This window comes from Saccharopolyspora gloriosae, from assembly GCF_014203325.1.
GTDB lineage: Bacteria > Actinomycetota > Actinomycetes > Mycobacteriales > Pseudonocardiaceae > Saccharopolyspora_C > Saccharopolyspora_C gloriosae.
Window position 1 is genome coordinate 4,531,672 of record NZ_JACHIV010000001.1, and the last position, 57,671, is coordinate 4,589,342.

Annotated in this window: 24 protein-coding genes and 1 pseudogene (2 of these 25 only partly in view); 15 read left to right on the forward strand and 10 right to left on the reverse strand. The window is 73.3% G+C overall.

Translation table 11 applies throughout. The features are described 5' to 3' along the window. Positions 1-162 carry the 3' portion of a hypothetical protein gene (locus BJ969_RS19950; protein ID WP_184480887.1) on the forward strand. The gene continues 51 nt to the left of window position 1, outside the view, so 162 of the gene's 213 nt are visible here — the last part of the coding sequence; its start codon lies beyond the left edge, outside the window; its stop codon occupies positions 160-162. After that, positions 159-584, forward strand: a complete 426-nt coding sequence (locus BJ969_RS19955; RefSeq protein ID WP_184480889.1) for a hypothetical protein — start codon at positions 159-161, stop codon at positions 582-584. Before BJ969_RS19950 ends, BJ969_RS19955 begins: the two co-directional genes overlap by 4 nt. A gap of 460 nt (positions 585-1,044) precedes the next feature. Here BJ969_RS19955 and BJ969_RS19960 read toward each other — a convergent pair whose 3' ends face one another. Both BJ969_RS19960 and BJ969_RS19965 read right to left on the reverse strand, forming a co-directional pair. Next, a complete protein-coding gene (locus BJ969_RS19960; RefSeq protein WP_184480890.1) occupies positions 1,045-2,262 on the reverse strand; it encodes a cytochrome P450 in 1,218 nt (405 codons plus the stop codon). Positions 2,263-2,340: 78 nt separating this feature from the next. Next, positions 2,341-2,970, reverse strand: a complete 630-nt coding sequence (locus tag BJ969_RS19965; protein ID WP_184480892.1) for a TetR/AcrR family transcriptional regulator — start codon at positions 2,968-2,970, stop codon at positions 2,341-2,343. 283 nt (positions 2,971-3,253) lie between these two features. Here BJ969_RS19965 and htpG point away from each other — a divergent pair, with 283 nt between their 5' ends. Then, positions 3,254-5,149 (forward strand): molecular chaperone HtpG, encoded by a 1,896-nt coding sequence (gene htpG, locus BJ969_RS19970; protein WP_184480895.1) that lies wholly within the window; start codon positions 3,254-3,256, stop codon positions 5,147-5,149. Positions 5,150-5,387: 238 nt separating this feature from the next. Here htpG and BJ969_RS19975 read toward each other — a convergent pair whose 3' ends face one another. After that, a complete protein-coding gene (locus BJ969_RS19975; RefSeq protein ID WP_184480897.1) occupies positions 5,388-6,188 on the reverse strand; it encodes an ion transporter in 801 nt (266 codons plus the stop codon). Positions 6,189-6,328: 140 nt separating this feature from the next. Then, entirely contained in the window at positions 6,329-7,369 is a 1,041-nt protein-coding gene (locus BJ969_RS19980) for an NAD(P)-dependent alcohol dehydrogenase (RefSeq protein WP_184480899.1), read from the reverse strand. A 107-nt stretch (positions 7,370-7,476) separates the two neighbouring features. Here BJ969_RS19980 and BJ969_RS19985 point away from each other — a divergent pair, with 107 nt between their 5' ends. The 3 genes from BJ969_RS19985 (at position 7,477) to BJ969_RS19995 (ending at position 11,335) form a co-directional block, all read left to right on the forward strand. Then, on the forward strand, positions 7,477-8,067 hold the full coding sequence (locus tag BJ969_RS19985) for a TetR/AcrR family transcriptional regulator (RefSeq protein ID WP_184480901.1): 591 nt from the start codon (positions 7,477-7,479) through the stop codon (positions 8,065-8,067). Positions 8,068-8,207: 140 nt separating this feature from the next. Then, entirely contained in the window at positions 8,208-10,022 is a 1,815-nt protein-coding gene (locus tag BJ969_RS19990; RefSeq protein ID WP_184480903.1) for a flavin-containing monooxygenase, read from the forward strand. A gap of 197 nt (positions 10,023-10,219) precedes the next feature. Next, positions 10,220-11,335: a fatty acid desaturase gene (locus tag BJ969_RS19995; RefSeq protein ID WP_184480905.1), complete on the forward strand. Its 1,116-nt coding sequence runs from the start codon at positions 10,220-10,222 to the stop codon at positions 11,333-11,335. A gap of 101 nt (positions 11,336-11,436) precedes the next feature. Here BJ969_RS19995 and BJ969_RS20000 read toward each other — a convergent pair whose 3' ends face one another. After that, positions 11,437-12,300, reverse strand: a complete 864-nt coding sequence (locus tag BJ969_RS20000; protein WP_246457016.1) for an EamA family transporter — start codon at positions 12,298-12,300, stop codon at positions 11,437-11,439. Positions 12,301-12,632: 332 nt separating this feature from the next. After that, positions 12,633-13,883, reverse strand: coding sequence for a GAF domain-containing protein (locus BJ969_RS20005; protein ID WP_343071504.1), 1,251 nt, complete (start codon positions 13,881-13,883; stop codon positions 12,633-12,635). Between the two features lie 305 nt (positions 13,884-14,188). Between BJ969_RS20005 and BJ969_RS20010 the strand changes: the two genes are divergently transcribed. The 5 genes from BJ969_RS20010 to BJ969_RS20030 all read left to right on the forward strand — a co-directional run bounded on the left by BJ969_RS20010 (position 14,189) and on the right by BJ969_RS20030 (position 18,775). Continuing rightward, complete coding sequence (locus tag BJ969_RS20010; protein WP_184480909.1) at positions 14,189-14,887, forward strand: type 1 glutamine amidotransferase domain-containing protein; 699 nt, start codon at positions 14,189-14,191, stop codon at positions 14,885-14,887. A gap of 267 nt (positions 14,888-15,154) precedes the next feature. Next, the gene (locus BJ969_RS20015; RefSeq protein WP_184480911.1) at positions 15,155-15,484 is read left to right on the forward strand and encodes an antibiotic biosynthesis monooxygenase; all 330 of its coding nucleotides are present in this window, start codon (positions 15,155-15,157) and stop codon (positions 15,482-15,484) included. A gap of 122 nt (positions 15,485-15,606) precedes the next feature. Then, positions 15,607-17,040 carry an NDP-hexose 2,3-dehydratase family protein gene (locus BJ969_RS20020; protein WP_184480913.1) on the forward strand — a complete coding sequence of 478 codons (1,434 nt, stop codon included), beginning with the start codon at positions 15,607-15,609 and terminating at the stop codon, positions 17,038-17,040. After that, positions 17,037-18,017: a Gfo/Idh/MocA family oxidoreductase gene (locus tag BJ969_RS20025; protein ID WP_184480915.1), complete on the forward strand. Its 981-nt coding sequence runs from the start codon at positions 17,037-17,039 to the stop codon at positions 18,015-18,017. The genes BJ969_RS20020 and BJ969_RS20025 overlap by 4 nt, the downstream gene beginning before the upstream one ends. Continuing rightward, the gene (locus BJ969_RS20030) at positions 18,017-18,775 is read left to right on the forward strand and encodes an NAD-dependent epimerase/dehydratase family protein (protein WP_184480917.1); all 759 of its coding nucleotides are present in this window, start codon (positions 18,017-18,019) and stop codon (positions 18,773-18,775) included. Before BJ969_RS20025 ends, BJ969_RS20030 begins: the two co-directional genes overlap by 1 nt. 239 nt (positions 18,776-19,014) lie before the next feature. Here the strand turns inward: BJ969_RS20030 and BJ969_RS20035 are convergent, their stop codons facing one another. Further along, positions 19,015-20,253: a nucleotide disphospho-sugar-binding domain-containing protein gene (locus BJ969_RS20035; protein WP_184480919.1), complete on the reverse strand. Its 1,239-nt coding sequence runs from the start codon at positions 20,251-20,253 to the stop codon at positions 19,015-19,017. A 313-nt stretch (positions 20,254-20,566) separates the two neighbouring features. Between BJ969_RS20035 and BJ969_RS20040 the strand changes: the two genes are divergently transcribed. From BJ969_RS20040 to BJ969_RS20050, 3 genes are all read left to right on the forward strand, one after another. Beyond that, the gene (locus BJ969_RS20040; protein ID WP_343071505.1) at positions 20,567-21,562 is read left to right on the forward strand and encodes an ABC transporter ATP-binding protein; all 996 of its coding nucleotides are present in this window, start codon (positions 20,567-20,569) and stop codon (positions 21,560-21,562) included. 48 nt (positions 21,563-21,610) lie between these two features. Continuing rightward, positions 21,611-22,441, forward strand: a complete 831-nt coding sequence (locus BJ969_RS20045) for an ABC transporter permease (protein WP_184480921.1) — start codon at positions 21,611-21,613, stop codon at positions 22,439-22,441. Positions 22,442-22,821: 380 nt separating this feature from the next. Beyond that, positions 22,822-23,256, forward strand: coding sequence for a hypothetical protein (locus BJ969_RS20050; RefSeq protein WP_184480923.1), 435 nt, complete (start codon positions 22,822-22,824; stop codon positions 23,254-23,256). A 152-nt stretch (positions 23,257-23,408) separates the two neighbouring features. Here the strand turns inward: BJ969_RS20050 and BJ969_RS20055 are convergent, their stop codons facing one another. The 3 genes and pseudogenes from BJ969_RS20055 to BJ969_RS20065 all read right to left on the reverse strand — a co-directional run. Next, positions 23,409-44,057 carry a type I polyketide synthase gene (locus BJ969_RS20055; RefSeq protein ID WP_184480925.1) on the reverse strand — a complete coding sequence of 6,883 codons (20,649 nt, stop codon included), beginning with the start codon at positions 44,055-44,057 and terminating at the stop codon, positions 23,409-23,411. Between the two features lie 234 nt (positions 44,058-44,291). Next, the gene (locus BJ969_RS20060) at positions 44,292-53,585 is read right to left on the reverse strand and encodes a type I polyketide synthase (protein WP_184480927.1); all 9,294 of its coding nucleotides are present in this window, start codon (positions 53,583-53,585) and stop codon (positions 44,292-44,294) included. 240 nt (positions 53,586-53,825) lie between these two features. Next, a pseudogene (locus BJ969_RS20065) lies at positions 53,826-56,939 on the reverse strand (type I polyketide synthase); the annotation flags it as partial. Positions 56,940-57,605: 666 nt separating this feature from the next. Between BJ969_RS20065 and BJ969_RS20070 the strand changes: the two are divergent. Then, positions 57,606-57,671: the start of a glycosyltransferase gene (locus BJ969_RS20070; RefSeq protein ID WP_184480931.1), read on the forward strand. Its footprint extends 1,332 nt past the window's final position; only the first 66 of its 1,398 coding nucleotides appear in the window; it begins with the start codon at positions 57,606-57,608; the stop codon falls past the right edge of the window.

Sequence of the window (57,671 nt, forward strand, 5' to 3'; positions counted from 1 at the left end):
GATCGCGCCGTGCACCTCGGCCGCATCCGCCGCGGGATCAGCCTGCGCGTCCCGGAAGAGGCGCACGCGATCCTCGACCTCGCGCAGGCCGAGGAACTGCACCGGGAGCTCGGCGCGGCGATCAACGGAGTCCGCGTCGAAGTGGAAGCGGCCGGCTCATGAGCGCGCCGACGGACCACTCCGCCGCACCGCCGGCCTGGATCACCTCGGAGTGGTGTTCGACCTGGCACCTCAGCGGCAGGACGACGCGGGGCGCGGTGATCGTCGCGAGCTGCGGGCATCCGCTGAGCGGGCGGATGTCGCGGGTCTTCGACCGGCCGCCGCCGCTCGACACCCGCCAGGTCTGCCAGGCGTGCGTGGCCGCCACCAGCACCCGGCCGGGCTCAGTCCGGTTCCCGGTGCTGGAGGACGCGCTCGTGGTGATGGCCGAGCGCCGGTCGTCGCGCGCCACGACGCCGCCGGAGCCCGATCCGCCGATCACCTGGCCGGACACGGACCCGGACGCGCCCGGAGTCCGCGCGCAGTTTCGTCCACTGCGGATCGTGCCGCGCGTCGAACGGATCTCGACCGCGCGGGCCGCTTGATCCACCCCTGATCGCGGCCCGTCGTCCCGCCCTCCCCCGAGCGGCGGCGGGCCGCACGTCCGGCCGGTGCTCGCTCACCACCCCGACTCGGAGCGAGTACCGGTCGGACCCCCCGGTTACCAGGCGACTTCGAGCTTCTTGAGGCTGTGGACGAAGTGGAAGGCGCGGAATTCGAGCTCGTCGCCGGGGGGTGACGGCGTGCAGGTTCGGGAATCGGCGCAGCAGCGCGGGAAACGCCGTGCACATCTCCATCCGCGCCAGCGGCGCACCCACGCAGTGGTGCACGCCGTGGCCGCATTCGACGTGGTTGCCCGGCTCGCGGGTGACGTCGAGGGCGTCCGGGTCGTCCACGAGCTCGTCGTCCCGGTTCGCGCCAGGTGGTCCTACCCTGAAGCGGGATGCGGATGACCCGTTCGCCCGCCCGGAGCGGGGACGAACGGGCCGTCCTTCCTCGATTCGGCTACCAGGCCACGTCGAGCCGCTTGAGGCCGTAGACGAAGTGGTACGAGCGGAACTCGCCCTCGTCGTCCGGCGTCGCGGTGCGCAGGTTCGGGAATCGGCGCAGCAGCGCGGGGAACGCCGTGCACATCTCCATCCGCGCCAGCGGCGCACCCACGCAGTGGTGCACGCCGTGGCCGAACCCGATGTGGTTGGTCTGCTTGCGGGTGACGTCGAGCTTCTCCGGGTCGTCCACCAGTTCGGGGTCCCGGTTGGCGGCGGGCAGCGCGAACACCACGATGGAGCCCGCAGGCACGACCTGCCCCGCGATCTCCACGTCGGTGGTGGTCACCCTCGGGGCGCCGGAGTGCACGATGCTCAGCCAGCGCATCAGCTCCTCCACCGCCGGAGCGACGCGTTCCGGCTCATCGCGCACCAGCGCCAGCTGATCCGGGTGCCGCAGCAGCGCGAGCGTGCCGAGACCGAGCATGTTGGAAGTCGTCTCGTGCCCGGCGACCAGCAGCAGGCTCGCGATGCCCGTGAGATCGGGGGTTTCCAGGTCGTCGCCGTGCTCGCGCACCAGCATGCCCAGCATGTCCTCGCCCGGATCCGCCTGCGCCCGCTCCACGAGCTCGCGCATGTACGCGCGCTGCTCGACGTTGAGGCGCAGCCGCTCCTCCTCGGGCAGCGAGGTGTCCAGGGCCTTGCCGGTGCGCTCCTGGAACTCCGCCCTGTCCTCGTAGGGCACGCCCAGCAGCTCGCAGATCACCAGCGACGGCACCGGGAGCGCGAAGTCCGCGACCAGGTCGCGCGGGGCGCCCGCGCGCTCCATCGCGTCCAGGTGCTCCTCGACGATCTCCTCGATCCGGGGCTGCAACCGCCGCATCCGCCGCACCGTGAACTCCGGCGTCAGCATCCGCCGCAACCGCGTGTGCTCCGGCGGGTCGTAGGCGAGCAGGTTGCCGCGGCGCATCTCCGCCGCCTCCTGCTCGGAGAGCCCGTGGTCGGGGCGCTTCCAGACGTTGCTGAAGCTCTGCGCGTCGCCGAGCAGGGCTCGGACGTCGGCGTGCCGGGTCACCAGCCAGGCGTCCGCGCCGAACGGGGTCCGGACCTGCGCGAGCCCGCTGCCCTCCCGCACCGCGGCGAGGTCGGGCACGGGGTCGAAACCGTTGCGCAGCATGTGCAACGGGAGTTGCGGCGTGGCGGGTGCGTCGGTCGAGCTGTCCGTCGCTGAAGACATCGGGCGCTCCTGAAGTCGGCGGGGGGGGAACCCACTCGACACTACATAAGCGAGAGTCGACTCTCACTTAGAGTTCTCTCAGCAACCGCCGTCCACCGGGGCGCACGGCAGGTCCTCACCCGCGCCCGCGCGGGTCCCGTCGAACAGCAGCGCGAGGTAGCGCCGCCACCCCTCCGCCGCTCCGGTGGCCCGCTCCGCCGCACCGCTGCCCGCCGCCGCCAGCACCATCACCACGAACGCCGTGAGATCGCGCTCGACCAGATCCGGCCGCACGGTCCCGTCGGCCTGCGCACGGCGCAACACCTCACCCAGCGGGCCGAGGAAGCGGGGCACCACGTTCGCCATGTCCACGCCCGATTCCCGCACTGCCAGCAGCAGCGACTCGTTGCGCACCACGGTCGCCAGGCTCCCGGTCAGCCCGCGGGTCAGCCCCCGCCACGCGTCGGAGTCGGCGGCGGCCTCGTGCAGCAGCGGCTCGACCTCCTCGGTGAAGTACTGGTCGAACACCGCGCGCACCAGCTCCTGCCTGCCCGCGAACCTGCGGTACAGCGTGGCCAACCCCACCTCCGCGCGGCGCGCGACGTCCTCCAGCCGGATCGCCGGACCGTGCTCGGCGAGCTCCGTCCGCGCGGCGGCCAGGATGCGCAGGTGGTTGCGCTGGGCGTCGGACCGCAGCGCACGCTTCGACCCGTTCTCCGAATCGGACATCGCACCAGCATGCCGGACCCGTGCGGAGTTCAGGCCGACCGGGGCGAAGCACCACCCGCAGCTCCGACAACGCACGAACAGCGCGTGTGGGTGATCGTGAGCGTTTTCCTGTCAGCGAGGAAGCCGCTGAGGTTCCGCCACCCGACCCACTGCGCAGGTCCGTTCTGGAAGAAGCCCGAAGCGACCGAGTAACCTCACGGCCGGTAATCCCGGCCGGTCCGGCCGGATGAACGACACCCCGGTTTCGACGGCCGGATGTGATGCGCGGCCAGGAAGGAACTCAATGAGCACGCAGGTGGAAACAGCCGAATTCCAGGCTGAGGCGCAGAAACTGCTCCAGCTGATGGTGCACGCCATCTACTCGAACAAGGACACGTTCCTGCGGGAGCTCATCTCCAACGCCTCCGACGCCATCGACAAGTTGCGGCTGGCTTCCTACCAGGACAAGGACCTGCAGGTCGACACCGACGACCTGCACATCCTGATCGAACCCGATCAGGAGCAGCGGACGCTGACGATCCGGGACAACGGCATCGGCATGTCCAAGGACGAAGTCCGCGACCTGATCGGCACCATCGCCAAGTCGGGCACCGCGGAACTGCTCCAGGAGCTCAAGGACACCTCCGACGGCGCCGCCGCGCAGGAACTGATCGGCCAGTTCGGGCTCGGCTTCTACTCCAGCTTCATGGTCGCCGACAAGGTCACCCTGCTGACCCGCAAGGCCGGCGAGGACACCGCGACCCGCTGGGAATCCAGCGGCGAGGGCACCTACACGATCGAGACGGTCGACGAGGCCCCGCAGGGCACCGCGGTCACGCTGCACCTCAAGGCGGAGGACCAGGAGGACCGGCTGCTCGACTACGCCGACACCCGGACCCTCACCCAGATCGTCAAGAAGCACTCCGACTTCATCGCGTGGCCGATCCGCATGGAGGTGGACAAGCCCGGCGAGGACGGCGAGTCCACCCGCGAGCTCGACACGATCAACTCGATGAAGGCGCTGTGGGCCCGCCCGAAGGGCGAGGTCGAGCAGTCCGAGTACAACGAGTTCTACAAGCACGTCGCCCACGACTGGAACGACCCGCTGGAGACCATCCACCTGCGGGCCGAAGGCACCTTCGAGTACCAGGCGCTGCTGTTCATCCCCGCCACCGCGCCGTTCGACCTGTTCTCGCGGGACCAGAAGCGCGGCGCCCAGCTCTACGTCAAGCGCGTGTTCATCATGGACGACTGCGAAGAGCTGATGCCGGAGTACCTGCGGTTCGTCAAGGGCGTCGTGGACGCCCAGGACCTGTCGCTCAACGTCTCCCGCGAGATCCTGCAGCAGGACCGCCGCATCCAGATGGTGCGCCGCCGCCTCGTGAAGAAGATCCTCACCACGGTGCAGGAACTGCAGTCCGGCGACGCCGAGCGCTACAAGACGTTCTGGGAGAACTTCGGGCAGGCCGTCAAGGAAGGCATCGTCGGCGACCCCGACAACAGCGAGCTCATCCTGGACATCTCCTCGTTCGAGTCGACCCGCGACGAGAGCGAGAAGACCACGCTGCGCCAGTACATCGAGCGCATGCCTGAGGACCAGGACGCGATCTACTACATCACCGGCAACTCCCGCAGCAAGATCGAGAACTCCCCGCACATCGAGGCGTTCCGGGACAAGGGCCTGGAGGTCCTGCTGCTGAGCGACCCGATCGACGAGATGTGGGTCGAATCGGTGCCGGAGTTCGAGGGCAAGAAGTTCCAGTCCATCACCAAGGGCGAAGTCGACCTCGACGAGGACTCCGAGCAGGACGCCCAGCAGAAGGAGGACTTCGCCGGGGTCCTGACCTGGATGAGCACCGCGCTGTCCGACGACGTCAAGGAAGTGCGGCTGTCGTCGCGGCTGAGCAGCTCCCCCGCCTGCATCGTCGGCGACAACCACGACATGACGCCGACGCTGGAGAAGATGTACCGGGCGATGGGCCAGCAGGTGCCGCGCGTCAAGCGGATTCTGGAGATCAACCCGACGCACCCGCTGGTGAGCGGCCTGCGCAGCTCCTTCGACGAGAACGGCGAAGGCGAAGACCTCACCGAGACCGCGCAGCTCGTCTACGGCATGGCGCTGCTGGCCGAAGGCGGCGAACTCCGCGACCCCGCGCAGTTCACCTCCCTGCTGGCGAACCGCCTGGCGAAGACTTTGTGATGTCGTTGGCCTGCGCAGGGGTCAGGTAGCGGAACCTCAGTGGCTTCCTCGCTGCGGGATCTTTTCTCCAAGTGGTTCCGCCACGAAAGAAAAACCGTCCTCGCGAGGAAGCCACTGAGAACCCGCCGGTGGTCGGTTTGCTCAAGCCGGTCACTGCTCAGCGGCTCCGCCGCTGACAAGACAAGGCAAAGACGAAACCCTGAACCGGGCCGGGGCGCGATGTGCGCTCCGGTTCTGTTCAGTTCGCGGCCGTCGTCCGTTCGGTGCGGAGTTCGTGCAGTTCTGCGCGGAGTTCGCGGACCTCCACCAGCAGCTCGCCGACGGTGTCGGGGTCCTGGTCGCGCAGGCGGCGTTCGTGGCCGACCTGGCTCTCCATCGCGCTCACCGCCACCGCGATGAACAGGTTGAGCACGGTGAAGGTCGTCACCGCGATGTAGACGACGAAGAAGATCCACGCGAGCGGCTGCTCGGACATCACCTCGCGGGCCACTTCCGACCAGGCCTCGCCGGTCATCACCTGGAACAGCGTGAACAGCGAATCGCCCAGATCCCCGAAGTACTCCGGGGAAGTGGCGCGGAACAGGGTGGTCGCCAGCACGGCGGCGACGTAGAGGATGAGGGCCAGCAGCGCGGCGATGGAGGCCATGCCCGGCAGCGCCGACAGCAGCGCCGACACGACCCGGCGCATGCTCGGCACCACCGAGATCAACCGCAGCGCCCGCAGGATGCGCAACGCCCGCAGCACCCCGAACTCGCCGGAGGCGGGCGCCAGCGCGACACCGATGATCACGGCGTCGAAGACGTTCCACGGGTCGCGGAAGAACCGCTCCCGGTGCACGTAGAGCCGCGCGGCAAGCTCGGTCACGAAGACCAGCAGCGCCAACCGGTCCACCGCGTGCAGCAGCGTTCCGTGCCGGGCCATCAGCGCGGGCACCGTCTCGCAGCCGAGGGTGATCGCGTTGAGCACGATCACGCCGACGATGAACGAGTGGAACGCGGGCGCTTCGACGACGTTCCGGACGCGCTCCCGCACGCTCATGGCAGTACTCCCGCTCGCGATCCTCCCCCGGCACGGAGATCAACTTAGCGGCAGCCGGTCGATTCGCGACGAGCGGGGATGACGCGATGTGACGCGCCTGTGGCCGCGCGTGCACCCGCGGCCACAGGCGGCATCGCAGCTCAGAGCGTCGCGGTGTCGATCACGAAGCGGTAGCGGACGTCACTCGCCCTGACCCGGTCGTAGGCCTCGTTGACCTGGGAGGCGGAGATCACCTCGACCTCGGCGCCGATGCCGTGCTCGGCGCAGAAGTCCAGCATCCGCTGGGTCTCCGGGATGCCGCCGATCATCGAACCCGCCAGCGACTTGTTGCCCGCGATCAGCGAGAACGCGTTGTAGGACAACGGTTCCGACGGGGCTCCCACGTTGACCATCGCGCCGCCCGCGGCGAGGGTGCCGAGGTAGGCGTCCACCGGCAGCTGCGCCGACACGGTGTTGATGATCAGGTCGAAGCGGCCCTTGAGCGCGTCGAACGTCGACGCGTCGGAGGTCGCGTAGTAGTCGGTGGCGCCCAGGCGCAGCCCGTCCTCCTGCTTCTTGAGGCTCTGGCTGAGCACGGTCACCTCCGCGCCCATCGCGACCGCGATCTTGACCGCCATGTGCCCGAGCCCGCCGAGCCCGACCACGGCGACCTTCTTGCCGGGGCCCGCGTGCCACTGGTTCAGCGGCGAGAACGTCGTGATGCCCGCGCACAGCAGCGGAGCGGCGACGTCGAGGCCGATGCCGTCCGGGATGCGGCAGACGAAGGCGTCCTTGACGACGACCTGCTTGCTGTAGCCGCCGTAGGTGTTCTCGCCGTCGAAGCCGACGCCGTTGTAGGTCTGCACGTTGCCGCGCTCGCAGAACTGCTCGGTGCCCGCCCGGCACGGCCCGCACTCGCCGCAGGAGTCGACCATGCAGCCGACGCCCACGCGGTCGCCGACCTGGTAGCGGGTGACCTCGGAGCCGACGGCGGCGACGGTGCCCGCGATCTCGTGGCCCGGCACCATCGGGAAGATCGCCGTGCCCCACTCCTCCGCGGCCTGGTGCAGGTCGCTGTGGCAGATGCCCGCGTAGGCGATGTCGATCAGCACGTCGTCCGGGCGCAACGACCGGCGCTCGATCGTGGTGCGTTCCAGCGGAGCTCCGGCCTTCGGCGCGGCCAATGCTGCTGTCGTGGTCATGGCGTCCTCCCTGCTCTGACGTGACCGGTATTGCCAGTTGCGCATACCTTTTCTAAAGTAAGAACCCTCTTACATCGTTCGCAAATCGAAGGGCTGTGACGTCACCCATGTCACGCGGCTACCACCACGGCGAACTGCGCGCCGCGCTGGTGCGAGCGGCCCGCGAACTCATCGCCGAGCGCGGGGTCGCCGAGTTCTCCGTCGCGGAGGTCGCCCGCCGCTGCGCGGTGAGCTCGGCGGCGCCGTACCGGCACTTCGCCGACCGCAACGCGCTGCTGGCGGCCGTGGCGCTGTCGGTGGCGCACGAACTGCACGACGAGGTCACCGCCGCCACCGCGCGCCACACCGACCCGGCCCGGCGGCTGGCCGACGCGGCGGCGGCCTACACCGGGTACCTGATCCGCCACGGCACGGGGCTGCCCACCGTGTTCGCCGGACCGCTGCGCGGCGACCGCTTCCCCGAGCTGCGCACCGCGGGCCGCGAGCTCACCGACGAGTACCTGTCGCTGTGCTTCGCCGTGTCCCCGTCGGCCGAGCGGGCGCTGCTGCTGCTCGAACAACTGCTGACCCAGGCCCACGGCTACGCCACGTTCTACCTGGACGGAGTGCTGTCCATGCAGGGCTACGACCTCGACGTCGTCACCGCCAAGTCCGCCGAAGCCGCACTGACCACCATCAACGGCTCCCGGCTGAGCTGAGGCCGCGCGAACCACGCGCCCGAACGAGGGACATCGGCTCGCAACGGTCCGGCAACCCTTCCGCGCGGCGGTCGGCCTGCTGTTGTCTGCTGGAAAGACGTCATCATCGGGGATGACCTCGGTTCGGCGGGAGGACCTCCATGTCCCAGACCCTCCAGACGACGACCGCCACCTCCGCCCGGGACCGCGCGCAGGCGTGGCTGGCGGACTTCGAGGCGGCGCTGACCGCACGCGACGCGAACCGGGCGGCCGGCCTGTTCGCGACCACCTCGTTCTGGCGCGACCTGGTCGCGTTCACCTGGAACCTCAAGACGGTCGAGAACCGCGACGGCGTGGCCGACCTGCTGCGCGCCACGATGGACGCAGCGGACGCCCGCGAGTTCCGGGTGACCGAGGAACCGGCGGAGTCCGACGGGATCGTCGAAGCGTGGTTCGGATTCGAGACCGCCGCCGGGCGCGGCGAAGGGCACCTGCGGCTCACCGACGAGGGTGCGTGGACGCTGCTGACCGCACTGCAGGAGCTGACCGGGTTCGAGGAACCGAGCGGGCACCGCCGCCCCATGGGCGCCGAGCACGGCGTCGACCCGGACCGGCGGACGTGGCGGGAGGCGCGGGACGCCGAACTCGCCGAGCTGGGCGACTCCCGGCAGCCGTACGTGCTGGTGGTCGGCGGCGGCCAAGGCGGCATCGCGCTGGGCGCGCGGCTGCGCCAGCTCGGCGTCGGGCACCTCGTCGTGGACCAGCACGAGCGGCCGGGTGATCAGTGGCGCGGCCGGTACAAGTCGCTGTGCCTGCACGATCCCGTCTGGTACGACCACCTGCCGTACCTGGACTTCCCCCGGAACTGGCCGGTGTTCGCGCCGAAGGACAAGATCGCGGACTGGCTGGAGATGTACACGAAGGTCATGGAGATCAACTACTGGGGCTCGACCCGGTGCACCTCCGCGACCTTCGACGACCGGACGCAGGAGTGGACGGTCGAACTCGACCGGGGAGGCACGCCGATCACGGTGCGGCCGAAGCACCTCGTGCTCGCCACCGGCGTGTCCGGAAAGCCGAACGTGCCGGAATTCCCCGGCCAGGACCGGTTCCGCGGCGAACAGCACCACAGCTCGCGGCACCCCGGCCCCGACGCGTACCGGGGCCGGCGGGCCGTGGTGATCGGCTCGAACAACTCCGCGTTCGACATCTGCGCGGCCCTGTGGGAGGTCGGCGCGGAGGTGACCATGGTGCAGCGGTCCTCCACGCACATCTCGAAGTCGGACTCGCTGCGGGAGCTGTCGCTGGGGCCGCTGTACTCGGAGGAAGCGGTCGCGGCGGGCATGACCACGCAGAAGGCCGACATGACGTTCGCGTCGATGCCGTACCGGATCATGCCGCGGTTCCAGAAGCCCGCCGTGGAAGCCATGAAGGAGCGCGACGCGGACTTCTACGCGCGGCTCGCCGAAGCCGGTTTCCTGCACGACTTCGGCGACGACGACTCCGGCCTGTTCATGAAGTACCTGCGGCGGGGCTCGGGCTACTACATCGACGTCGGGGCGGCCGAGCTCATCACCGACGGGCGGGTGGGCCTCGCGCACGGGCAGGTCGCCGAGCTCACCGAGGACTCCGTGGTGCTGGCCGACGGCACCGAACTGCCCGCGGACCTCGTGGTCTACGCGACGGGCTACGGCTCGATGAACGGGTGGGCCGCGGACCTGATCGACCAGGACGTCGCCGACAAGGTCGGCAAGGTGTGGGGCCTCGGCTCCGACACCACGAAGGATCCGGGGCCCTGGGAGGGCGAGCAGCGCAACATGTGGAAACCGACCAGGCAGGAAAACCTGTGGTTCCACGGCGGCAACCTGCACCAGTCCCGGCACTACTCGCTCTACCTGGCCCTGCAGCTCAAGGCCCGAGCGGAAGGCGTCCCCACCCCCGTCTACGGCATCCCCGAGGTGCACCACACGAGCTGACCCCGTCCCGTCCCACCGGTCCGGCCGATCCCCTCCGGGCCGGCGGGACGGGCACCGCTCGCAGAAGACCGCTCTCCTGGAGCAGCGGATAACCCGCAACGGATCACAGCGCCGCCGATTCCCGTCACTTTCCCGGGCGAAGTGCACCTGGAAGTGGGATGGCCGAATCCGCGCGAAATGGTTTATATCTTTTCCACGTGAACAAAACTGGGTGGATTCACGATGGAATTCCGACAATCCTGGGAAATGTCGAACAAGCACCTCCCGGGCGGATTCCGCGACATCGGTTCTCCGGGGAAATCGACTCGGAACTGGCCGCGCTGCGCAAACTCGACAACTGGCACGGTCCGCTCGCGCTGATCACCGACTGGGCGGTCGTGGTGCTCGCGGCACTGGCCTGCGAGGCGCTGCGGACGTGGAGCGGCTGGGCGTTCTGGCCGGTGTACCTGCTGGTGGCGCTGCCCGTCATCGGCACCCGGCAACGCGCCCTCGCGACCCTGCTGCACGAATCCGCGCACGGAATCCTCGCGAAGCACAAGCGCCTGAACACCTTCCTGGGCACCTACCCGTCCGGTTATCTGATCTTCCAGTCCTACCGGGCGTACCGCCGCAGCCACGTGCGCGACCACCACGGTTCCTTCGGCGATCCGCGGCGGGACCCGGACCTGCGCGCGCACATTTCCGCCGGCCTCTACCGGCCGCAGCGGGGCGCCGCGTTCACCTGGAAGTTCCTGATCGCCCCGTTGTTCGGCAAGCAGACCCCGGCGGTGCTCCGGGAACTGGTCGTGGCCCGGTTGTCCGGCACGAAGGAGGAAGTGCTGCGCGGCGCCGCCGTCATCGCGTACGTGGCGGGGATCTGCGGGCTGTTCGCGGTGTTCGGCATGGCCGAGGTGTTCGCGCTCTACTGGCTGGTGCCGCTGCTCGTGGTGTTCCCCGTCGTCAACTGGTACATCGAAATGCTGGAGCACTTCCCGCTCGTGGGCAGTGCCGACCTCGACGTGCGCACCACGCGGCACCGGGCGCTGGGCCGGATCTCCCGGCACTTCCTGGGAATCCACAACGAGGGCTACCACCTCGACCACCACCTGTCGCCGAAGATCCCGTACTGGAACCTGCCCGCGGCGCACCGAGCCCGCCTGCGGGACCCGGTGTTCGCGCGGGCGATCGCCGAGATCGCGCCGGTGGGCAAGGGGATCTCCTGGCAGTTCCGGGACATGGTCCACCGGGTCGACGCGGGTCAGGCGACCACCAGGCTCGGCAGGTTCACCGACCTCGACTCGATCGACGCGGCGGAGCCGAGCTCGCGGACCTGACCCTTCGTGCCACCGGACGCGCGACGTCGATCGGGCTCGGTCGGCGCCGCGCGGTCCGGTCGCGGAGCGGATCTCGCGGCGCGGCAGCCCACCGGCGCGGCTCAGCGCTCGCCGCGGCGCACCGCCCCGATGCCGGCGATGACCACCAGCGCGATCCCGGCGATCTGCAGCAGCGCCAAGTGCTGCCCCAGCAGCAGGAAACCGATGATGCAGGCGAACCCCGGCTCGAAGCTCATCAGCGTCGCGAACGACGAGGCCCGCATCCCGCGCAGCGCCTGCATCTCCAGCGCGTAGGGCAGCAGCGGCAGCAACAACGCGGCGAGCACCGAGGTCAGCAGCACCGGAACGCTGAACCCGGCGACGACGTCCCCGACTCCGAAGAACCCGGACACCACGGCGGCGACCGCCAGCGACACCGCGAGCCCCTGCAACCCGGAGAACCCGTCGCCCACGCGCTGGCTCAGCAGCACGTACCCCGCCAGGCTCGCTCCCGCGGCCAGGCCGAACCCGATCCCGGCCAGGTCCAGCGAACCCGACCACGGGCTGGTGAGCAGCACGACGCCGAGCAGCGCCAGCACCGGCCAGATCACGTCGTAGGAACGCCGCAGCCCGAACACGGCGACCGCGAACGGCCCGAGGTACTCCAAAGTGCTCGCCGTGCCCAGCGGGATGCGGTCGATCGCCTGGAAGTAGCACAACGTCATGGCCGCGCTCACGACTCCCAGCCCGGCCGCGGACAGCAGCGCCTCCCACGAGATGGAGCGGAAATCGGGCCGCACGAACAGCAGCAGGATCAGCGCAGCCAGCGCCAGCCGGGAGAACGCGGCGCCGACGGGACCGAGGCTGCCGAACATCCACGTCGAGACCGCGGCGCCGGTCTGCACCGACAGCATCGCCGCGACCGCCATCGCGGCGCAGAGCTTGACGTTCGGTCGTCGCTTCGTGAGCGGCGGAGACGCGTCCATGAGTGAGGATGAAATCACAGCGAGTAACAAACCCGCGCGACGCCCCGCCTGGAACATCCCCCACCGCTCAGCGACGACTCCCCACTCCCGCCCGGCGCCTCGAAAATCCACCGATCCCGCGAGCATCCGCGTCCGCGTTCACGCTCCGCACACCCGCGATTTCGCGAGAAATTGCGGGAGGCGGCGCGCCTCGACGAGGGCGTTTTCGCGGCTCGGGCCGGGTTATTTCGGGGTGTTGCGGGGTGGGGTTCGGAGATTTCTCGCGAAATTGCGGGAGTCGTGCACAGCGGGCGGATGCGTCCCCATGCTTCCGGGGAGGCTCGGGCGGGTGATCAGGGCTCGTGGGCGAGGCGGTGGATGCCGGGGGCCGTGGAGCGGGTCACCAGCGGGCAGCCGGTGAGGTCGGGCAGCGGGAACTCCACTCCGGGCGCGATCCGGTACGGCCGGGCCAGCACCAGGCCGCCGAGCGTTCTGCGTAGCCGGGACACCTCGGCGCGCACCGTCACCAGGTGCGTGCCGTCGCCGAAGACCGCCTCGGAGAGCTGCGCCGCCGACATGCCCGCCGGACCGGCACCGGCGAGCAGGAGCAGCAACTCCGCGTGCCGCACCGACAACGGCTGCACCCAGCGGCTCGACCCTTCGACCACCGCCCGCGGCGGCGTGGCACCCAGGTCGAGCACGAGCCGCATCCGCGGGCCGGGCGCCGGGCGCAGCAACCAGCCGCCCGGCACCGGTTCCGGGACGCAGTCGCCCACGCCGTGCACCGCGAGCGGTCTCCCCTCCCGGGGCGCGGCCACCCGGTCCGGACCGGCGAAACCGGTGGCCGCCGCGACCCAGCCGTGCTCGTCGACGACGAGCCCCGGCCCGGTCGAGCCCGCCAGCAGCGGCCCCGCGACCTGCCGCAGCGAGTCGAGCCGCCGCTCGTGCCCGCGCCACAGGCCCGCCTCGGCGAGCTTCACCGCCGTGCCGACCAGTGCCACCGTCATCGGGTGGATCGTCTCCGCCGGTCCGCTGACGTCCACGATCCCCAGCAGCTCCCCCGTTCGCGGATCGTGCAGCGGCGCGGCCGTGCAGGTCCACACGTGGTGCGCGCGCAGGAAGTGCTCGGCGGCGAACATCTGCACCGGCGCGCCCTCGGCGAGCGCGGTGCCGATCGCGTTGCCGCCGACGACCCCTTCGGACCACCGGGCGCCCTCGGCGAACCCGATGTCGTCGGCGAGGCGGCGCACCCGGCTGGCCCCTTCGCGCCACAGCACGACCCCGTCGGAGTCGGTCACGACCATCACGTGCCGGGAATCCTCGGCGATCGAGGTCAGCGCGGCGCGCAGCTCCGCCAGCACCGGACGGATCCCGGAGCGCTCCCGGCGCCGCTCCACTTCCGCGACCCCCGCCGGGTCCGGCGGAATCCGCAGGTCGGGGTCGACTCCTTGCGCTCGCGCGCGCCGCCACGACCGGGCGACCAGGCCGCGCGGCTGGACGGGTGCACGACCGCCGGAGAACAGCGCTTCGTGGACCTGCGCCAAGACCCGCGCCCGTCCGCGCACATCGGTCCCGGGCCGGATCTCGCGGACGTCCTCGTCCACAACCACCTCCCGCGTCACGCGGCGGCATGCCGGTGTGGCCCACACCATAACCACGGACGGCCCGTGGAACGGAAGACCGACGAGCCGCCGATCGGCCGCAGCGCCGACCATGCGCAGGGACGGGGCGGCCGGGAAGCGGATCAGCGGACCGAGAAACGGGAGTTCCGCTCTCCTTGCGCACCAACGAGAACCGATCACTCCACTTTAGACGGAATAATGCTCGGACGAGCCCGGTTGTGCCGGGTGTGCCGGGCGCACCCGCACGGGTGCGCACATGACGACCGACGCCTCAGGAGGGCCTCCGCATGGCGAAGATCCTGTTCGTGATGACCGCCGCCGACCACTGGACGCTGGCCGACGGCAGCGCGCATCCCACCGGCTTCTGGGCAGAGGAGGCCGTCGCGCCCTACCGCGCGTTCACCGGCGCGGGGTACGAGGTCGAGGTGGCCACGCCCGGCGGGGTCCGGCCCACCGTCGACCAGGGCAGCCTGGGAGCGGACGCCAACGGCGGGCAGGAACAGGCCGACGCCGTGGCCAACGGGCTGGCCACGTTCACCGAACTCGACCACCCGATCGAGCTGGAGAACGTCGACCTCGCCGACTACGCCGCCGTGTTCTACCCCGGCGGGCACGGCCCGATGGAGGACCTGGCGGTCGACGCCACCTCCGGCCGGTTGCTGGCCGAAGCCCTCGACTCCGGCAAGCCGCTGGGCGTCGTCTGCCACGCACCGGCCGCGCTGCTGGCCACCGAGCAGGGCGGGAGCTCGCCGTTCGCGGGTTACCGGCTCACCGCGTTCACCAACGCCGAGGAGCAGCAGGCCGGCTTGGCGGCGAAGGCGAAGTGGCTGTTGCAGGACCGCCTCGTCGCGCTCGGCGCGGACTTCCAGGAGGGCGCGCCGTGGGAGCCGCACGTGATCGTCGACCGCAACCTGTTCACCGGCCAGAACCCGGCCTCCTCCGCGCCGCTGGCGGATCAGATCGTGAAGTCTTTGGCCGCCGCGTAGCGGCAGCGGTACCTCGGCGTTCCTCCCCCGGCGGGGATCGATTCCGCTCCACCACAGGTGGAATCGCGTCCCGCCTGGGAGGAACGCCGGGAATCCGCCGCGGGTCGGCCTCTCGACGTCGGCCAGGCGCTCCAAGACATCCGCCGTGAACCGCGGCCGAAGAATTATCAGCATGTGACAACGCCGGTTCTCCGGTGACCGCGAGGCCGTCATCATGCAGTCGTTGCCAGCAGGCCCGCGAGGGCCGACGATCGCCAGGAGTGCACCGTGATCTTCATCGTCGTCAAGTTCACCGTCCGCCCGGACCGCGCCGAGCAGTGGCTCTCGCTGGTCGACGACTTCACCCAGGCGACCCGGCGGGAACCGGGCAACCTGTTCTTCGACTGGGCCCGCAGCGTCGAGGACCCGAACGTCTTCGTGCTCACCGAAGGCTTCGCCTCCCAGGAAGCCGGCGTCGAGCACGTCCAGTCCGAGCACTTCAAGGCCGGGACGGAACTGATGTCCGAACTGGTCACCACGACACCGGACATCATCAACGTCGAAGCGCCCGGCGACGGCTGGTCCAAGATGGGCGAGGTCACGCCGAAGGGGGTGTGAGGCGCGGCGGTCGTGTTCGGCGGGATTGGGGTTTCGCCTACTTTTTCCCCGATAGGAATGGGGTTGCGACCCGGCGGGCTGCGCCAGCGGACCGCCGGCATCACCGTCGTGAGGAGACCCCAATGGCGCGCCCCGCTGGAACGGGCTTGCTGCGCAAGCCGGACACGACGCTGCCGCACCGCCTGGAGCGCTCGGCGCGCACCGAGCAGGGCGCGCTGCACCCCACCGAGGACCTGCTGGCCTGGATCGAGGAGCGCAACGCCGCGCAACTGCACGACGTGCGGCGCATCCCGTTCGCGGAGCTGGACAAGTGGCGGTTCGACGACGCCACCGGCGACCTCGGCCACGCCAGCGGCAAGTTCTTCAGCATCCAAGGGCTGCGGGTGCACAGCGACTACGGCCCGGTGCGCACCTGGACGCAGCCGATCATCAACCAGCCCGAGATCGGCATCCTCGGCATCCTGGTGCGCGAGATCGACGGCGTGCTGCACTGCCTGATGCAGGCCAAGACCGAACCGGGCAACGTCAACGGCGTGCAGCTGTCCCCGACGGTGCAGGCCACCCGCAGCAACTACACGCGGGTGCACGAGGGCAACCCGGTGCCGTACCTGGAGCACTTCCGCGACGCCGACGCCCAGCACGTGCTCAGCGACGTCCTGCAGTCCGAACAGGGCTCCTGGTTCTTCCGCAAGCGCAACCGCAACATGATCGTCGAAGTGCACGGCCCCGTCGCCGAGCACGAGGACTTCCGCTGGGTCACGCTCGGGCAGCTGCACCGGCTGCTGGCCGTGGACAACCTGGTGAACATGGACTCCCGCACCGTGCTGTCCTGCATGCCCGGCGGTTTCGAAGGCGCCGCCGAGGAACCCACCGGCGTGTCCGAATCGCTGGAGCGGTCCCGCGATCCGCTCTCCGGCACCCTGCACACCACCGCCGAAGTCCGCAGCTGGATCACCGCGCAGCAGTCCGAGCACGTGGTGCGCACCGACCTCATCCCGCTCAACGCGGTGCGGCGGTGGCGGCGCGGCACGCACGACATCCACCACGAGCTCGGCACCTTCTTCAACGTCGTCGCCGTCGACGTGCGCAGCAACAGCCGCGAAGTGGGCGGCTGGACGCAACCGCTGCTGCGGCCCTACGGCACCGGGATGGTCGCGGTGCTGGTCAAGCGCGTCGACGGCGTGCTGCACGCGCTGATGAACGCGCGCGTCGAACCGGGCTACCTCGACGTGGTGGAACTGGCACCGACCGTGCAGTGCACGCCCGAGAACTACGCCGGACTGGGCGTCGAGTACCGGCCGCCGTTCCTGGACCTGGTGCTCGACCGCCATCCTGAGCAGGTGCTGTTCGACACCGAGCTCTCCGAAGAGGGCGGGCGCTTCCACGAGGCCCGCAACCGGTACCAGATCATCGAAGTCGACGCGGACTTCCCCGACGCCGACCTGCCCGACTACCGCTGGCTGACGCTGCACCAGCTCACCGAGCTGCTCAAGCACAGCCACTACGTCAACGTGCAGGCCCGCAGTCTCATCGCCTGCCTGCGGGGCCTGCGGTGAGCGGGCCGGTGCGGCTGGGCGTGCTGGGCTGCTCGGCCATCGCGCGGCGCCGCACGCTGCCCGCCGTCGCCGACATCCCGGAGCTGACGACGGCCGCCGTGGCCAGCAGGGACGCGGCGAAGGCCGCGGAGTTCGCCGTCGCGTTCGGCGGCACGCCCACCGGTTACGACGAACTCATCGCCGACCCGGAGATCGACGCGATCTACCTGTCGCTGCCGACGGCGCTGCACCACGAGTGGACGGCGCGGGCGCTGCGCGCCGGCAAGCACGTGCTGTGCGAGAAGCCGCTCACCGACGACGCCGCCCGCACCCGCGAGCTGACCGGGCTCGCGCGGGAGAAGGGCTTGGTGCTGCGGGAGAACTTCGCGTTCCTGCACCACCCGCAGCACGTCCGGGTCGCCGAACTCGTCGCCGGCGGCCGGATCGGTGCGCTGCGGACGTTCACCGCGACGTTCGGCATCCCGCCGCTGCCCGCAGCGGACATCCGCTACGACCGGGCGCTCGGCGGCGGCTCGCTGCTCGACGTCGGCGTGTACCCGCTGCGGGCGGCGCAGCTGCTGCTCGGGCCGGGCCTGGCGGTGGCGGGCGCGACGCTGCGCAGCGACGAGGAGCTCGGCGTGGACCTGGCCGGGCACGTGCTGCTGGTGTCGCCGGAGGGCGTGTTCGCCGACCTGGAGTTCGGCTTCCAGCACACCTACCGGTCGCGCTACGGCCTGTGGGGTTCGGCGGCGGAGCTGAGCCTGGACCGCGCGTTCACCCCGCCCGCCGAGCACCGCCCGGTGCTGCGCATCGACGAGCAGGACCACGCCGAGGAGCTCACGCTCGGCGCCTCCCACCAGTTCCGCACGTCGCTCGCCGCGTTCGCCGGTGCCGTGCTGGACCGCGGCCCGGACGAACCGGCCTGGCTCGACGCCGCCGACGAGACCGCCCGGCTGATCACCGAGGTCCGCGAGCGGGCCGTGCGGGTGCGCGGCTGATGGAGATCGTCGGCAACGGGTTCCTGGCCCGCCACTTCGCCGCGCACTTCGGCGACGCGCACCCCGACGTCACGGTGATCGCGGCCGGGGTGTCGACGACGGCCGCCGCGGACATCGCCGCGTTCGACCGGGAAGCCGACCTCGTCGGCGACGTGCTGCGCCGCTGCCGTCGGGACGGGCGGCGCGCGGTGCTGCTGTCGACCTCGTCGGCCGCGCTCTACGGCTCGGACGGGGTGCCGGGCGTGGAGGACGGGCCGGTGTTCCCGATCAACGCCTACGGCAGGCACAAGCTCGCGCTGGAGCGCGTCTGCGAGCTCTCCGGTGCCCGGTACCTGGTGCTGCGGCTGACGCACCTGGTCGGGGACGGGCAGCAGCCGGAGCAGCTGCTGCCCACGCTGGCGCGCGGCGTGCTCGCCGGTGCCGTGACGGTGCACCCGGACGCCCACCGGGACCTGCTCGATGTGCGCCACGTCCCGCCGGTGCTCGACGCGCTGTGCGCGCGGGAGGTGCACGGCGAGGTGGTGAACGTGGCCTCCGGTGCGCCGATCGCCGTGCCGGACATCGTGGACGGTCTGCAGCGGCGGCTCGGCGTGGACGCCGAACGGCGGCTCGTGCAGCGCCCGCCGCAGCTCACGCGGGTGAGCCTCGCGAAGCTGCACCGCCTGGTCCCGGAGTTCGCCGGGCACGACTTCGGTCCCGCCTACCTGGACGACCTGCTGGACCGCTACTTCGACTCCTACGCCGCCGCCCGCGCCTGAGCGCACCGGGATCTCCCGCGTTCGGCGTCGAGACCGCCTTCGGCTCGCCGATACCCCCGCACGACCCGGCCCCGCGATTTCGCGAGAGTTCGAACGGGACCGGCGTGTCGGACACCCCTTGTGGACAACCGTTCCGGCTGCGCGCAAGGGGTGGTTCGGATATCGGGCGTGGGTTTCGCCTCGTTCGGGTGGTTCGATTCCTCGCGAGATCGCGGAAATCATCCACACCGCGACACGGGTCAGGGCAGCAGGTTCTGGAGGGTCGTGACGACGTCGGCGGGGGTGGGGAGTTCGGCCGAGGCCGTGGCGAGTTCGGTGGCGGCCTTGGCGAACGCGGGCTCCGAGATGAGGCGGTCCAGCGCGGCGGTGATGCCGTCGGTGCCGGCCTCCCAGTTCACGACGTCCAGGCCCGCGCCGGCCTCGGTGACCCGGCGGGCCATCACCGTCTGGTCGAAGCCGCAGGGCAGCGACAGCTGCGGCACCCCGGCCACCAGCGAGGTCATGGTCACTCCCCCGCCGCCGTAGTGCACCACCGCGTCGCAACCGGGCAGCACCAGGCTCAGCGGCACGTCGTTGCGCACGTGCACCGAATCGGGCAGCGGCCCGCAGTCCTGCGCGTCGGCGGGCGAGGACAGCAGCAGCACCTCGCACCCCAGCGCCGTGGCGGCCTGCACGACCTGCGGCATCTTGTTCACCGTCGGGCCGAAGGTGCGCGTCGCCGAGCGGCCCCACACCACGCACACCCGAGGGCGGTCGGTGCGCGGCGGCAGGTCCAGCGGCGCCCCTCCCGGACCGTTGTACGGGATGTAGCGCGCCGGGATGCGCTGCTCGCCGTTGTTCGGCCGGACCTGGTCCGGACACGGGTCCAGCACGTGGTCGATGTGGTGGAAACCCATCTCGCCGACGCCGTAGCGGGCGAACGCGCCGCTGGTGTCGACCGGTACCGCGGGCTGCGCCTCGGCGCCGCCGCCGACGGGGCTGTAGGCGTCGCCGGTGCCCACCGGCCCCCACAGCTGGAGCACGTCGGGCACCCCGGTCACCTTCGCGACCAGCGGGCCTTCCAGGCTCATCATGTCGTGCACCACGAGGTCGGGCTTCCAATCGCGGGCGTAGGCCACGGCGGCGTCGGTGCTGCGGGTGGCGCGCTGCAGCAGCGTGGGCCGCAGTCGTTCGTGCCACGCGCCGAAGTCGAAGTTCGCGAGGTCCAGCGGCTCCCCCGTCTCGGGGTGCAGCGGCGGCTCCGGGTACGGCCAGTTCCCCTGGTAGGCGCCGATCAAGTTGATCATGCGCGCGCCCAGCAGCAGGTCGATGCCCTCCAACACAGGCACCGGCGTCAGCCCGGCCCGCGTCACCGCGTCCACATCGGACTCCGCGCACAGCACGCGGACGTCGTGCCCGGCGGCGCGCAGCGCCCAGCCGAGCGGCACCATCGGGAAGTAGTGCCCGGGCCACGAGGACACCGCGAACAACACTCGCATGGGCCGCTTCCTTCGCTCGGCGGACGACGTCGAAAGACCACGCTACGACCGCGGCGAGTGGGGTGATCCCTAGTGTTGCGCGTCGTTTCGCAACTCCGGCGCACGGCGCTACAGTCGGGGAAATCCGCCTCGTCCGGCGCGATCCGCCGAGTTCGCCCCGGAAGCTAGTCTTCGCACGAGTGTTTTGTTGTTACGAGGCGTTGGTGCCCCCGCTGATCCGTGCCGCATGCTCGGCCCGCGGCTCCGGGGGAATCGTGGCCACAGCTGGACGGTCCCCAGGACACACGACGACCCAGTTGTGGGGGATTCATCCATGACCGCGCTGACAACGGTCCCCGATGGCCGGCCCGCCCGCGGCGGCCACGACTCCGACGCACCGATGATCGAGGCGATCGGAGTCGGCAAGTCCTTCGGTTCGGTACCCGCGCTGGAGTCGGTGACTCTGGCCGTGCCGAAGGGTTCCGTGCTCGGCTTGCTCGGGCACAACGGTGCGGGCAAGACGACGCTGGTGAACATCCTGACCGCCATGGTGCCGGCCACGTCCGGCGTGGCGCGGGTGGCGGGGTTCGACGTCTCGGCCCAGCCCAAGGAGGTGCGCAAGCGCATCGGCCTCACCGGGCAGTTCGCCTCCGTCGACGAGGAGATGACCGGCCGGGACAACCTGATCATGCTGGCCAGGTTGCTCGGCGCCGACGGGAGCCGGGCCCGCAAGCGAGCGGGTGAGCTGCTGGAGGCGTTCGACCTCACCGGGTCCGCGCACCGGCGGGCGCGCACCTACTCGGGCGGTATGCGGCGGCGGCTGGACCTGGCGGCCTGCCTCGTCGGAAACCCCGAAGTGATCTTCTTGGACGAGCCGACGACCGGGCTGGACCCGTCGAGCCGGATCGCCATGTGGAGCATCGTGGAACGCCTCGTCGACGAGGGCACCACGGTGCTGCTGACCACCCAGTACCTCGACGAGGCCGACCGGCTGGCCGACACGATCACCGTGCTCTCGGCCGGGAACGTCGTGGCGTCCGGTTCGGCCGCGGAGCTCAAGGCCCAGGTCGGGCAGCGCACGGTGACGGTGGTGGTGGAGCCCGGCACCGACCCGGAAGCCGGGTGCGCGGCGCTGCGCCGGGCCGGGATGCAACCGTCGGTCGGCAAGGACGGCACCGCGATCGTCACGCCGATCGAGGCGTCGCGGGACACGGCCACGGTGATCCGCGTGCTCGACGACGCGGGGATCGAAGCCGCCGAACTCGCCTTCGGCGAACCGACGCTCGACGACGTGTACCTCGCGCTCGCCCGCCACTCGAAGCGTTCCTGAGCCCGTCCCGCGCGCCTCCTCGAACTCACCGACCACAGTGGAGCGAGCATGACCACCACGTTGCCGTTGAACACGGGCAGCACGAACCTGGCGCCGCGCTGGAACGGGAGTTCCGCGGTGACGCAGATCGTCGTGCTCACCGCCCGATCGCTGCGCTCGTTCATCACCGACCCCGGCCTCGTGCTGGTCGGGTTGATCCAGCCGGTGATGACGCTGTTCGTGTTCACCCAGATCTTCACCAACTTCGCGCTCGCCGCGGACCTGCCCGCGGGCACCGAGTACCTGGACTTCCTGATGCCGGCCGTGCTGGTGAACCACGTCGTGCAGACCTCATCGCAGACCGGCATCGGCCTGGTGGAGGACCTGCGCAACGGCATCGTCGCGCGGCTGCGCTCGCTGCCGATCATGCCGAGCTCGCTGCTGCTGGCGCGCAGCACCTCGGACCTGGTGCGCAGCGCGTTGCAGGTGCTGCTGATCCTGGTGCTGGCCGTGACCGTGCTGGGCTACTCGCCGCAGGGCGGCATCGCCGGGATGGTGCTGTCCTCGCTGCTCACGCTGGGCGTGGGCAGCGCGCTGAGCTGGGCGTTCCTCGCGATGGGCGCGTGCCTGCGGCGCACCGAGCCGATGCAGAACATCAGCATCCTGGTGATGGTGCCGCTGATGTTCATCTCCAGCGCGTTCGTGCCGATCGCGGAACTGCCCGACTGGCTGGAGTTCATCGCGCGCATCAACCCGCTCACCTACGCCGTGGACGCCTCCCGCGCGGTCGCGCTCGGCTTGGACGGCACCCACCTCGTCGGCCCGTCGTTGCTGGTGAGCGCCCTGGTGGCGTTGGTGAGCGCGGTGGTCGCCGTCCGCGGCTTCCGCCGCCCGCTGTAACCTCGTCCCCCGTTCGAAGGCCTGCCGCGTTCTCGCGCGGCAGGCCTTTCGTCGTCGTTGGAGGCGTTTTCGCCGCTGCGACGGGACGTCGCGGATCGAGCCGGGACACTCCGCCGTGTTCCACCGGCAGTTCTTCCGCCGTCTCCGCCTGCAGTGCGGATCGTCCGGATGCTCGCGGCGGTGCAGGACGTCGCCCGCGCACCTCGGCCGGGCGAGTTCGCGCGCGGCCCACCATCGGACATCATCTTTCGTCGGAGGGAGCCACGCTCGTCCGGGCACTTCACCCTGATGTACGACGACCAAAGACGGCAGGGGTTTCGCCGGGTTCGCGGTAGTTTCGGCGCACAGGGACTTTTCAGGGCCACGCCAAGGGGAAGCAGATGCCCGAGACCGCCTCACCCGCGGCGATCCCGACGCCGGTGAAGATCGCCAGGGTCGTCCTCCTGATCCAGGGCGCGTTGATCGCGCTCGGGTCCGTAGTCCTCGTCGTCGACGCGGTTTCGGCCTGGGAGCACGGGCAGGACGTCGGCTTCCTCGACTACCTCGTGCTGATCCTCAGTCCGGCGCAGGCCCTCGCGCTGCTGTGGTGCGGGGTGCGGATCAGGAGCAGCACGGCGCGCACGCTCGCCGTGGTGGTGCAGTCGATCGCACTGGTCGCCGTGCTGCTGGCGCTGGTCACCACGGGCGCTCTCGCGCTGATCGGCATCGTGGTGCCCGCGTGCGTGATCATGCTGCTGACCCGGCCCGACGTCCGGGAGTGGTACGAGGCGGAAACCCCTGGCCGGTTCCCCGAACAGCGGGGCCACCTGTCCTGAACCTCGCTTTTCCGCTGGTGGAGCGGGAATCCGCCGCCGAGTCGCGCTCATCGTCCACGATGGACTGATCATGTCGAGTGATATCACTGATCATCGGCAGGGGCGGGCGGTACCCGGAACGGCGGGGCACTCGCCGCTCCGGGTACCGGTCTTCACGACAGGCCGAGCTCGTTGTCGAGCATGTCGAACATGTCGTCGTCGGTGGCCTCCTCGAAGCTGAACTCCGCCTCGGCGTCCTGCCCGGTGCGCAGCGCGGTCCACTTGGTGCGCAGCACTTCGAGGCGACCCGTGACCTGGTCGTGCAGCTCCGCGTCGACCTCCATGCCCTCGAACGACCGCTGCAACCGGTCCAGCTCGGCCAGCAGCGCGGCCGGGCCGTCCTGCTCCGGCACCAGTTCGCCGAGCAGGTGCTCGACGAGCTCCGCCGGAGTCGGGTAGTCGAACAGCAGCGTCGCCGGGAGCCGCAGGCCGGTGGCCGTGCCCATCCGGTTGCGGTACTCGACGGCGGTCAGCGAGTCGAAGCCGAGGCCCTTGAACTCGCTGTCCGCGTTGATGCCGCCGGTGTCGGCGTGGCCGAGCACCTGGGCCGCCTGGCCGCGCACCACCTCCAGCAGGGTGTCGCGGCGTTGCGGCCCGGACTGCTCGGCGAGCCGGGTCGCGAGGTCTCCCCCGCCGGCCGCCGCGGACACCCGGCGAGCGGGAGTCCGCACGAGTCCGCGCAGCAGCGGCGCGAGCTCGTCCCGCGCGCGCAACGCGGGCAGGTCGAGCCGCACCGGTGCCAGCACCGGCTCGTCGGAGGCCAGCGCCGCATCGAACAGGGCGAGGCCGAGTTCTTCGCTCAGCGGCGGCATTCCGGAGCGGGTGATGCGCTCCGCCTCCTGCTCGGTGAGCTCACCGGCCATGCCGCCGGAGTTCCACGCCCCCCACGCCAGCGACAGCGCGGGCAGGCCGTGCGCCCGGCGGTGCCGGGCCAGCGCGTCGACGTAGGAGTTCGCCGCCGCGTAGTTGCCCTGGCCCGCGGCGCCGAACAGCCCGGCCACCGAGGAGAACAGCACGAACGCGTCGAGCTCCAGACCCGCGGTGGCTTCGTGCAGGTTCCACGCGGCGTCGACCTTGGGCCGCAGCACCGCCGAGACCCGGTCCGCGTCGAGCGAGCCGAGCACGCCGTCGTCGAGCACTCCCGCCGCGTGCAGCACGGCGCTCAGCGGACGCTCGGCGGGAATCCGGCCGAGCAGGCCGGACAGCGACTCCCGGTCCGCGACGTCGCAGGCGACGACGTGGGCTTCGGCGCCGAGTTCGCCCAGTTCCGCCACGAGTTCGGCTGCTCCGGTGGCGTCCGGCCCGCGTCGGCCGGCCAGCAGCAGGTGCCGCGCTCCGCGTCCGGCGAGGTGGCGGGCGAGCAGGCCGCCCAGCCCTCCGGTGCCACCGGTGATGAGCACCGTGCCCTCGGCGTCCCAGCTGACGGGCTCCGCCGCGTCCGCCCGCGCCAGGCGCGGCACCCTCGGCTCACCGTCCACGATGGACACGTGCGGTTCGTCGACGGCGAGCGCCCGCAGCAGGGCGTCGGCCGTGAGCTCACCGGCTCCGAGTTCGAGCAGCCCGAACCGGCCGGGGTGCTCGGTCGCGGCGGTGCGCACCAGCCCGGCCGCGGCGGACGCGGCCAGGTCGCCGTGCTCGCGGGTGACGAACACCAAGTCGGCGTCGCGGTCGGCCGTCGCCCAGGACTGGGCCAGCCCCAGCACGTGGTGGGTGAGCGCGTGGGCGTCCTGCGGGTTCTCCCCTCCGTCGAGCGAGCACAACACCGTCGTGGCCGAGTCCGGCACGGACGTGAGGTCCGCGTGCACTTCGGGGACCGCGCCGGTCTGCTTGAACAGGTCGGCGAGCCCGAACGGGTCGGTGCCGACCAGGACCGGCACCTCGCCGGCCTCACCGGCGGGCGCGGGCGTCCGGTCGAGGCGGAACAGCGCGTCCCGCCCGATCGCCCGGGTGCCCGCGGGGCTCGCGGAGCGGGTGCGCAGGCCCTCCACGGTGGCGACCGGTGCCCCGGTGGCGTCGGCCACGGCCAGCGCCAAGGTTTCGGCACCGGTGCGGGTCAACCGCACCCGCAGCGCACTCGCCCCGGCCGCGTGCAGCGACACCCCTTCCCAGGCGAACGGGACCGCCCCGTCCGAATCCGAGCCGGTGAGCAGCGCCGCGTGCAGCGCCGAGTCGAGCAGTGCGGGGTGCAGGCCGTAGGCCGCCGCGTCCACGTCGGCGGGCAGCGCCACCTCCGCGTACGTGGTGTCCCCGGAGCGCCAGGCGGCGCGCAGGCCCTGGAACACCGGGCCGTAGTCGAAGCCGAGGTCGGCGAAGTGCTCGTAGCAGCCCTCGACGTTGACGGGTTCGGCATCGGCGGGCGGCCAGGCACCGACCTCGGCGGGAGCACCGCCGGTGCCGAGCACGCCGGTGGCGTGCAGCTGCCAGCCGTCCTCGCCGTCCGGGCGGGAGTGCACGGTCAGCGTGCGCCGCCCGGTGTCGTCCGGGGCCGCCGCCGAGACCTGCACCTGCACGCCGCCGTGCTCGGGCAGCAGCAGCGGAGCGGCCAAGGTGAGTTCGTCGACCCGGTCGCAGCCCGTCTCGTCCCCGGCCCGCAGCGCCAGTTCCAGCAACGCCGTTCCCGGCACCAGCACCGCGCCGGACACGGCGTGCTCGGCCAGCCACGGGTGGGTGCGGCGGGAGAGCCTGCTGGTGAACAGGGTCGCGTCGGTGTCGGCGAGTTCGACGGCGGCGCCGAGCAGCGGGTGCCCGGCCTCGCGCATCCCCGCCGCGCTGACGTCGCCCGCCCGCACCGGCGGGGTGGCGGGCCAGAACTCCTGGCGCTGGAACGGGTACGTGGGCACGTCGACGCGACGGGCACCGGGGAACACCGCGGGCCAATCGAGCCGGACGCCCCGCACGTGCAGCCGGGCCAGCGCGGTCAGCGCCGCCGACTCCTCCGGGCGTCCCTTGCGCAGGGACGGGATCAGCTCGGCGTCCTCGGGGACGCTGTCGCGCGCGAGCGCGCTGAGCACCCCGTCCGGCCCGAGTTCGAGGAACGTGCGCACGCCCCGCCCGGTCAGCTCCCGCATCCCGTCGGCGAACCGCACGGCGTGGCGCACGTGCGCCACCCAGTGCTCGGCGTCGGGTTCGGCGAGTTCCGCCCCTGTCGTCGTGGAGATGATCGGGATCTCCGGCGCGGAGTACGTCACTTCCCGTGCCACGGCGCGGAATTCGTCGAGCATCGGGTCCATCAGCGGCGAGTGGAACGCGTGCGAGACGCGCAGCGCGGTGACCTTCCGGCCGAGTTCGCGGAAGTGCGCCGCCACCTGCTCCACGGCGTCGGCGGCGCCGGAGACGACGACCGCTTCGGGACCGTTCACCGCGGCGATGCCGAGCTCCGCCTCCTTGCCGGTCAGCAGCGGCGCCACCTCGTCCTCGGCGGCCTGCACCGACGTCATGGCGCCACCGGCGGGCAGCGCCTGCATCAGCCTGCCGCGCGCGGCCACCAGCTTCGCCGCGTCGCCGAGGGTGAGCACCCCGGCCACGTGCGCGGCGGTGAGCTCGCCGATGGAGTGCCCGGCGAGGTGGTCCGGGCGCACGCCCCAGGACTCGACGAGGCGGTACAGCGCGACCTCGACGGCGAACAGCGCGGGCTGCGCATAGCCGGTCTGGTCGAGCAGCGCCGCCTCGGCGGTGTCCGGTTCGGCGAACACGAGCTCGCGCAGCGGCCGGTCCAGGTGCTCGTCCAGCGCGGCGAACGCGGCGTCGAGGGCGGCGGCGAACACCGGGAACCGGGCGTGCAGCTCCCGGCCCATGCCGGCGCGCTGGGCGCCTTGGCCGGTGAACAGCACGCCGAGACCGCCCCGGGCGACCTGGCCTTCGACCAGCGCGCCGTCCGGCAGCTGCGAGGCGAGCGCGGTCAGCGAGCGCGCGGCGCTCGCCGGGTCCTCGGCGAGGACCACGGCCCTGCGGTCGAATCCGGTGCGTCCGGCGGCCAGCGAGAACCCGACGTCGGCGAGCGGCGCGGTGCCGCCCTCGATGCGGGCCGCCAGCCGCGCGGCCTGATCGCGCAGCGCCTCCGGCGTCTTCGCCGACAGCGCCAGCGGCACCACCGCGGCGGGCGTTTCCCGTTGCGGCGCGAGTGCTTCCGGTTCCTGTTCGAGGATGGTGTGCACGTTGGTGCCGCTGATCCCGAACGAGGACACCGCGGCGCGGCGCACCCGTCCCGTCTCGGGCCAGGCCGCGGGCTCGGACAGCAGCGCGACCGCACCGGCGGACCAGTCCACTTCGGACGACGGGGTGGCGGAGTGCAGGGTGCGGGGGACGGTGCCGTGGCGCATGGCCTGCACCATCTTGATGACGCCCGCGACACCGGCGGCGGCCTGCGTGTGACCGAGGTTCGACTTCACCGAACCCAGCAGCAACGGCTCCTCCCGGTCCTGGCCGTAGGTCGCCAGCAGCGCCTGGGCTTCGATCGGGTCGCCGAGCCTGGTGCCGGTGCCGTGCGCCTCGACCACGTCCACGTCCTGAGTGGACAGACCACCGCTGGCGAGCGCCTGGCGGATGACCCGCTGCTGCGAGGGGCCGTTCGGCGCCGTCAGGCCGTTCGACGCGCCGTCCTGGTTCACCGCGCTCCCGCGCAGCACGGCGAGGATCTCGCGACCCTCGCGCAGCGCGTCGGAGCGCCGCTGCAGCACCAGCATCCCGACGCCCTCGGACCAGCCGACGCCGTCGGCCGAGTCGGAGAACGCCTTGCAGCGGCCGTCGGCGGCGATGCCGCGCTGGCGGGAGAACTCGACGAACGCCGCCGGGGTCGCCATCACCGTGACGCCACCGGCCACCGCCAGCGAGCACTCGCCGGAGCGCAGCGCCTGCGCCGCCCAGTGCATCGCCACCAGCGACGACGAGCACGCCGTGTCCACCGTGACCGCCGGCCCCTCGAAACCGAACGTGTAGGACACCCGGCCGGAGGCGATGCTGCCCGCGCTGCCGTGGCCCTGGTAGCCCTCGTGCTCGGAACCGATCAGCGTGTCGCTGTAGTCGTTGTACATGACCCCGGCGAACACGCCGGTCTGGCTGCCGCGCAGCGCGGCCGGGTCGATCCCGGCGCGTTCGATGGCCTCCCAGGTGGATTCCAGCAGCAGCCGCTGCTGCGGGTCGGTGGTCAGGGCCTCGCGGGGGCTCATGCCGAAGAACGCCGGGTCGAACTCCGCCGCGTCGTGCAGGAAACCGCCGCGACGGGTGGTCGAGGTGCCCGGCGCGTCCGGGTCCGGATCGTAGAGCGCATCCAGGTCCCAACCGCGGTTGTCCGGGAAGCCGGTGATCGCGTCACCGCCCTCGGACACCAGCCGCCACAGGTCCTCCGGCGAGGACACCCCACCGGGATACCGGCAGGCCATGCCGACGATCACGATCGGGTCGTCGTCGGCGGCGCGCACGACCTGCTGCGGCACGACCGCCGCCGGCAGCTCCCCCACCAGTTCGGCGAGCAGGTGCGCGGACAGCGCCTCGGCCGTCGGGTGGTCGAACACGAGCGTGGCGGGCAGCCGCAGTCCCGTCTCGGAGTTGAGCCGGTTGCGCAGTTCCACCGCCGTCAGCGAGTCGAAACCGAGGTCCTGGAAAGCGACCTGCGGATCGACCTCGGCGGTGCCGGTGTGGCCGAGCACCCCGGCCACCTGGCCGCGCACCAGTTCCAGCACGAGCTCGTGGCGCTTCGCGGCGTCCAGCCCCGCCAGCCGCTGCCCGAGGCCGCCGGTGGCGGCGCGGGAGGCGACGGCGCGGGACGCCGGAGTCCGGACCAGGCCGCGCAGCAGCTCCGGCACCTGGCCCTGGCCGCGCAGCACCGCGAAGTCGAACCGCACCGGGAACAGCACCGCCGGCCCGGACGTCGTCGCCGAGTCGAACAGGGCGAGGCCCTGCTCGTGGGTCAGCGGCGGCATCCCGGAACGGGCCAGCCTGCGCCGGTCCGCGTCGGTGAGGGTGCCGGTCATGCCACCGGACTCCACCCACGGGCCCCACGCCAGCGACGAGCCGGGCAGGCCCGCCGCCCTGCGGTGCCGGGCGAGCGCGTCGAGGAAGGCGTTCGCCGTCGCGTAGTTGCTCTGCCCGGCCGCGCCGAAGGTGCCCGCCAGCGAGGAGAACAGCACGAACGCGCTCACGTCCCCGCACAGCTCGTGCAGGTTCCAGGCCGCGTCGACCTTCGGCCGCAGCACCGCGTCGAAGCGCTCCGGGGTGAGCGAGTCGAGCACGCCGTCGTCGAGCACGCCGTCGTCGAGCACCCCGGCCGTGTGCACCAGGGATCCGATCTCGTAGCGCGACAGCAGCTCCGCCACCGCGGCCCGGTCGGCGACGTCGCAGGCCACGACCTGGACGTCGGCACCGAGCGCGGTCAGGTCCTCGACGAGACCGGGGGCTCCGGGCGCGCCGGGTCCGGAGCGGCTGACCAGCAGCAGCTCGCGCACGTCGTGCACCTCGACCAGGTGCCGCGCGACGGCGCCGCCGAGCCCACCGGTGCCGCCGGTGATCAGGACCCGGCCGGTCCAGCGCACGTCCTGCTCGGCCGCCGCGGACGCGCGGGCGAGGCGGCCCGCGTAGCGGACCCCGGCGCGCACGACGCGGGGTTCGGCGGACCACTCGGTCGCGGCCGGCAGGGACGCCGGCTCGTCGTCGACGTCGATCAGGCCGAACGTCGCGGGGCTCTCGACCTGCGCGGCCCGGATGAGACCCCAGGCCGACGCGGCGGCGAGGTCGCGCACGTCCTCGTCGTCGCGGGCGACGGCGTGGCGGGTGACGAACACCAGGCGCGAGGAGTGCAGGCGGGAATCCCGCTGCCACTGCCCCACCAGGTCCAGCACCCGCGTCGCCAGCTCGTGCACCGAGCCCGCGACGTCGTCGAAGCGGCCGCCGATCGGGGCCAGCACGACGTCGGGAACGTCGTCCAGCGAAGCCAGATCCGGCACCTCGGTCGCCGGGGTACCGGCGGCCCGCAGCTGCGCGGCGAACTCCTCGGACCGCAGCACCACCACCGAATCCGCGGGGGAACCGGCGGGTTCCGCCTCGGACCAGTCGAGCCGGTAGAGCGAGTCCCGTTCCGCGCGGGCCGCCTGCTCCGGCGACACCGCCCGCAGCAGCAGCGACTCCACCGACACCACCGGCGCACCGGCCGGGTCGGTGGCCGCGATCGACACCTCGTCCGGCCCGGTGCGGGTGATCCGCACGCGCAGCGCGGTCGCACCGGTGGCGTGCAGCGACAGGCCCTGCCAGGTGAACGGCAACGCGCCCTCGGACAGCCCGCCGAGCAGCGCCGCGGCCTGCACCCCGGCGTCGAGCAGCGCCGGGTGCAGCCCGAAGCCCGCGACGTCGGTCTCCGCGGGCAGCTCCACCTCGGCGAACACCTCGTCGCCGGAGCGCCACGCCGCGCGCAGGCCCTGGAACAGCGGGCCGTAGGCGAAGCCCGCGTCCGCGAGCCGCTCGTAGGTCCCGTCCAGGTCGAGCGCCGGGGCCGCCGGTGGCCACGCCGCGCCGTCGAACTCGGCGGTGCGCGCACCGCTGCCCAGCACCCCGGCGGCGTGCCGGGTCCAGTCGCGGCCCTCGGCGTCCGGCCGGGAGTAGACCTCCACGCGGCGCCGCCCGGACTCCGCCGGGCCGACCCAGACCTGGACGCGTACGGCCTCCTGCTCCGGCAGCACCAGCGGCGCGGCGAGCGTGAGCTCCTCGATGCGGTCGCAGCCCGCCTCGTCCCCGGCGCGCAGCGCCAGTTCGGCGAAGGCGGTGCCCGGCACGATCACCGCGCCCCGCACCGCGTGCTCGGCCAGCCACGGGTGGGTGCGGGTGGAGATCCTGCTGGTGAACAGGAATCCGTCCTCGTCGGCGCGTTCCACCGCCGCGCCCAGCAGCGGGTGCCCGGCGGCGCTCAGGCCCGCGGCCCGCACGTCGCCCGCAGCGCCCGCGGCGGGCTCGGGCCAGAACCGGCGGTGCTGGAAGGCGTAGGTCGGCAGGTCGACGCGCCGAGCGCCGGGCAGCAGCGCCGCCCAGTCCAGTTCGACGCCGCGCACGTGCAGCCGGGCCAGCGCGGTCAGCGCCGCCTCGTCCCCGGGGCGGTCCTTGCGGGCCAGCGGGACGGCGACGGCCGCCGCGTCCAGCGAGTTCTGGGCGAGCGCGGCCAGCGACCCGTCCGGGCCGATGTCCAGGAACGTGGTGGCGCCCAGCCTCGCGAGTTCCCGCACCGCGTCGGCGAACCGCACGGTGTGGCGCACGTGGTCCACCCAGTACTCCGGTTCGCGCACCGCTTCGCGCTGCTGCTCCCCCGTCACGGTGGACACGATCGCGATGCTGGCGGGCCCGTAGGTCAGGCTTTCGGCGACCTCGCGGAACTCGGCGAGCATCGGGTCCATCAGCGGCGAGTGGAAGGCGTGCGAGACGCGCAGCCGCCGCGCCTCGGCGCAGTGCCGCTCCACCTCCGCGACGGCTTCCTCGGCACCGGACACGACCACGGACTCGGGTCCGTTGACGGCGGCGATGCCGACGTCCTCGCGACCGTCGACCAGCTCGGCGACCTCGGCTTCGGTGGCCCGCAGCGCGCTCATCGCGCCACCCGCGGGCAGCGCCTGCATCAGCCTGCCGCGCGCGGCGACCAGCCGGGCCGCGTCGTCCAGGGACAGCACGCCGGCGGCGTGCGCGGCGGCGATCTCACCGATGGAGTGGCCGGCCAGGTGACCGGGACGCACGCCCCAGGACTCGACGAGCCGGTACAGCGCGACCTCGACGGCGAACAGCGCGGGCTGGGCGAATTCGGTGCGGTTGAGCAGGTCCGCGTCCTCGCCCCACATCACCTCGCGCAGCGGCCGGTCCAGGTGCGCGTCGAGCGCGGCGAGCGCGGCGTCGAGCGCGTCGGCGAACGCGGGGAACCGCTCGTGCAGGTCGCGTCCCATGCCGAGGCGTTGCGAACCCTGCCCGGCGAACAGGAACGCGAGCCCGCCGGTGCCGGTGCGGCCGTGCGCGGCGGCGGACCCGGTGTCGCCGTCGGCGACGGAGCGCAGCGCCTCCAGCGTCGCGGCCGGTTCGTCGGCGAACACCACGGCGCGGTGCTCGAACCCGGATCGCCCGGTGGCCAACGAGAACCCGACGTCGGCCGGGTCGGCGTCCGGGAGCACGCCGAGGTGCTCCACGAGCCGCGCGGCCTGCTCGCGCAGGGCGGGTTCGGTGCGGGCCGAGAGCACCCACGGCACCACGTCGTGCGCGGGCCGCTCGGCGGGTTCCTGCTCGGGTTCCGGCTGTTCGAGGATGACGTGGGCGTTGGTGCCGCTGATGCCGAACGAGGACACCCCGGCGCGGCGCGGGCGGTCGAGCTCCGGCCAGTCCCGCTGCTCGGTGAGCAGCTCCACGGCGCCGTCCTCCCAGTCCACGTGGGACGAGGGGGCGTCGGCGTGCAGCGTCGGCGGCAGCGCGCCGTGCCGGATCGCCTGCACCATCTTGATCACGCCGGCGACGCCCGCGGCGGCCTGCGAGTGGCCGAGGTTGGACTTGATCGAGCCGAGCCACAGCGGCTCGTCGCGATCCTGGCCGTAGGTCGCCAGCAACGCCTGCGCCTCGATCGGATCACCCAAAGTCGTGCCCGTGCCGTGCGCTTCGACCACGTCAACGTCCTGAGTGGACAGACCACCGCTCGCCAACGCCTGCCGGATCACCCGCTGCTGCGACGGACCGTTCGGCGCCGTCAACCCGTTCGACGCACCGTCCTGATTCACCGCACTCCCGCGCAGCACCGCCAGCACCCGGTGGCCGTGGCGGCGCGCGTCGGACATGCGCTCCAGCACCACCATGCCCACGCCCTCCGACCAGCCGACGCCGTCGGCGGAATCGGAGAACGACCGGCAGCGCCCGTCCTCGGACAGGCCGCGCTGCCGGGAGAACTCGACGAACGTGCTCGGCGTCGACATCACCGTCACACCGCCCGCCAGCGCCAGCGAGCACTCACCGGAGCGCAGCGCCTGCGCGGCGAGGTGCATGCCGACCAGCGAGGACGAGCAGGCGGTGTCCACGGTGACCGCCGGGCCCTCGAAGCCGAACGTGTAGGACACCCGGCCGGAGGCGACGCTGCCCGCGCTGCCGCTGCCCTGGTAGCCCTCGAACTCGGTGCCCGCCAGCAGCGAGCCGTAGTCGTTGTACATCACCCCGGCGAACACGCCCGTCGGGCTGCCGCGCAACGCGGCCGGGTCGATCCCGGCGCGCTCCACGGCTTCCCAGGAGACCTCCAGCAGCAACCGCTGCTGCGAGTCGGTGGCCAGGGCCTCGCGCGGGCTCATGCCGAAGAACGCCGGGTCGAACTCCGCCGCCTCGTGCAGGAAACCGCCGCGACGGGTGTAGGAGGTGCCGTGGTGGTCGGGGTCCGGGTGGTACAGCTCGTCGAGGTCCCAGCCGCGGTCGGCGGGGAAGTCGGTGATCGCGTCGGCGCCCTCGGACACCAGCCGCCACAGGTCCTCCGGCGAGGACACCCCGCCCGGATAGCGGCAGGCCATGCCCACGATGACCACCGGGTCGTCGACCACCGGCGGCAGGACCTCGGCGGGCGTGGCCTGCGGCACGGCGCCGAACAGCTCCTCGGCGACGAACGCGGCCAGCGCCTCGGCGTTCGGGTGGTCGAACACGGCGGTCGCGGGCAGCCGCAGACCGGTCTCCGCGTTGATCTTGTTGCGGAGTTCGACGGCGGTCAGCGAGTCGAACCCGAGCTCCTGGAACGCGCGGTGCGGCTCCACCGTGCTCGCGCCCGCGTGGCCCAGCACCGCCGCGACCTGGGTGCGCACCAGGTCGAGCAGCGCCGTCGCGCGCTCCGCCTCCGGCAGGCCCGCGAGCCGATCGCCCAGCGCGCGGGACACCCCGGTCCCGGCGCCGGCGCGGCGGGTGCGGGTGCGGATGAGGCCGCGCAGCACGCTGGGCACCTCGCCCTGCGCGCGCAGCGCGGGCAGGTCCAGCCGCGCCGGGACCACCACGGCCTCGTCGGCACCGGTGGCCAGGTCGAACAGGCCGAGCCCCTGCTCCACCGGCAGCGGCGGCAGACCGGAACGGGTCATCCGCTCCCGGTCGGCGGCGGTGAGACCGCCCGTCATGCCGCCGGTGTCCGCCCACGGACCCCAGGCCAGCGACACCGCGGGCAGGCCCGCCGCGCGCCGGTGCTGGGCGAGCCCGTCGAGGAAGGCGTTCGCGGCGGCGTAGTTGCCCTGCGCGGGCGAGCCGAAGGTGCCCGCCAGCGAGGAGAACAGCACGAACCGGGACAGCTCCCCGGCGAATTCGTGCAGGTTCCAGGCCGCGTCGACCTTCGGCCGCAGCACCGCCGCCAGCCGTTGCGGGGTGAGCGCGTCGACGACGCCGTCGTCGAGCACGCCTGCCGTGTGCACCACCGCGCCCACGTCGTGGCGCGACAGCAGGTCCGCCACGGCGTCGCGGTCGGCGACGTCGCAGGCCGCGACCTGCACTTCGGCGTCCATCGCGGTCAGCTCCGCGACCAGCGGCACGACGCCCTCGGATTCGCCGCCGCTCCTGCTGACCAGCAGCAGCCTGCGCACGCCGTGTTCGCGCACCAGGTGCCGCGCCACGGCGGTGCCCAATCCCCCGGTGCCGCCGGTGACGAGCACCAGCTCCTCCGGGTTCCAAGCGACCGCGGCGGGTTCGGGCAGGCGCGCGAGCCGGGCCGCGGCGAGCACGCCGCCGCGCATCCGCAGCTGCGGTTCCGCGCTCGCCACGGCCTGGGCGAGCAGTTCCGCGTCCGGTGCGGGCGAGTCGAGGTCGAGCAGCCCGAACCGGCCGGGGTGCTCGCGCTCGGCGGTGCGCACCAGGCCCCACACCGCTGCCGCGGCCAGGTCGCCGCCGGTGGTGGCGTCGCGGGTGACGAACACGAGCCGGGAGGTGCGCCCGGACGCGAGGTGTTCCTGCACGGTGGCGAGCACGTCACCGGTCGCGGCGTGCGCGGCGTGCGGTCCGGTTCCCGCCGGGCGCACGGGGACGAGCACGACGTCGTCGCCCTCGGGGATCTCCGCCGCGCGCAGGGCTTCGACGAGGCCGAGGCCGTCCTGGCCGCGCACGGAGGCGGTGCCGCCGCCCTCGGTCGCGCGGACCGGCGCCCACTCCAGGCGGAACAGCGAATCCCGTTGCGCGGGAAGGGTTTCGGCGGCGTCGCCGGGCGCGCGCAAGGTCAGCGCGGCGACCGAGGCGACCGGGGCACCGGTGGTGTCGGCGATGACCAGCGACACCACGTCGGTGTCGGTCGGCGTGATCCGCACCCGCAGCGCGGTCGCTCCCGCCGCGTGCAGCGACACGCCGTCCCAGGTGAACGGCAGGCCGCGCCGGCGGCCGGGGAGCTGGGAGACGGCGTGCAGCGCGGCGTCGGCCAGCGCGGGGTGCAGGCCGTAGTCGGCGGCGTCGGGCAACGCGTGCTCCGGCAGTTCCACCTCGGCGAACACCTCGTCGCCGGAGCGCCACACCGCGGTGAGGCCGCGGAACGAGGCGCCGTAGTCGAACCCGGCGTCGGCGAGCGCGTCGTAGCAGCCGTCCAGGTCCACCTGCCGCGCCCCGGCGGGCGGCCACTCCGCGAGACCGGTCGACTCGGCGCCGCCGGTGGTGAGGGTGCCAGCGGCGTGCCGCGTCCAGGCGTGCTCCGGGTCGCCCTCGGGACGGGCGTAGACCTCCGCGACGCGGCGACCGGCCTGCTCGGCACCGAGCCGCACCTGCAGTTGCAGCGCGCCGGTGGCGGGCAGTTCCAGCGGGCGGCCGATGGTCAGGTCGTCGACCCGGTCGCAGCCCACCTCGTCGCCCGCGCGGGTGACCAGTTCCAGGAACGCGGTGCCGGGCAGCAGCACCGCGCCGTGCACGGTGTGCTCCGCGAGCCACGGCGGCGCGGTGCGGGAAAGCCTGCCGGTGAACAGGGTTTCGCCGGATTCGGCGACCTCCACCGCCCCGCCGAGCAGCGGGTGCGCGGCGGGCCGGACACCGATGGCGACGGCGTCGCCGGACGCGGTGACGGGGCCGGGCCAGAAGCGCTCGTGCTGGAAGGCGTAGGTGGGCAGCTGAACGCGGCGGGCGCCGGGGAACACCGCCGCCCAGTCGAGCGGGACGCCCCGGGTGTGCAGGTGGGCGAGCGCGGCGACGGCGGTCGGCTCCTCGTCGCGGTCCTCGCGCAGCAGCGCCACGGCCGACGCGTCCTCGGCGGACTCCGCGACGAGCGCGGTGAGCACCGAATCCGGCCCCAGTTCCAGGAACGTCCGGTCGCCGAGGTCGCTCATGGCGCGGACGCCGTCGGCGAACCGCACGCAGGCCCGGACGTGGCGCACCCAGTACTCCGGGGTGGCGATCTCGGGCCCGGCGACGGCGCCGGTGACGTTGGAGACGACGGGGATCGCTGGCTCGGCGAAGTCCAGCTCGGCCAGTTCGGCGGCGAACTCGGCGAGCACCGGGTCCACCAGCGGCGAGTGGAACGCGTGCGACACGCGCAGTTCGGTGGTCTTGCGGCCGTCGTCGGCGAACCGGCGCGCGAGCGCTTCGACGGCGTCGCGCGCACCGGAGAGCACCACCGAGCCGGGCGCGTTGATGGCGGCGACGGCGACGTCGTCGCCGAGCAGCGGGAGGACTTCGTCCTCGGTGGCGCGCACCGCGATCATCGCGCCACCGGCGGGCAGCGCCTGCATGAGCCGGGCGCGGGCGCCCACGAGCGTCGCCGCGTCGGTGAGCCCGAGCACTCCCGCGACGTGCGCGGCGGCGACCTCGCCGATGGAGTGCCCGGCGAGGTGGTCCGGGCGCACGCCCCAGGACTCGACCAGCCGGTACAGCGCGACCTCGACCGCGAACAGCGCGGGCTGCGCGTAGCCGGTCCGCTCCAGCAGGTCCGCGTCCTCGCCCCACATCACCTCGCGCAACGGGCGGTCCAGGTGCCGGTCGAGCTCGTCGCAGGCGGCGTCGAGCGCGGCGGCGAACACGGGGAACCGGGCGTGCAGCTCCCGGCCCATGCCGAGGCGCTGCGAGCCCTGCCCGGAGAACAGCACGCCGAGCCTGCCGTCGGCCACGGAGCCTTCGACCACGCTCGGGTCCGGCTCGCCGGTGGTGAGCGCGGCGAGCCCGCCCAGCAGCGCGTCCCGTTCCGCGGCGACGAGCACGGCGCGGTGTTCGAAGGCGGCGCGGGTGGTGGCCAGCGAGTAGCCGATGTCGTCGGTGGCGGTCGGTTCGGCCTGCACCCGCCCGAGCAGCCGGGCGGCCTGCGTGCGCAGCGCCTGCGGGCTGCGCCCGGACAGCACCCACGGCAGCACACCGGTGCCGGTTTCCCGTTCTCGGGCCGGGATTTCCGGTTCGGGAGCCTGTTCGAGGATGACGTGGGCGTTGGTGCCGCTGATGCCGAACGAGGACACCCCGGCGCGGCGCGGGCGGTCGAGCTCCGGCCAGTCCCGCTGCTCGGCGAGCAGTTCGACCGCTCCCGCCTCCCAGTCGACGTGGGTGGACGGGGTCTCGGCGTGCAGGCTGCGGGCGAGCGAGCCGTGCCGCATCGCCAGCACCATCTTGATGACGCCCGCGACACCGGCGGCGGCCTGCGTGTGGCCGATGTTCGACTTCACCGAGCCGAGCCACAGCGGCTCGTCGCGATCCTGGCCGTAGGTCGCCAGCAACGCCTGCGCCTCGATCGGATCACCCAAAGTCGTGCCCGTGCCGTGCGCCTCGACCACGTCAACGTCCTGAGTGGACAGACCACCGCTCGCCAACGCCTGCCGGATCACCCGCTGCTGCGACGGACCGTTCGGCGCCGTCAACCCGTTCGACGCACCGTCCTGATTCACCGCACTCCCGCGCAACACCGCCAGCACGTCGTGCCCGTTGCGCAGCGCATCGGACCGCCGCTCCAGCACCAGCATCCCGACGCCCTCGGACCAGCCCACGCCGTCGGCGTCGTCCGAGAACGCCTTGGAACGGCCGTCGAGGGCCAGCCCGCGCTGCCGGGAGAAGTCCACGAAGGTGCTCGGCGTCGACATCACGGTCACACCGCCCGCCAGCGCCAGCGAGCACTCACCGGAACGCAGCGCCTGCGCCGCCCAGTGCATCGCCACCAGCGACGACGAGCACGCCGTGTCCACCGTGACCGCCGGGCCCTCGAAACCGAACGTGTAGGACACCCGACCCGAGGCGACGCTCGGGGCGCTGCCGTTGCCGCGGTAGCCCTCGAACTCCGCACCCGGCAGCAAGGTGCCGTAGTCGTTGTACATCACCCCGGCGAACACACCCGTCGGGCTGCCCTGCAACCCGTGCGGGTCCAGCCCGGCGCGCTCCAGCGCCTCCCACGACACCTCCAGTAGCAACCGCTGCTGCGAGTCCGTGGCCAGCGCCTCGCGCGGGCTCATCCCGAAGAACGCCGGGTCGAACTCGCCCGCCTCGTGCAGGAAACCGCCGTGGCGCACGTGGGTGCGGCCGGGCGTCTCCGGGTCCGGGTCGTAGATCCGCTCCAGGTCCCAGCCGCGGTCGGCGGGGAACTCGGAGATGCCGTCGCCGCCCTCGGCGACCAGCCGCCACAGGTCCTCCGGCGAGGACACCCCGCCCGGATAGCGGCAGGCCATCCCGACGATCACGATCGGGTCGTCGTCGGCGGCGGCGACCGGCGCCACCACCGGTGCGGCGGCCTCCTGCCCGCCGAACAGCTCCTCGTGCAGGTACTCGGCGAGCGCGGTCGGCGTCGGGTGGTCGAACACCAGGGTCGCGGGCAGCCGCAGGCCGGTGTCCGCGTTGAGGCCGTTGCGCAGCTCCACGGCGGTCAGCGAATCGAAGCCGAGGTCCTGGAACTGGCGGGTCGCCGGGACCGAGGACGCGCCGGAATGCCCCAGCACCACGGCGATCCGGCCGCGCACCAGCTCCAGCAGCGCCTCGCGTCGCTCCACATCGGACAGACCACCGAGCCGGGCGGCCAGCCCGTCGGAGGCCGCCGAGCGGGCCGCGCCGCGGCGCACCGGCGTCCGGATCAGGCCGCGCAGCAGCGGCGCGACCTCGCCCTGCGCGCGCAGCCCGGCCAGGTCCAGGCGCACCGTCAGCGGAGCCGGATCGGCGCCGGAGACGGCCGCGTCGAACAGCGCGAGCCCCTCCTCCAGTTCCAGCGGCGGCATCCCGGAGCGGGCGACGCGCTGCACGTCGACCTCGGACAGCGCTCCGGTCATGCCCACGTCGCGGGTCCACGGGCCCCACGCCAGCGAGGTCGCGGGCAACCCCGCCGCGTGGCGGTGCCGGGCCAGGCCGTCGAGGAAGGCGTTGCCCGCCGCGTAGTTGCCCTGCCCGGCGCTGCCGAACGCGGCGGCCACCGAGGAGAACAGCACGAACGCGGTCAGGTCGTGCTCGCGGGTCAGTTCGTGCAGGTGCCAGGCGGCGTCGACCTTGGGCCGCAGCACCGCCGCGAGCCGGTCCGGGGTGAGCGCGCCGACGATCCCGTCGTCGACGACGCCCGCCGTGTGCACCACGGCCCGCAGCGGATGCGCCGCCGGGATCGCGGCGACGGCCTCCGCCAGCGCGTCCCGGTCGGCGGTGTCGCAGGCCGACACCACGACGTCGGAGCCCAGTTCGCGCAGCCGCGCGGCGAGCTCCGGCGCCCCGTCGGCGTCGAGCCCGCGGCGGCTCAGCAGCAGCAGGTGCCGCACTCCGCGATCGCGCACCAGGTGTTCGGCCAGCGCGCCGCCCAGCCCGCCGGTGCCGCCGGTGATGAGCACCGTGCCTTCGGCGTCCCAGGTGGCCGACTCCGCCGGGGCCTGCGCGCGGGCCAGGCGCGCCGCGAGGACCTCGTCGCCGCGCACGAGCACGTCCGGCTCGTCCGCGACCGCCGCCGCGGCGAGCGCTTCCGGGCTCGCGTCGGCGGCGCGGTGGATCAGGCCGAACCGGCCGGGGTTCTCCGTCCCGGCGACCCGCACCAGCCCGTGCACCGCGGCGGCGGCGGGGTCGGCGTCGGCCTCGCCGGTGACGAACACCAGCTTCGAGTCCGCGAAGCGCTCCTGGCCGAGCCAGTCCTGGATCAGCGCGAGCACCCCGGCCGTGACCTCGTGCGCGGACCGCACGACGTCGGCGTCGCCGCGCACCGGAACCAGCACCCGCTCCGGCACCGGGTCGACGTTGGACAGCCCCGTGAGCTCGCGGATCTCCATCCCGGCGGCGCCGAACGCGTCGGCGGAACCGAGCACCGCGAGCCGCTCCGGGAGCGCGCCGGTGCGGATCGGGGTGCGGTCGAGGCGGAACAGCGAGTCGCGAGCGGCGGCACCGGAACCGACCCGGTCGGCCGGGACCTCCCGCGCCAGCAACGACTCGAACGTGGCCACCGGCGCGCCCTGGGCGTCGGCGAGGACCATCGACATGGCGTCCTCGCCCGCGCGGGCCAGGTGGGCGCGCACGGTCGACGCGCCGGAGGCGTGCAGCGCACCGCCTTCCCAGGCGAACGGCAACCCGCCGCGGCTGATCGGGCCGAGGTCGGCGAACGCCGCCGCGTGCTGCACCGCGTCCAGCAGCGCCGGGTGCAGGCCGTAGGGCGCGGCGTCGACGTTCTCGGGCAGCGCGACCTCGGCGAACACCTCCTGCTCGCGCCGCCACACCCGGCGCAGCCCGCGGAACGAGGGGCCGTAGTCGAAACCGAGCCCGGCCAGCCGCTCGTAGACGCCCTCGACGTCCACCGGTTCGGCGCCCGGCGGCGGCCACGCGGTCAGCCCGGTGCCCGCGCCCGCGCCGGTGCCGAGCACGCCGGTCGCGTGCAGGGTCCACGGGGACAGCTCGTCGGCCCGGGAGAAGACCTCCATCGAGCGGCGGCCGTCCGCGTCCGCCGCGGCGACCCGCACCTGCGTGCCGATCGCGCCGTCGGCGGGCAGCACCAGCGGCGCGGCCAGCGTCAGCTCCTCCACGCGGTCGCAGTCCGCCTCGTCGGCGGCGCGGATCGCGAGTTCCATGAAAGCCGTGCCGGGCAGCAGGATCCGGCCGCCGACGACGTGCTCGGCCAGCCACGGCCGGGTCGCCGCGGACAGCTCCGAGCCGAACACGAGCTCATCACCACCGGCAAGCTCCACGCCGGAGCCGAGCAGCGGGTGGGTTCCCGGACCCGCGGCGGGCGCGTCACCACCGCGGGTCCGGGACGTCGAAGGCCAGAACCGGCGGTCCTGGAACGGGTAGGTCGGCAGGTCCGCGCGCCGCGCCCCGGTGCCCTCCAGCACCGCGGCCCAGTCCACCGCGACCCCGGCCACGTGCAGCGCGGCCAGCGCGGAGAGGGCGGCGAGCTCGTCGCCCTTCGCCCCGCGCAGCACCGGAACCGCCACCACGTCGGGCAGGTTCTCCCGCGTCATCGCCGAGAGCACGCCGTCCGGGCCGAGCTCCAGGAAGGCGCGCACGCCGCGGGCGTGCAGCGCGGTCACCGCGTCGGCGAAGCGCACCGGTTCGCGCACGTGGCGCACCCAGTACTCGGCGGAGCCGAAGTCGGTGCCCGTCCCGGTGGGCACGCTCGCGGTGGGCACGACCGGGATGCGCGGCTCGCCGAAGGTCAGCTCCGCCACCACCGAGCGGAACTCGGCGAGCATCGGCTCCATCAGCGGCGAGTGGAACGCGTGGCTCACCACGAGCCGCTTCGCCTTGCGGCCGAGGCCTTCCCAGCGGTCGGCGATGTCTGCGAGGAGGTCGGCGTCGCCGGAGAGCACCACCGAGGACGGGCCGTTGATCGCCGCGATGCCGACGCGGTCGCCGACGAGTTCGGCGGCTTCCTGCTCGGTGGCCTGCACCGCGAGCATCGCGCCCCCGGCGGGCAGCGCCTGCATCAGGCGACCGCGGGCCGCGACCAGCTTCGCCGCGTCCGGCAGCGACAGGACACCGGAGACGTGCGCGGCGGCGATCTCGCCGATGGAGTGGCCCGCGAGGTGGTCGGGGCGCATCCCCCAGCTCTCCACGAGCCGGTACAGCGCGACCTCGACGGCGAACAGGGCCGGCTGCGCGAATTCGGTGCGGGCCAGCGCTTCCTCGTCGTCGCCCCACATCACCTCGCGCAGCGGGCGAGGAAGGTGCGGGTCGAGCTCCGCGCACGCCGCGTCCAGCGCCGCGGCGAACGCGGCGAAGCGGCCGTGCAGCGAGCGGCCCATCCGCAACCGCTGGGACCCCTGCCCGGAGAACACGAACGCCGTCGGGCACTCCTCGGGGGCGAGCCCGCTCGCGAGTTCGGTGAGGCCGTCGGATCCGGCCAGCAGCACCGAGCGGTGCTCGAACGTCGACCGCGACTCGGCGAGGGTCAGCGCGACGTCGGTGAGCGGCGTGGCGGGGTTCTCGGCGAGGTGGACGCCGAGCCGGTCCACCTGCGCGGCGAGCGCTTCGGGGCCGCGCGCGGACACCGGCAGCGCCACGAACTCGGGCAGCACGCGGGTTTCGCGCGGCTGCTCCACGACGGCCGGGGCCTGCTCGACGATCACGTGCGCGTTGGTGCCGCTGATGCCGAACGACGAGATCCCGGCGCGGCGCGGGCGGTCGCGCTCCGGCCAGTCGCGCTGCTCGGCGAGCAGCTCGACCGATCCGGCGCTCCAGTCCACGTTGGACGACGGGGCGTCCACGTGCAGGCTGCGCGGCAGCACGCCGTGCCGCATCGCCAGCACCATCTTGATCACACCGGCGATCCCGGCGGCGGCCTGCGTGTGGCCGATGTTCGACTTGATCGACCCGAGCCACAGCGGCGTCTCGCGGTCCTGGCCGTAGGTCGCCAGCAGGGCCTGCGCCTCGATCGGGTCACCGAGCGTGGTGCCCGTGCCGTGCGCCTCCACTACGTCCACATCGGACGGTTCGAGGTGCGCGTTGCCGAGCGCGGCGCGGATGACGCGCTGCTGCGACGGCCCGTTCGGCGCCGTCAGCCCGTTCGACGCGCCGTCCTGGTTGATCGCCGACCCGCGCACCACCGCCAGCACCGGGTGCCCGTTGCGCTGCGCGTCGGACAACCGCTCCAGCAGCAGAACACCTGAGCCCTCGCCCCAGCCGGTGCCGTCGGCGGCGTCCGCGAACGGCTTGCAGCGGCCGTCGGCGGCCAGGCCGTGCTGCGCGGTGAACGACACGAACGGACCCGGCGTGGCCATCACCGAAGCACCGCCGGTCAGCGCCAGCGAGCACTCCCCGCCGCGCAGCGCCTGCACCGCCTGGTGCAGCGCCACCAGCGAGGACGAGCAGCCGGTGTCCACCGTGATCGCGGGACCTTCGAGGCCGAACAGGTAGGACAGCCGCCCCGACAGCACGCACGCCGCGTGCCCGGTGTTGGCGTACACCTCCACGTCCTCGTCGCAGCCGTCGAGGACCTTGCCGTAGTCCTGGCCGGTGGTACCCATGAACACGCCGGTCTGCGAGCCGCGCAGCGAAGCCGGGTCGATGCCCGCCCGCTCCACCGCCTCCCACGCGGTCCGCAGCAGCAGCCGCTGCTGCGGGTCCATCGCGACGGCCTCGCGGGGGGCGATGCCGAAGAACTCGGCGTCGAAGTCGGCCATGCCCGCGAGGAACGCGCCCTCCTGCGCCAGGCTGGTCCCCTCGCCCTCGCCGCTGAGCCGGTCCAGGTCCCAGCCGCGGTCGGTCGGGAACCCGCCGACCGCGTCGCGCCCCTCGACGACCAGGTCCCACAGCCGCTCCGGGGTGTCGACCCCGTCGGGGAACCGGCAGCCGATCCCGACGACGGCGATCGGCTCCGCCGCCGAGGACACCAGCCGCTGGTTCTGCTCGCGCAGCCGCTCGATCTCCTTCAGCGACGAGCGGAGCGCTTCGACGTACTCGTTCTTCGAGTCGGCCATTCCGGTCTCCTTAGCGGCCCGTTCGGCATGGGTATGTCCGTGTCTTGTCAGCGGCGAAGCCGCTGAGCAGTGACCAGCTTGAGCAACCGGCACCGCCGCGGGTTCTCAGCGGCTTCCTCGCGAGGACGGCTTCTTCCCTCGTGGCGGAGCCACTTGGGAAAAAGATCCCGCAGTGAGGAAGCCGCTGAGGTTCCGCCACCCGCACCGTCACGCAGGCCATGTCAAGAGAGCTCCTCAGTTACTCGTGCCGGTGGCGAGCCGCAGCAGGCTCTCGGCGTCCATGTCGTCGATCGCGTCCGCCGGCGCCTCCGCCTCGGCGGGCTCACCGCCGTCCTCGGCCAGTTGCAGCACCATGTCCAGCAGCCCGGCCTGGCGCAGCCGGCTGAGCGGGATCGTGGTGAGGACTTCGCGGATGCGGGCGTCCGGGTCGTCGGGGCGCTCCTCGGCGTCGCCGAACAGCTCGGTGGCCAGGTGCGCCGTCAGCGCCGACGGGTTCGGGTGGTCGAAGACCAGGGCCGCGGGCAGCGCCAGGCCCGTCGCGGTGCGCAGCCGGTTGCGCAGCTCCACCGCGGTCACCGAGTCGAAGCCCACGTCCTTGAAGGCCCGCGACGCCGGGATGCCCTCCGCACCGTCGTAGCCGAGCGTGGCGGCGGCCTCGGCGCGCACCACCTCAAGCAGGGCGCGGGTCCGCTCGGCGGCGGGCAGCTCGGCGAGCCGCTGCCGCAGCGCGGAGCCCGATTCGCCCGCCTCGGCCGCTTCCGGCGCGGCGTCCAGCACCGCGCGGACCTCGGGGAGTTCGTCGAGCAGCGGGCTCGGGCGCACGGCGGTGAAACCGGGGACGAACTTCTCCCAGTCCACCAGCGCGACCGCCGCCGTCGCCGAACCGTCCACGATGGCCTGGTTCATCCCGGCGAGCGCCTGCTCCGGGCGCATGGCGGGCACGCCTTGGCGGCGCAGCCGTTCGCCGACCTCCTCGTCCATCGCCATCCCGGCCTCGCCCCAGGTGCCCCACGCCACCGAGGTGGCGGGCAGCCCGAGCGCGCGGCGGTGTTCGGCGAGGCCGTCGAGGAAGGCGTTGGCCGCCGCGTAACCCGGCTGGCCGCCGCTGCCCCACACCGCCGCGCCCGAGGAGAACAGCACGAACGCGTCCAGGTCGTGCTCGCGGGTGAGCTCGTGCAGGTGCAGCGACGCGTCCCGCTTGGAGCGCAGCAGCTCGGCGAGCTGCTGCTCGGTCAGGTCCCGCACCGGGGCGTCGCCGTCGGCCACGCCCGCGACGTGGAACACCGAGCCGAGCTCGCCGACGTCGGCGAGCACGCCCGCCAGCTGCGCGCGATCACCCGCGTCGCAGGCGGCGACGGTCACCTTCGCGCCGAGCTCCTCCAGTTCCGCGGTGAGTGCGGCGGCTCCGGGCGCGTCCGGCCCGCGGCGGCTGGTCAGCACCACGTGCTCCGCGCCGCGCCGCGCCACCCACTTCGCGACGAACGCACCGACGCCACCGGTCCCGCCGGTGATCAGCACGGTGCCGCGCGCCTCGAACTCGGCGGGCCGCGAGGACGCGGAACGCAGCAGCCTGCGCCCGAACAGGCCGCCGCCGCGCACCGCGACCTGGTCCTCCGGGCCGTTCAGCGCCGCGGGCAGCCGGTCGGTGACGCGGTCGTCCAGCGAGTCCGGCAGGTCCACCAGGCCGCCCCAGCGGTCCGGGTGCTCCAGCGCCGCGACCCGGCCGAGCCCCCACACGGCGGCCTGCTCCGGGTCCACGTCCTCGCCGTCGACGGACACCGCCGAACGCGTGGCGCACCACAGCGGCGCCACGATCTCCGCGTCACCGAGCGCCTGCACCAGCAGCAACGTCGCCGTGAGCCCACCGGGCGGGTCGACGGCGGTCAGCAGCGACACGACCGAGCCGATCTCCCGCTCCCCCACCGCTTCGCGCAGCGCGGCTGCGAGCTCCGCGCGGTCCCGGGCCCGCGCGGGCAGCACGACGACGTCGGGGCCGAACGCGTCGACGACCATCGAGACCCAGCCGTCGTGGGATTCCGGCACGACCAGCAGCCGCGTCCCCTGCTGCTCGCCGGATACGGTCGAGCGGGTCCAGCCGACCCGGTACCGCAGCGCGTCCACCGCCGAGCGGTGCCGGGAGCGTTCCCGCCACTGCGCCAGCGCGGGCAGCACCTCGTGCAGCGCCGTGCCGTCGCGGTCCACGCCGAGTTCGGCCGACAGCGATTCCAGATCGCCGCGTTCCACCAGGTCCCAGAACTCGGAGTCCTCGGCGCCGCCCTTGCGGGGGCGCCGGGTCAGCCAGTAGCGCCGGTGCTGGAAGGGGTAGGTGGGCAGCTCGACGCTCCGGCCGGGGCCGCCGGTGAACGCGCTCGTCCAGTCGACGGCCGCGCCGTGCGCGTGGGCCTCGGCGAGCGAGAGCAGGAAGCGGCGCGGGCCGCCCTCGTCGCGGCGCAGGGTGCCCAGCACCACCGCCGGATCCGGGCAGGCGTCGTCGATCGTCTCCTCCACGGCGGCGGCCAGCACCGGGTGCGGGCTGGCCTCGACGAACAGCCTCCTGCCGTCGGCCAGCAGCGCGCGGGTGGCGTCCTGCATGCGCACCGTGCCGCGCAGGTTGCGGTACCAGTAGTCGGCGCCGAGCTGCGCGGTGTCGATCCGCTCGCCGGTGACCGTCGAGTAGAACGGCACCGCCGCCGAGCGCGGGGTGACGGGCGCCAGCACCTCGGCCAGCTCCGCCTCCACCTGTTCGACGTGCGGGCCGTGCGAGGCGTAGTCCACGTTGACCTTGCGGGCGCGGATCTCGCGGCGCTCGCAGTCGGCGATCAGCTCGTCCAGCGCCTCCGGCTCCCCGGAGACCACCGCCGAGGACGGGCCGTTGATCACGGCCACCGAGATCCGCCGCCCCCACGGTTCGATCAGCTCGGCGGCGCGCTCGCCGGAGGCGGCCAGCGACACCATGCCGCCCTGTCCCGCCAGCGCCAGCAACGCCTTGCTGCGCAACGCGACCACGCGCGCGGCGTCGTCGAGCGACAGCGCGCCCGCCACGCAGGCGGCGGCGATCTCGCCCTGCGAGTGCCCGATCACCGCGGACGGCGCGCAGCCGTGCGCGCGCCACAGCTCGGTGAGCGCGACCATCATGGAGAACAGCGCGGGCTGCACCACGTCGACCCGTTCCTGCAGCGCCGGGTCGGCGGCGCCGGTGAGCACGTCGCGCAGCGACCAGTCCACGAACGGCGCCAGCGCCCGCTCGCAGTCGTCGATGGCGTCGGCGAACACCTCGGATTCGGCGAGCAGGTCGCGGCCCATGCCCCACCACTGCGAGCCCTGGCCGGGGTAGACGAAGACCGGTCCGGCGCCGCCCACGTCGGTGCCGCGCACCACGGAGGCGGCGGTTCCGGCCGACGCCACGGCGTCCAGTCCGGCGCGGAGCTCGTCGGCGTCGGCACCGAGCACGACCGCGCGGTGCTCGAAGGCGCTGCGGCCGTGCAACAGCGACCAGGCCACCTCGGCCGGATCGGAATCCACAATGGACATTCGCGATGCCTGCTCCCGCAACGCGTCCTCGGACTTCGCCGACAGCACCCACGGCACCAGCCCGTAGCGGGCGCGCACCGGCTGCCGCTCGGCCGCGGCCGGTTCCGGCGCCTGTTCCAGGACCACGTGGGCGTTCGTGCCGCTGATGCCGAACGCCGAGACCGCCGCCCGCCGCGGGCGCTGCGCCTCGGGCCAGGCGATCTCGTCGGTGAGCAGGCGCACCCGCCCGTCCGACCAGTCCACGTGCGAGGACGGCCGCTCGGCGTGCAACGTCCGGGGCAACCGCCCCGCCCGCAGCGCCAGCACCATCTTGAGCACGCCCGCGATGCCCGCGGTGGCCTGCGAATGCCCGATGTTCGACTTCAGCGAGCCCAGCCACAGCGGCTGCTCCGCCGAGCGCGCGGCCCCGTAGGTGGCGAACAGCGCCTGCGCTTCGATCGGGTCACCGAGCGCGGTGCCGGTGCCGTGCGCCTCGACTACGTCGACCTCGCCCGCCTCGACGCCCGCGTTGGCCAGCGCCTGCCGGATGACGCGCTGCTGCGACGGCCCGTTCGGCGCCGTCAGCCCGTTCGACGCGCCGTCCTGGTTCGTCGCCGAGCCGCGCAGCACCGCCAGCACCGGGTGCCCGTTGCGCCGGGCGTCGGAGAGCCGTTCCAGCGCGACCACGCCGACGCCCTCGGCGAGGCTCATCCCGTCGGCGCCTTCGGCGAACGCCTTGCAGCGCCCGTCCACCGCCAGCGCGCCCAACCGGCTGAAGCCGAGGAAGTCCTGCGGCCCGGCGATCACCGTGGACCCGGCGGCCAGCGCCAGCGAGCTCTCCCCGCTGCGCAGCGACTGCCCGGCCAGGTGCAGCGCCACCAGCGAGGACGAGCACGCCGTGTCCACCGTGACGGCGGGACCTTCCAGGCCGAGCAGGTACGACAACCGGCCGGAGAGCACGCTGGCCGCGGCGCCGGTGATGAACTGCCCCTCGGTGCCGTCGTCGATGCCGAACGTGCTCGCGCTGTAGCCCTGGTGGCTGGCGCCGACGAAGATGCCGGTTTCGCTGCCGCGCAACGACTCCGGGTCGATCCCGGCGCGCTCCAACGCCTCCCAGCCGGTCTCCAGCAGCAGCCGCTGCTGCGGGTCCATCGCCTGCGCCTCGCGCGGCGAGATCCCGAAGAAGCCCGCGTCGAACTCGGCGGCGCCGTCGACGAAACCGCCCTGCACCGAGTACGTGCGGCCCGCCCGGTCCGGGTCCGGGTCGTAGAGCTCCGCGGCGTCCCAGCCCCGGTCCGCCGGGATGTCGGAGATCACGTCGGCGCCGTCGAGCACCAGCTCCCACAGCTCGTCCGGCGTGCTCACGCCGCCCGGCAACCGGCAGCCCATGCCGATGATCGCGATCGGCTCGTCGGTGGCCGCGACCGCGCTCGTCGCGCGGGATTCCTGGTCGCCGGCGAGCCGGGAGTCCAGGAACGCGGCCAGGTCCGTCGGGGACGGGTAGTCGAACACGACCGTCGTCGGCAGGTTCAGGCCGGTGGCGCGCACCAGGCGGTTGCGCAGTTCCACCGTGGTGACCGAGTCGAAGCCGAGGTCGCGGAACGCGCGGCGCTCGGCGGGCGCGGCCCCGCCGGAGTGCCCGAGCACGGCGGCGGCCTGGTCGCGCACCAGCTCCAGCAGCAGCGCCGACCGCTCGGCCGCGGGCAGGCCGCGCACCTCGGCCGCGAACCCGCCGGCCTCCGCCGGAGCCCCGGCGGTCTCCGCCAGCCGCTTCACCTCCGGCACGTCGTCGAACAGCATCGTCGCGCGCGCGGCGGTGAAGACCTGGTGGTAGTCCTCCCAGTTCACGTCGGTCAGCGCCAGCACGGACGCGTCCTCGTCCAGCGCCCGCCGCAGACCGGTGAACGCAAGCTCCGGGTCGAGGATGCGCAGGCCGGTGCGGCGCACGTTGTGCCGGTCCTCCTGCGCGAGCTCCGGGGAATCCGGCCACTTGCCCCAGTGCAGCGAGGTCGCGGGCAGCCCCCGGGCGCGGCGGTTCTCCGCCAGCGCGGCCAGGTAGGCGTTGCCCGCCGTGTAGGCGGCGTGCGCGCGGCTGCCCCACATCCCGGCGATCGAGGAGTACAGCACGAACGCGTCGAGCTCCTCGCCGAGCAGTTCGTCCAGGTGCCGGGCGCCCGCGACCTTGGCGCGCACCACGCGCTGGAACTGCTCGGTGCTCGTCTCGTCGAGGGTGTGCAGCTCGATGATCACGGCGGCGTGCACGACGGTGCGGATCACGTGCCCGGCTTCGGTGAGCCGGTCCAGCAGGGCGGCGACCGAGTCGCGGTCGGCGACGTCGCAGGACTCCACGGCGACCTCGGTGCCCAGCTCCGCCAGTTCGGCGACGAGCTCCGGCATCCCGTCGGCGGCGAGTCCGCGGCGGGAGGTGAGCACGACCCGCTCGGCGCCCTGCGCGGCCAGCCAGCGCGCCAGGTCCGGGGCGATGGCGCCGGTGCCGCCGGTGACGAGCACGGTGCCGCGCGGCGTCCAGTCCCGCACCGGCCGCGGCGCGGCGGCGCGCGCGACGCGGCGGGCCAGCACGCCCGCCGGGCGGATCGCCAGCTGGTCCTCACCTCGGGAGTCGGCGAGCACCGCGGCGAACCTGCCCGCCGCGCGCGCGTCCAGGACCTCCGGCAGGTCGACGGTGCCGCCCCAGCGGTTCGGGTGCTCCAGCGCCGCGGTCCAGGACACGCCCATCACCTGCGACTGCGCCGGATTCGGCAGCACGTCGCCGTCCCCGGTGCGCACGGCGCCGCGGGTGACCGCCCACGCGGGCGCGGTGCCGCCGGTGTCGCCGAGCGCCTGCACCAGCGACACGGTCAGCGCCAGGCCCAGCGGCATGTCGGGGTAGGTCTCGCCGGGCCGCTCGTCGAACGCGAGCACCGACACGACGCCCGCCGGGTCGGCGATCTCCGCCAGCCGCTCGGCCAGCACCGCTCTGTCCACGCAGGACTCGTCGAGCAGCAGCCGGTGCACGTCGGCGCCGTGCTCGGACAACGCGGCGGCGACGTCGGCGTCCTCGGCGTGCTCGGTCGTGACCAGCAGCCAGGTGCCGTGCAGCAGTCCGCGCGGGAGCCCGTTCAGCGGCGTCCACGCCACCTCGTAGCGCCAGGCGTCCGCCTCGGACAGCACCCGGCGCTGCTTGCGCCACGTCGACAGCGCCGGCAGCACCGCCGCCAGCGCCTGCTCGTCCACGTGCAGGTGCGAGGTCAGGGCGCGCGCGTCGTGCTGCTCGACGGCGGTCCAGAACTCCTCGTCCGCCGGGTCGGAGCCGGGGTGCGCGGGTTCGGTCCAGAACCGCTCGTGCTGGAAGGCGTAGGTCGGCAGCGCGACCACCCGCGCGTCGGTGAACCAGGCGGACCAGTCGACCGCGCCGCCGCGGGCGAACACCGTCGCCACCGCGCCGGTGAACCGGTCGAGCCCGCCGTGATCGCGCCGCAGCGTGCCGGTGGCGACCGCGGCGACCTCGTGCTGCTCGATGAGCTCCTGGACCCCGAGCGTCAGCACCGGGTGCGCGCCCACCTCGACGAACACCCGGTGGCCGTGGTCGAGCAGCGACTCGACGGCCGGCGCGAACCGCACCGTGGAGCGCAGGTTCTGGAACCAGTACTCGGCGTCGGTGCGGGCCTCGTCGATCCACTCGCCGGTGACGGTGGACAGGAACGGGACCTCCGGCACGCGCGGCACGATGTCGGCGAACTCGGCGAGCAGTTCCTCGCGCAGCGGCGCGGTGTGCGCGGAGTGCGACGGGTAGTCCACGTCGATCCGGCGGACCCGCAGCCCGGCCTCGGTGAGCTCGTCGAACAAGGTGTCCAGCTCCGCGTCCGGACCCGACACCGCGATGGAACGCGGGCCGTTGAGCGCGGCCAGCGCCAGGTCGCGACCCTCGATCAGCCGCTCGACCTCCTCGGTGGACAGCGGGATCGAGAGCATGCCGCCCGTCCCGGCCAGGCGGCGGGCGATGACCTTGCCGCGCAACGCCACCAGCCGCGCGCCGTCGCGCAGCGACAGCGCGCCGGACACGACGGCGGCGGCGACCTCGCCCTGCGAGTGGCCCACCACGGCGTCGGGCACCACGCCGTGCGAGCGCCACAGCTCGGCGAGCGCCACCATCACCGCGAACGTCGCGGGTTGCTGCACGTCGTCGTGGTCCAGCGACGGAGCGCCGTCGTCCTGGCGCAGCACGGCCGACAGCGACCAGTCGACGACCTCGCTCAGCTCGTGCTCGCACTCGGCGATGCGCGCGGCGAACACGGGCGACTCGGCCAGCAGCCGCGCGCCCATCCCGGTCCAGGCGGTGCCCTGGCCGGGGAAGACGAAGACCACCCCGCCCTCGGCCTCGGCCAGGCCCTCGACGACGGCGGCGTCGGGTTCACCGGCCGCCAGCGAGCGCAGCCCCGCCAGCAGTTCGTCCCGGTCGGCTCCGATCACCGCAGCGCGGTGCTCGAACAGGGATCGGGTGCGCACCAGGGAATTCCCGAGGTCGACCGGTGCGAGTTCGGGGTGCGCGGTGACGTGGCGCTCCAGGCGGGCGGCCTGCTCGCGCAGCGCCTGCTCGGACCGGGCCGAGAGCACCCACGGCACCACCGCGTCCGGCCGGGGCGCCTCGGCGGCGGCCTCGGCGGGGGGCGCCTGCTCCAGCACGGCGTGCGCGTTGGTGCCGCTGACGCCGAACGACGACACCGCCGCGCGGCGCGGGCGGCCGGCGTCGGGCCAGTCGAGCTGCTCGGTAAGCAGCCGCAGCGCACCGGAACTCCAGTCCACGTGCGGGGTCGGGGTCTCGGCGTGCAACGTGCGCGGCAGCACCCCGTGGCGCAGCGCCTGCACCATCTTGATCACGCCGCCGACCCCGGCGGCGGCCTGGGTGTGGCCGATGTTCGACTTCAGCGAGCCGAGCCGCAGCGGCTCTTCGCGGTCCTGGCCGTAGGCGTCCAGCAGCGCCTGCGCCTCGATCGGGTCGCCGAGCCGGGTACCGGTGCCGTGCGCCTCCACGACGTCCACATCGGACGGACGCAGTTCGGCGCTCTCCAACGCCTGCTCGATCACCCGCTGCTGCGCCGGGCCGTTCGGCGCGGTCAGGCCGTTCGAGGCGCCGTCCTGGTTCACCGCGCTGCCGCGCAGCACCGCCAGCACCTCGTGACCGTGGCGCTGCGCTTCGGAAAGCCGCTCCAGCACCACGACGCCGGCGCCCTCGGCCCAGCCGGTCCCGTCGGCGTCGGCGGAGAACGCCCGGCAGCGGCCGTCGGCGGACAACCCGCCCTGCCTGCTGAACTCCACGAACAGCGACGGGTCCGACATCACGGTGACACCGCCGACGAGCGCCAGCGAGGACTCCCGCGCGCGCAGCGACCGCGCCGCCAGGTGCAGCGCCACCAGCGACGAGGAGCACGCGGTGTCGACGGTGAGCGCCGGGCCGTGCACGCCCAGCGTGTAGGCCAGCCGCCCGGACATGACGCTGGAGGCCGTGCCCGTCATCGTGTGGCCCTGCAGGTCGTCGGCACCGGCCTGCGAACGACCCCAGTGGTAGGCGCCGACGAACACCCCGGCCGGCGTGCCGCGCAACGCGCTCGGCGCGATGCCCGCGCGCTCCACGGCCTCCCACGCCACCTCCAGCAGCAGCCGCTGCTGCGGGTCCATCGCCTGCGCCTCGCGCGGGGAGATCCCGAAGAAGCCCGCGTCGAACTCGGCCGCGTCGTAGAGGAAGCCGCCGGTGCCGGTGGTGCTGTCCCGGCGCAGCGAGCTCAGGTCCCAGCCGCGGTCGGCAGGGAATCCGGCGACCGCGTCACCGCCGGTGGACACCAGGTCCCACAGGTCCTCCGGCGAGCGCACGTCACCCGGGTAGCGGCAGGCCATGCCCACGACGGCCAGCGGCTCGCGGTCGCGGTCCTCCAGCTCCTCGATGCGCTTGCGCGCGTGCCGCAGATCGACGGTCATCCGCCGCAAGTAGTCAACGACCTTTTCCTGCTGATCTTCAGGCACGGGGCTTCCTCACATCGTTCTCGCTGCCCGGCCGGTCGCGTCGCGCACGGGCAGGTGGCGCGCTCGGCGCGCGTCGTTGAACTCGTCGTTCCAGGTGAGCGGCGTCGTCGGTCTGCGTCCCGCCGGTGGCGGAGGCGGCGATCTCGCGGCGGGTACCCGAGAAATCGGCCCCGCGGCGAGGAAACCGCCGGGATTCCGCCACCCGCACCGCCGCGCGGGCCGAGTTCACCGACCGGCTCCTCACGCGACGAACTCCTCGTCGATCAAGTCGAGGAGGCGGTCCACCGAGGCGTCCGCGATGTCGGTGTCCGCGTCCGGCGCGGTGCCGCGGAGCTTCGCGGTGAGGCGGTCCAGCATCGCGGCCAGCCGGTCGCGTTCCGCCGGATCCGCCGGGGTCTCGTCGAACCGCCGCTCCCACGCCGCCAGTTCGGCCTCCAGCGACGAGTCCGCCGCGAGGTGGTCGATCAGGTACTCGGCCACCGAGTGCGGCGTGGGGCGGTCGAAGACCAGCGAGGTCGGCAACCGCAGCCCGGTGGCCGTACCCAGCCGGTCCCGCAGTTCGACGCCGGTCAGCGACTCGAAGCCCATGTCCTTGAACACCCGGTCCGGCCCGACCCGGTCGGTCTTGCGGTGACCGAGCACCGCCGCCGCCTCGGTGCGCACCAGGTCCAGCAGGAACGGGGTGCGCTTGCCGCGCGGCAGCCGCGCGAGGCGGTCCGGGAGGTCCACCGGCTCCGAAGCCGCGGCGGCCACCGGTTCCGGCGCGGCGGTCGCCGAGATCGCCGCCTGGGCCTTCGTCGGCCAGAACCGCTCCCGCTGGAACGGGTACGTCGGCAGCGCCACCGGGCGCGCACCGGTGCCGGTGAACACCTGCCGCCAGTCGACGGCCGTCCCGGTCACGTGCAGCCGGGCCAGCGCGGTCACCCACGCGGCCTCCTCGTCGCGGTCGCGGCGCAGCGCCGGGACGACCGCGACGGGGCTGCCCGGCGCGGAATCCCGCACCATGCCGGAGAGAACGCCGTCCGGGCCCAGTTCCAGGAACCGCGTCACGCCCTGCTCGTGCAGCGCGGCGACGCCGTCGGCGAAGCGCACCGGTTCCCGCACGTGGCGCACCCAGTACTCCGGGTCGGCCAGCTCGCCCGGCCGCGCGAGCCGGCCGGTCAGGTTCGACACCACCGGAATCCGCGGCTCGGCGAAGGACAGGCCGCCGACGACGTCGCGGAAGTCCGCGAGCATCGGCTCCATCAGCGGCGAGTGGAACGCGTGCGACACCCGCAGCCGGTTCGTCTTGCGGCCCAGGTCGGTGAAGTGCTCGGCGAGCGCGACGACCTCCTCGGCACCACCGGACACGACCACCGACTCGGGGCCGTTCACCGCCGCCAGCCCGGTGTTCGCCGTGAGCAGCGGGACGACCTCGCGCTCGGCGGCCTGCAGCGCCACCATCGCGCCACCGCCGGGCAGGTCCTGCATGAGCCTGCCGCGCGCCGCGATCAGCTTCGCCGCGTCCGGCAGCGACAGGGCTCCGGACACGTGCGCCGCCGCGACCTCGCCGACGGAGTGGCCGCCGACGTGGTCCGGGTGCACCCCGTGGGACTCGGCGAGCCGGAACAGCGCCACCTCGACGGCGAACAGCGCGGGCTGCGCGTTCCCGGTGCGGTCGAGCTCCTCGGCGTCCTCGCCCCAGATGACGTCGCGCAGCGGGCGGTCCAGGTGGCGGTCCAGTTCGGCCAGCACCTCGTCGAACGCCGCCGCGAAGACGGGGAAGCGGGCGTGCAGTTCGCGCCCCATGCCGAGCCGCTGCGAGCCCTGCCCGGAGAACACCACGGCCGACGAGCCCTCGGCCGAGGAGCCGCGCGCCACCTCCACGGCGCCGTCCGCGGTGCTCAGCAGCACCGCGCGGCGTTCGAAGGAGGTCCGCCGCGTCGCCAGCGACCAGCCCAGGTCCACCGGCGAGGAGGTCCCCGACTCGGCGAGGTCCCCGACCTGGTCCAGCAGCGCGTCCAGCGCCGCGTCCGAGCGCGCCGAGACGGGCAGCGGCACGGCCGCCGGGACCACCGCGGGTTCGGATTCCTCTTGCGGCGCGGCGGGAATCGGCTGTTCGAGGATGACGTGCGCGTTGGTGCCGCTGATGCCGAACGACGACACCGCGGCGCGGCGCGGCCGGTCCCCGCGCGGCCACGGCGCGGCGTCGGCCAGCACCTCCACCGCACCGGAAGTCCAGTCCACCCGCGGGGACGGGCAGCGCATGTTCCGGATGCCCGGCAACCGGTCCTCGCCCAGCGTCAGCACCGTCTTGATCAGCCCGGCCATGCCGGCGGCGGCCTGCGCGTGGCCCAGGTGCCCCTTGACGGAGCCGAGCAGCAGCGGGATCTCGCGGTCCTGGCCGTAGGTCGCCAGCAGCGCCGCCGCCTCGATCGGGTCGCCCAGCGCCGTGCCGGTGCCGTGCGCCTCCACCGCGTCCACGTCGACGGCGGCCAGCCCGGCGTCGGCCAGCGCCTCCCGGATCACCGCCCGCTGCGCGGCTTCGCTGGGCGCGGTGAGCCCGGCGGACGCGCCGTCGGAGTTGATGGCCGAACCGCGCAGCACCGCGAGCACGTCGTGCCCGGCGGCGCGCGCCCGCGACAGCGGCTCCAGCAGCACCACGCCGACGCCCTCGGACCAGGCGGTGCCGTCGGCGTCGTCGGAGAACGGCTTGCAGCTCCCGTCGGCGGCGAGCCCGCCCTGCCGGGAGTAACCGACGAACGAGGCGGGCGTGGACATCACCGTCACCCCGGCGGCCACCGCCAGCGAGCACTCGCCCGCTTCGATGGACCGCGCCGCCGAGTGCAGCGCCACCAGCGAGGACGACGACGCGGTGTCCACCGTGACCGCCGGTCCCGCCAGGCCCAGCAGGTAGGCGAGCCGCCCGGAGGCGACCGCGGTGGACACGCCGGTCACCGCATGCCCGCTCAAGTCCTCGGCGGCCCCGTCGGCGGCCACCGCGTAGTCCTGGCCGTGCAGGCCCGCGAACACGCCGGTGCGGGAGCCGCGCAGCGACGCCGGGTCGATGCCGGCCCGTTCGAACGCCTCCCAGGAGACCTCCAGCAGCAGGCGCTGCTGCGGATCCATCGCCAGCGCCTCGCGCGGCGAGATCCCGAAGAACTCGGCGTCGAATTCCGTCGCGTCCGGCAGGAAACCGCCGGAGTCGACGGCGCAGGCCTCGCGCAGCCCCGCCAGGTCCCAGCCCCGGTCCTCCGGGAATCCCGACGCAGCACCGGAATCGGAGGTGACCAGCTCCCACAGGTCCTCGGGCGACCGCACCGCACCGGGGAACCGGCACGCCATCGCCACCACCGCGATCGGGTCTGCCGCGGCCGGTGAATCGTCACCGGCCGGGATCGTCGTGCGCGGGATCGTCATGCGCTGCACCACCTCTGGCGAGAAGTCGGGCGGGACTGCACCACTCGACTGCGGAGCGTAAGTGCGCCACGGCTGTACTTTTCCCTAGAGCCGCAGGTCGAAGGCCCGAACCGCCCGGGCGAACCCGGATCGGTCCTGATCGCTTCCCGATCACCGACGCCACCGCTGAGCAGTGCTCACGCACCCGGCCCGTTAGCGGGAGCCCGGCGACGCCCGCGCGAAAACCGCTCCCGTGGCGAAGCCCACCCCGGCAAAAACCCGCGCGGTCGCCGCTGACCACCTGCCCTTGATCTCAGATTTGGAGGTGAGCGGCGTTCATGGTCGTTGTCCTGTCAGCGGCGGAGCCGCTGAGCAGTGACCGGCTTGAGCAAGTCGACCACCGGCGGGTTCTCAGCGGCTTCCTCGCGAGGACAGCGATTTCGCCGTGTAGGGAGCTACATGAGAAATCGATCCCGCAGCGAGGAAGCCGCTGAGGTTCCGCTACCCGACCCCTACGCAGGCCATACAAGCGGACTCCCCAACAGGACTAGGGATTCTCCGGATGTTGGTGTGGGAGAACAGTCTTCGTCTACTCCCGGCACTTCCCGCCGCCGGGATGCCGATCTCGCGAAGGGCGTGTTCATGGAGTCGACCCGGCGGCCGATCCTGTTCGTCAGCTACCCGGAGAGCGGTCTGCTGAACCCCCTG

What these genes read in the sequence shown, in the direction of transcription:
- BJ969_RS19955 (WP_184480889.1), top strand. Translation starts at nt 159, where the DNA reads ATGAGCGCGCCGACGGACCACTCCGCCGCACCGCCGGCCTGGATCACC.
- BJ969_RS19960 (WP_184480890.1), bottom strand. Translation starts at nt 2,262, where the DNA reads ATGTCTTCAGCGACGGACAGCTCGACCGACGCACCCGCCACGCCGCAA.
- BJ969_RS19965 (WP_184480892.1), bottom strand. Translation starts at nt 2,970, where the DNA reads ATGTCCGATTCGGAGAACGGGTCGAAGCGTGCGCTGCGGTCCGACGCC.
- htpG (WP_184480895.1), top strand. Translation starts at nt 3,254, where the DNA reads ATGAGCACGCAGGTGGAAACAGCCGAATTCCAGGCTGAGGCGCAGAAA.
- BJ969_RS19975 (WP_184480897.1), bottom strand. Translation starts at nt 6,188, where the DNA reads ATGAGCGTGCGGGAGCGCGTCCGGAACGTCGTCGAAGCGCCCGCGTTC.
- BJ969_RS19980 (WP_184480899.1), bottom strand. Translation starts at nt 7,369, where the DNA reads ATGACCACGACAGCAGCATTGGCCGCGCCGAAGGCCGGAGCTCCGCTG.
- BJ969_RS19985 (WP_184480901.1), top strand. Translation starts at nt 7,477, where the DNA reads ATGTCACGCGGCTACCACCACGGCGAACTGCGCGCCGCGCTGGTGCGA.
- BJ969_RS19990 (WP_184480903.1), top strand. Translation starts at nt 8,208, where the DNA reads ATGTCCCAGACCCTCCAGACGACGACCGCCACCTCCGCCCGGGACCGC.
- BJ969_RS20000 (WP_246457016.1), bottom strand. Translation starts at nt 12,300, where the DNA reads ATGGACGCGTCTCCGCCGCTCACGAAGCGACGACCGAACGTCAAGCTC.
- BJ969_RS20010 (WP_184480909.1), top strand. Translation starts at nt 14,189, where the DNA reads ATGGCGAAGATCCTGTTCGTGATGACCGCCGCCGACCACTGGACGCTG.
- BJ969_RS20020 (WP_184480913.1), top strand. Translation starts at nt 15,607, where the DNA reads ATGGCGCGCCCCGCTGGAACGGGCTTGCTGCGCAAGCCGGACACGACG.
- BJ969_RS20030 (WP_184480917.1), top strand. Translation starts at nt 18,017, where the DNA reads ATGGAGATCGTCGGCAACGGGTTCCTGGCCCGCCACTTCGCCGCGCAC.
- BJ969_RS20035 (WP_184480919.1), bottom strand. Translation starts at nt 20,253, where the DNA reads ATGCGAGTGTTGTTCGCGGTGTCCTCGTGGCCCGGGCACTACTTCCCG.
- BJ969_RS20040 (WP_343071505.1), top strand. Translation starts at nt 20,567, where the DNA reads ATGACCGCGCTGACAACGGTCCCCGATGGCCGGCCCGCCCGCGGCGGC.
- BJ969_RS20045 (WP_184480921.1), top strand. Translation starts at nt 21,611, where the DNA reads ATGACCACCACGTTGCCGTTGAACACGGGCAGCACGAACCTGGCGCCG.
- BJ969_RS20050 (WP_184480923.1), top strand. Translation starts at nt 22,822, where the DNA reads ATGCCCGAGACCGCCTCACCCGCGGCGATCCCGACGCCGGTGAAGATC.
- BJ969_RS20055 (WP_184480925.1), bottom strand. Translation starts at nt 44,057, where the DNA reads ATGGCCGACTCGAAGAACGAGTACGTCGAAGCGCTCCGCTCGTCGCTG.